The organism is Leifsonia sp. NPDC058194, from assembly GCF_042883605.1.
Lineage (GTDB): Bacteria > Actinomycetota > Actinomycetes > Actinomycetales > Microbacteriaceae > Leifsonia.
Genome location: NZ_JBHVVL010000005.1, coordinates 112,271 through 169,337, shown reverse-complemented (window position 1 = coordinate 169,337; position 57,067 = coordinate 112,271). Strand labels below are relative to the sequence as shown.

Genomic DNA, 57,067 nt, shown 5'->3' with positions numbered 1-57,067 from the left:
CCGCTCGCCTGGCTCACCCGGGCCGAGCGCGACGAGCTGCGCGACTACATGGAGGAGACCGCGCTCATCGAGCAGACCGGTCGCTACGCCTTCCGCATCAGCGGGCGCGAGGTCGACTTCGCCCCGATCGTGACGGGGGAGGCGGCGAGCGAAGCAGCTTCGGTGATCGGCTGACGGCGGCGCCGCGGGTGGATTTCGTGGCACCCCTCGCGGGCTGCCACGATACATACCGTGGGGACTCTTCTACTTGCCGGCAGCCTTGCGCTGCTCTTCTCGCTGCTGCTCACTCCGGCCTTCATCCGCCTGTTCACGAAGCTCGAGCTGGGCCAGTTCATCCGGGACGACGGCCCGAAATCGCATCACACGAAGCGGGGCACCCCGACGATGGGTGGGATCGTCTTCATCCTCGCGACGCTCTTCGGGTTCTTCGTCGCCGCCCTGGCGACCGGGGGAGTCGGCATCACCCCCTCGTCGCTGCTCGTGCTCCTGATGTTCGTCGGCATGGCGTGCGTCGGATTCGTCGACGACTACCTCAAGGTGCGCAACCAGCGCAGTCTCGGCCTGGGCGGGTGGTCGAAGATCGCGGGGCAGCTCGTCGTCGGCACCGTGTTCGCCGTCCTCGCGATCTCGCTCCCCGACTCCGACGGCGCCACTCCGGCGTCCACGGCGATCTCGGCCATCCGCGACATCCCCGCTCTGGATCTCGCCCGCATCGCCACCGGGGTGCCGATCGTCGGCATCGTGCTCTATGTCGTCTGGGTCAACCTCCTCGCGACGGCGACCACCAACGGCGTGAATCTTGCAGACGGGCTCGATGGCCTGGCGACCGGCGCGTCCATCCTCTCGATCGGCGCCTACGTCTTCATCGGGTTCTGGCAGTTCACCCAGTCGTGCAGCAACGACTCGCTCCACCCCGACAACGTCGCCAAGTGCTACTCGACGGGCGATCCCCTCTCGCTGGCGATCGTCGCCGCGGCGATCTGCGGCGCGCTCGTCGGCTTCCTCTGGTGGAACACCAACCCGGCGAAGATCATCATGGGCGATACCGGTGCGCTCGGCCTCGGCGGTGCGCTCTGCGCCCTCGCGATCGAGACGCGCACCGAGCTGCTGCTCCTCCTGATCGGGGGCCTGTTCGTCATCGAGGCCGCCTCCGTGATCCTGCAGCGCGCGTACTTCAAGGCCACCCACGGCAGGCGGCTCTTCCTCATGACGCCCATCCACCACACGTTCGAGCTGATGAACTGGCGCGAGGTCACCATCGTCGTCCGGCTCTGGATCGTCGCCGGAATCCTGATGGCGGTCGGCGTCGGTGCCTTCTACCTGGAGTGGCTCGGCTGGTCGTAAGGCGGGAGCATCCGGCCAGTACGCTGACCTCGACTTGCCAGAGAAGGGACCACGATGATCACGATTCATCTCCGATACGAGATCGACGCCGACAAGATCGACGACTTCCGTGAATACGGTCGACGGTGGGTGAGGCTCGTCAACCGGTTCGGCGGCACGCACCACGGCTACTTCCTGCCGAGCGAGGGCGACAGCGACGAAGCCTTCGCGCTGTTCACCTTCGATTCGCTCGCGGCCTACGAGGCGTACCGAACGGCGGCCGCGACCGACCCCGAGTGCATCGAAGCCTTCGCTCTGGCGCGGCGGACGCAGTGCATCCGCCGCTACGAGCGACGCTTCCTGTCCCCGGTCTTCGAATAGGCGGGCGCCTCTCTGAGCACGAGCGCCCGCCAACCTCGGAAGGTCGGGTCAGGCGGGGAGGGCCACGACCTTGCCGCGCAGGGCGCCGGCCGCCGCCTCCCGGTGCACGTCGGCGAGCTCCTCCAGCGTCACGTGCCGAGGCGTCTCGAGCTGCAGCTCGCCGGCGTCGATCCCGGCCACCAGCTCCGCGAGCCGGGTGGCGTCGCTGCGGACGAAGACGACGATCCCGCGGACGCCGCGCGACTCGTCTGCGGGCGCCGGCATCCACGCGGTGGTGCTGACGACCGCGCCCCCGTCGCGCACGATGGGCAGCAGTGCGGCGAACTCCTCGGGTTCGAGCGGGGCGAGGTTGAGCAGGAGGTCGACCTGCCCGTCCAGCGCCGAGCGCAGATCCGTGGTCGTGTGGTCCACCACCTCGTCCGCGCCCGCAGCCTCCACGCTCGCGCGGCTGCGCGGGCTGGCGGTCGCGATCACATGCGCTCCCGCACGGGCGGCGAGCTGCACGGCGTAGCCGCCGACCGATCCGCCCGCTCCGACGATCAGCACCCGCTGGCCGCTCTGGAGGCCGCCCTCGTCGAAGAGGGCCTGGAACGCGGTGAGTCCGACCGAGGGGAGTCCGGCCGCGTCGGCCAGGGGAACGTCGCGGGGCGCCGCGGTCAGAGCTTCGGCCGGCGCGACCACGTACTCCGCCGCGGCGCCGTCCGCGGTCATCGGCAGGAAGCCCACGACCGCGTCGCCGACAGCGAGAGCCGTCGCCTCCGCGCCGAGCGCCTCGACCGTGCCCGCGACGTCGTAGCCCGGGATGTGGGGGAGGGCCACGGGGAAGGGGAGGGTTCCGGCCCGGATGCCGCCGTCGGCCGGGTTGAACGCGGCGCCCGCGACACGGATGAGCACTTCGCCCGTGCCGGGCTCGGGTCGCGCGGCGTCTTCGACCCGGAGCATCTCCGGTCCGCCGTGCTCGTGGAAACGTACTGCCTTCATGTCGATCTCCTCGGACTGTCGTCAAGTGCTTCGAATTCGAAGCACTGACGACACGCTAACACTGCTGCGAATTCGAAGCAAGTAGAATGTCGACATGACCGACGAGCCTCCCCCGCTGGACCCCGCCGAGCTCGGCGCGTACTTCGCCCTCATCGAGGTGAGCAGCCTCCTGAAGCACAGCGTCGAGCAGCAGCTCAAGGAGGCCGGTGGACTGAGCTACGTGCAGTTCCAGCTCCTCGCCCGGCTCGGCGACGCTCCGGGCGGCCGCCAGCGGATGACGGACCTGGCCGACGGCGTCGTCTACAGCCGGAGCGGTCTCACCTACCAGGTCGGACTCCTGGAGCAGGCCGGGCTCGTCGCCCGCAGTGCGTCGATCGACGACGAGCGCGCGGTGGAGGTGACCCTCACCGACGCCGGCCGCGAGGTCCTCGCCGCCGTCTTCCCCGGCCACATCGCTGTGCTCCAGGAGCTGTTCCTCGCTCCGCTGGACCACGGCGACGTGCAGGCACTCGAACGCATCCTCGGCGCGGTCCGCACGCACATGCGCGCCATCCCGCCCCGATCGGCGGCGCCACGGCGGCGGCGCTCCTGACGCGCGAGGTTCACGAAGTGGCGCCCATTCCGCCGGAATGAGCGCCACGACATGAACCTCGACGACCGCGTGCGTTGAAAGCAACACAAATGCATGTTGCTCTCTGTTGTTTCTTGTTGTAAATTGTGGGAAACCAACGGAGGGTCACCACGTGTATGCAACGGAGCGTCAGGGACTGATCGAGCGTCTGCTGCTCGATGAGGGCCGCGTCGCGGTCGTGGAGCTGTCGACGCGCTTCGGTGTCACGACCGAGACCGTGCGCCGCGATCTGGACGCCCTCGAGCAGGCCGGAGCGCTGCGTCGGGTGCACGGCGGGGCCGTCGCGATCGGGCACGGGAGCACCGCGGAGGCGAGCGTGGTCGAGCGCACGACGTTGCGTGCGGACACCAAGCAGCGCATCGCGAACCGCGCACTGGACGTGCTCGGCGACGGATTCCGTGGATCTCTCTACTTCGACGCCGGGACCACGACCGCCGCCGTCGCCGGGCTCCTCCCGGGCAGGTTGGCCGAGACCCGGGGCGAGACCGAGGTCGTCACGCACTCCCTGACGCTGGCGCCCGCGCTCGCCGGGGCGGAGCGCGTGGCGCTCACGGTCGTCGGCGGTCGCATCCGCGGTGTCACGGCCGCCGCCGTCGGCGCAGGCACGGTGCGCTCGATCCAGTCCCTCCGCCCCGACATCGTCTTCATCGGCGCCAACGGTGTCTCGGCCGGCTTCGGGCTGAGCACGCCCGACCCCGAGGAGGCGGCGGTCAAGGAGGCCATCGTGCTCGCCGCCCGGCGGGTCGTCGTGGTCGCCGACTCGAGCAAGTTCCAGCAGGAGTCCCTCGTCTCCTTCGCCGGGCTCACCGCGGTCGACCTGCTCGTCACCGATCAGGCGCCGGAGGGCGAGCTGGCCGAGGCGCTCGCCGCCGCCGACGTCGAGGTGTGGTCGGCATGATCGTCACCCTGACGGCGAACCCGTCTCTGGACCGCGCCGTCACCCTCGACGCACCCCTGCTCCCGGGCGAGGTGCAGGCGGCCGTCGCCGCACGCGAGGACGCCGGCGGTAAGGGCATCAACGTCGCCCGGGTCGTCGCGACCGCGGGCATCCCGTCGCTCGCGGTGCTCCCCCTCGCCGTGGACGACCCGTTCGGAGCAGCCCTGCAGGCCACCGGGGTGCCGACGCGCCGCGTGCCGATCCGCGGGCACGCCCGCGCCAACCTGACGATCACCGACCCGGCGGGAGTCACCACCAAGCTGAACCTCCCCGGGGCCGTCCTCGAACCAGCGGACGCCGCCGCGCTCGTCGAGGCGGTCGTCGAGGCCTGCGCCGGAGCGCGCTGGCTCGCCCTGGCGGGCTCCCTTCCGCCCGGAGCCGGCGACGACTTCTATGTGTCGGTGATCCGGGCCGTGCGTGAGCGCTGGGGCGACGCGGCCCCGAAGGTCGCGGTCGACACGTCGGGGGAGGCGCTGCGCACCGTCGTGCTGGGCGCACATCCCGACCTGATCAAGCCGAACGAGGAGGAGCTGGCCGAGCTGGCCGGTGTCGCCCTCGACGATGAGGACCTGCCGCGGGCGGTCGCCGCGGTCGCACGCACCCTCGTCCCGGAGCGCGTCGGCGCGGTCCTGGTCACCCTGGGCGCACGCGGCTCCGTCCTCGTCACCGGCGACGGCGCCCTCGCCGCCGGCGCGCCGCGCATTCGCGTGCGCAGCACGGTCGGCGCCGGCGACAGCGCGCTCGCGGGCTACCTGCTCGCCGACATCGCCGCCGCCACCCCGGCCGAACGGCTCGTGAACGCCATCCGCTACGGCTCAGCGGCAGCGACGCTGCCCGGCACGCAGCCGCCCCGCCCCGCCGATCTGCCCGGCGACGACATCCCCGTCGCCGCGCTCCATCCCTGAACCCACCACCCGCACCACCCTGGAGGCACCTGTGTCATCGAAGACCATCACTCCCCGGCTCGTCGGGCTCGACCTCGCGGTCGGCACCGACAAGAGCGCCGTCATCCGCGAGCTCGCCGGCCGCGTCGTCGCCGAGGGCCGCGCAACCGACGCCGACGCCCTGTTCGAGGACGCCTGGGCGCGAGAGCAGAAGGACGAGACCGGCCTGCCCGGCGGCATCGCCATCCCGCACGCCAAGAGCACCGCAGTGACCACCCCGTCGCTCGCGTTCGCGCGGCTGAAGCCGGGCGTCGACTTCGGTGCGTCCGACGGGCCCGCGGATCTCGTCTTCCTCATCGCCGCGCCCGCCGATGCGGCCGAGGCCCACCTCGCCGTGCTCTCGAAGCTCGCCCGCAGCCTGATGCTCGACGAGTTCACGGCCGGGCTGCGCGCGGCCACCACGCCGGAGGAGGTCGTCGCCCTCGTCGACGAGGCGATCGGCGAGGCGGAGTCGGAGGAGGTGGCCGAGGCGGAGGCAGCGTCGCGGCCTGCGCCGGCTTCCCCGCCCGCGGGCGACACGGCGCCTGGCGCCGACCGGACCACGCCCGATGCACTGCTCGTCGACGGCCGCCCCGCGCGCATCGTCGCCGTCACCTCCTGCGCCACCGGCATCGCCCACACCTTCATGGCGGCCGACGCCCTCACCGCCGCCGGCGCGAAGTCGGGCATCGACCTCGTGGTGGAGCCGCAGGGCTCCAGCGGCTACAAGGCTCTCCCGCAGAGCGTCATCGACGCCGCGGACGCCGTCATCTTCGCCAACGACGTGGATGTGCGCGAGGAGGCCCGGTTCGCCGGCAAGCCCGTCGTGCGCACCGGCGTCAAGAGCGGCATCGAGCGACCGGGCGACCTCATCGCCGAGGCGGTCGCGGTCGCAGCCGACCCGAACGGCGCCCGGGTCACGACGGGCGGGGCCTCCGCGCAAGCCGCCGCGCCGCAGGACGCCTCGTGGGGCCGCAGGATCCAGCGCATCCTGCTCACCGGCGTCAGCTACATGATCCCGTTCGTCGCGGGCGGCGGCCTGCTCATCGCGATCAGCTTCCTGCCGTTCCTCGGCGGCTACGGCATCGCCTTGGCGCACGGCACGGACGGTGTCAACAACGCCGTATACACGCTTCAGCACTACGCCATCTGGAATCTGCCGCCCGAGGGGCTCGGCTACTACCTCGGCGCCATCGCGTTCGAGATCGGGAGCGTGAGCCTCGGCTTCCTGGTACCGGCACTCGCCGGCTACATCGCCTTCGCCATCGCCGACCGGCCGGGCATCGCCCCCGGCTTCGTGGCGGGCGCGATCGCGGTCTTCATGAACGCGGGGTTCCTCGGGGGCCTCATCGGCGGTCTCCTCGCCGGGTTCGCCGCGTGGCTCATCGGCCGGCCGGCGGTTCCCCGGTGGCTGCGCGGTCTGATGCCCGTCGTGATCATCCCGCTCGGCGCGTCCATCATCGCCTCGGGCTTGATGCTGCTGATCCTCGGAGCGCCGATCGCATGGCTGATGACCCAGCTGACCGGTTTCCTGAACGGCCTGAGCGGTGCCGGAGCGATCGTGCTCGGGGTCATCCTCGGCCTCATGATGTGCTTCGACCTCGGCGGCCCGATCAACAAGGTCGCCTACGCCTTCGCCGTCGCCGGGCTCGCCCAGCAGACCGACGCCAGCTTCCAGATCATGGCCGCGGTCATGATCGCCGGCATGGTCCCGCCGCTCGGCATGGCGCTCGCGTCGACCGTGCTCTACCGCCGCGGCTTCACCCAGGTCGAGCGTGAGAACGGGGCGGCCGCGTGGCTGCTCGGTGCCTCCTTCATCTCGGAGGGTGCGATCCCGTTCGCGGCGGCCGACCCGCTGCGCGTCATCCCCGCGAACCTCGTCGGCGGCGCGGTGGCGGGCGGTCTCGCCATGGCCTTCGGGGTCGAGTCGCGGGCCCCGCACGGCGGCGTCTTCGTCTTCTTCGCCATCGACCCGATCTGGGGATTCCTCCTCGCCCTCGCCGCCGGGACTGTCGTCACCGCGTTCGTCGTCGTCGCCCTCAAGCGCTTCGCCGCACCGAACCGCTCCGCGGCCATCGGAGCGGAGGATGCGGTCGACGAGGCCGAACCCGCCCTCGTCTGAGCCGTCCTCGGCTCCTCGCCCAGTTGAACCAGGGAGCGGCAAACCCCGTCCAAAGTCGGCCATTGGTATGGTGGCGGGGTGAAAGCTCCGACGATCACCACCCAGGTCTCGCGCGAACTCGGCATGGCCATCAACCACGGGATCTACCTGCCCGGCACCCGGCTGCCCGGGGAGCGGCTGCTGGCGGAGAGCCTTCACGTCAGCCGCAGCACGGTCAGGATGGCGCTGGAGGACCTCGAGCGACAGGGGCGCGTCGCCCGCTCGCCGCAGCGTGGCTGGTTCGTGCCGAGCCCCACCGTGGGCGAGCCGCCCAGCACGCTGGAGAGCTTCACCGAGATGGCCAGGCAGCGCGGGCACGTCCCGACGGCCCAGGTGCTCGAGAAGTCGGTGCGCTCGGCGACGCTGGACGAGGCCAACCAGCTGGGCATCGAGCCCGGCGCCGAGGTGCTCGCGCTGGTGCGGCTCCGGGGCATGAACTCCACGCCGATCTGCGTGGACCAGAACGTGCTCCCGCTCGCGCTGGCCCACGCGCTGCTCGAGGTGGACCTGACCGACGCCTCCCTCTACGAGAGCCTGCAGACGCACTGCGCGGTGAGCATCTACCGGAGCGCCTACAGCGTTCAGGCGGAGGCCGCCAACGCCGACCAGGCCGTCCTCCTGCGGATCCCGCAGGGGAGTCCGGTGCTGGTCGGGCGCGAGATCGCCTATGTCCGCGGTGGCGCGCCGGTGCTCCTGGGGCTGAACACGTACCGCGGCGACGCGTACCGGTTCCACGCCGACCTGTACCGCGCCGAGTGACGGCATGACGCGAGGGGCCTGGGACCACCACCGGGTCCCAGGCCCCTCGCGTCACGGTTCAGGCCAGCTCGGGCAGCGCGTCCTTCTGCAGCTCCAAGAACTCGTCGAGCATCGCGACCGCACGGTTGTGGGAGTCGACGACCGGGTCGAGCAGGATGGCCTGCAGCAGCTTCGTCTTCGACTTCTCCGCGTACGCCTCGACGAGGAGCTTGTGGATGCTGCCCTGCAGGCGCACCATCGCCGACACGGCCTCCGGCAGCGGCTCGGTCGGGATCGGGACGAGCTCGCCGTCGACCACCTGCGCCGCGACCTCCACGACCATGTCGTCCGGCAGGCCGGGGATCGCACCCCGGTTGGGCAGGTTCACGGCGGGCAGGTCGCGCTCGACACCGCAGGCGACCCACTCGATGATCGGGATCGCGAGCTCCTCGGAGGAGACCAGGGGCCGCTCGGCGAGCGTGTCCTCCAGCGACTTCTGCGCGTGCTTCGGCGGCTGATACGGGCGGTCGGTGTCCGCGAACCGGATCTCGTAGTACCACTCCGGCGTCGCCGCCCCCTCGCGCCAGGGCGAGCCGTCCGCGGGATCGTGGAAGTACTGCAGCTGCGCGGGGACGTAGTCGTCGGCCCACGAGAGGTACTCGCCGATGTGGTTGGCACTGGGCGAGGGCCAGAGGCCGAAGCGGCGCAGCAGGATGCGCGAGAGCGCGACCTCGTGCCAGTCGGACACCCAGTTCGCGGAGTGCTCGAGCTCGCGCAAGCGCGGGTAGAGGTCCTCGCCGGTCGCCCGGTCGCGGACCCGCTGGAACCAGGTGAAGTGGTTGATCCCCGCCGCGGCGAGATCGAGCTCGTCGAGCGGCCTGTCGAGCAGGGCGGCGATCTGGCGGGCGCCCTGGAAGTAGCCGTGGCAGAGGCCGACGACCTTCACGTTCGTCAGCCGGGTGATCGCCTCGCACACCTTGTGCTCCGGGTTGGAGAAGTTGAGGAAGACGGCGTCGGGGGCGAGCCGCTCGATGGCGCGGGCGATCTCGAGCAGCGGCGTGAACTGCCGGAGCGCGTGGAAGAGCCCGCCGGGGCCGCCGTTCTCGCCGTAGACCTGCCGGAAGCCGTAGCGGCGGGGGATGGTGAAGTCCTGCGACCAGTAGTGGTAGCGGTTCACCTCGATCGCGGTCACGACGAAGTCCGCCCCGGTCACCGCGGCGTCGAGGTCGGTCGTCGACGTCACCGTCGCCGCGTGGCCGAGGCGCGCGATCACGCCGCGGGCGTACTCCTCCATCTCGGCGAGCGGTTCGGCGGCGATGTCCATGAGCTGGATCTCGAGGCCCTTCGCGGCGATCGGCTCGCTCAGGAGCAGGTCGCGGATGATGGTGCCGGCGAACTCGCGGCTGCCGGCGCCGATGAGCGTTACTTTCACTGTGGGATGACTCCGATCTGGATGGGGGGACGTCCGGCGGCGAGCAGGCCGCGGGCGAGTGCGAGGGCGCCGTGGACGGGCGTCCGGTCGAGGATGGCCAGGGGGAGGCCGTCGGCCCGCTCGGCGAGGGAGGTGCGGAACGCGTCCTGGAGGCGGGGCTGGCGTTGCACGACCGAGCCGCCGGCGACGACGGTGTCCGCCCGGATGCCGCGCTCGATCAGCCGGACGACGAGCCCGGCGAGGCGGTCTCCCGCGTCGGCGATGACGGCGGCCGCCAGCTCCGACCCTTCGTCCGCTGCGGCGAAAACCTCGGGCGCGGAGCGGCCCCAGACCTCTGCGGCCGACGACTCGGTCACGGCGAGGGCCAGCTCGGCGGCGTCGCCGGCGTCGAACGCCGCCAGCAGCCGCACTCCCAGGGGGTCGAACGGGTTGCCGCGGTCGACATCGTCCAGGACCGCCCGCGTCGCCTCGCGCACCAGGCCGGGGGCGCTTCCTTCGTCGCCCAGCAGCCAGCCCCAGCCGCCTGCGGTCACGAGGCCGCCGTCGGCATCGCGCGCCGTCGCGATGGATCCGGTGCCGACCACGACGCCGATCGCCGCCCCGGCGCCCATCGCCGGGGCGATGAGCTCCGAGTCGTTCACGACGAGGACCGGCCCCTCCCAGCGGATGGCCAGGGCGCGCTGGAAGGCCGCGCACTGGGCGGTGTTCTCGCAACCGTGCGCACCGACCGCGACGGCCGCGGTGCGGGCGTCGTCGCCGAACCGGTCGAGGATGAGGTCGTGGACGGCCCGGGCATCCGCCTCGACGTCGCCCAGCCCGGCGCGCCAGGACGACGACGGCACGGTCTCCTCGCGCAGGGTCGTTCCGGCGTCGATGTCAGCATCGATGTCCTCGGCGTCGGCGAGCGCCAGCTGCGTCTTCGTGCCGCCGATGTCGATGCCGATCACAGTGGTCATGGGGGTTCCTCGGAGTGCTCGGTGTCGCGACTCTGCGCGCCGCCGTCGTCGGCGGACTCTCCACGCTAACCACAAGAAGACCAGTTATGCCAGTTCATGGTGGATTAACAACCAGATGGGCGACTGGTCTGTCTCTTCGCTCCGGTCGAGGCCCGATGACGGGCCGTTCCGGGCCCGCAGATCGGCGCCCATCGCGGCGCAGGCGAGCGCCCGAAGGCAGACCAGTTGCGTGAATGGTTGATAATCGTCGGCCAACTGGACTAACTGAGCTGGTCAAGATTAGCGTTGCTCCCGCGTCGACTGACCGGCGTGAACGATTGGCGACGAGTTAAAGGAGACTCGCATGAAGAAGCGGCACCTCGTCGGAGCTGTTGCTCTGGCGACCGGACTTGCCCTGGGGCTGGCGGCGTGCGCACCGGGCGGATCCGCGGCGGCGGATTCGTCCCGTCCCGTCTCGAAAGACGTGTCCGGCAAGGACGTCACCCTCAAGATCCTCGACTTCTGGCAGAACGATGAAGGCAAGTGGATGGACTCGGTCGTCTCGGCGTTCGAGAAGCAGCACCCCAACATCACGATCAAGCGCACCACGCAGGACTGGGGCCAGGTCAACAACACGGTCAACCTGCGCCTGGCGGACCCGAACGGCCCCGACATCGCCCTGGTCAACAACGGCTGGTCCGCGATGGGCACGCTCGCCAAGAGCGGCCGCATCCTGAACCTCGACGCCTACTCGAAGCTCTACGGCTGGGACAAGGAGATCCCGGACACCATCGCCCGCCAGACGCAGTTCACGTCCGACGGCAAGCAGATGGGCACCGGCTCGCTGTACGCGACCCCAGCGGCGAGATCGTCGCTGATCGGCCTCTACTACAACAAGTCGATGCTGGACGAGCTGGGGCTGGCGGTCCCGAAGACGCTCGCCGACTTCGAGAAGGACGCGGCGGCGATCAAGGCGGCGGGCAAGGTCCCGATCGCCTACGGCTCCCTCGACAAGGGGTCCTCGACCTCCATCCTGTTCGCGACCCAGAACCTCTACGCCCCCGCCGACAAGATCGGCGACTTCGTCTACTCGAACGGCGACGTGCCGATCACCGACACCGGGATCGTCCAGGCCGCCACCGACGTGAAGAAGTGGGCGGACGCCGGCTGGTTCACACCGAACTACGCGGGGCTCCAGTACGCCGACGCCCAGAACGACTTCCTGAGCGGCAACGCCGCCTTCCGGTTCGAGTACACCGGTTCGCTGGCGTTCTCGGACGCGCAGAAGCAGACCTTCGGCTACGTGCAGCTGCCCCAGGTCGAGGGCGGCGACGTCGTCGGCACGGGCGCGTCGGCGGCCAACCTGGCGATCTCGGCCAAGTCGAAGAACCCCGATGCGGCTGCGGCCTTCCTGGACTTCATGGCCAGCAAGACGGCCGCGCAGGAGGCGATCGACCACGGCTTCCTGCCGCTGCTCCACTCGGACCTGAACATCCCGACGGGCAACCCGGAGCTCGCGAGCGAGATCACGGCGCAGCAGTCGCTCGACAAGAGCAACGGCTACACGCCGTACTTCGACTGGTCCACCCCGACGATGCTCGACACCATCGGCGGCCAGCTCCAGCAGATGCTCGCCGGGCAGGTCACGCCCAAGCAGCTCGCCGACGCCGGCCAGAAGGACTACGACGCCTTCCAGGCCGAGCGGGCGAAGGGCTGACGCCATGACCTCGTCCGATCTGGTGCAGCGGACGGAGGCCCCGGCCGCTGCACCGGCGGCGGTCCGCCGGCCTCCCCGGGGCGGTGCGACGTCGCGGCGGCGCCTGTCGCCGAGAGCGCGCCGCCGTCGCTGGCTCGGGCTGGCGTTCGCCGCGCCGGCGCTCCTGTTCTACGGGTTCGTCGTGCTCGTGCCCATCGTTCAGAGCCTGAACTACTCGTTCTACAGCTGGGACGGCGTCAGCGTCGCCCGGTGGGTGGGTCTCAGCAACTACGTCTCGTTCTTCACCGACCCGGCGCTGCTGGAGTCGCTCGCGCATGTGCTCGTCCTGGTCGTGTTCTTCGCCCTCATCCCGATCGCGCTCGGCCTGTTCTCGGCCGCGCTGCTGGGGCGCGGGCGGACGCGCGGCAGCGGTGTCTACCGCTGGCTGCTGTTCCTCCCGCAGGTGCTCACGAGCGTGGTCGTCGCGGTCATCTGGAAGCGCATCTACGGACCGGACGGCCCGCTCAACAGCGCGTTGCGCGCCGTCGGGCTCGGCGACCTGGCGAAGAACTGGCTGGGCGACTTCACCTGGGCGCTGCCCGCACTCGGCGTCATCGGCACCTGGACGGCGATGGGGCTGTGCATGGTGCTCTTCGTCGCCGGCGTCGCCGCGGTTCCCGGCGAGCTCTACGAGCAGGCCCGCATCGACGGCGCCGGACCGGTGAGGGAGTTCTTCTCGATCACCCTCCCGAGCCTCAAGGGTCAGATCGCGGTGGCTCTCACGCTCACCGTGACCGGTGCCCTGCGCGCCTTCGACCTCGTCTGGGTGACGACGCAGGGCGGTCCCGGCACGTCGACGACGACGCCCGCCCTCCTGCTGTACCGCAAGGCGTTCCTCAACCCGGACGTGGGCATGGCCGCGGCCATCGGCATCATCCTCGCCGTCGTCTGCCTGCTCGTCGCCCTCATCATCACCCGACTGTCCGAGGAGAAGAACGCATGATCTCCCGCGCCGAGCGCCTGCTGAACCACACCGTCCTGATCCTGGTGTCGATCTTCGTCCTCTTCCCGGTGGTCTGGTTCCTGTTCACAGCCCTGAGCCCGAATCGGAGCGGTCAGCTCGACCTCCTGCATCCGCAGTGGGACAACTTCGCGGTCGCCTGGAACGCCGGAGGCTTCGGTTCGGCGATGGTCGCATCCGCCGTCATCACGGTCGGCGCCGTCGTCGGGCAGACCGTGCTGGCCATCCTCTCCGGGTTCGCCTTCGGGGTCCTCGGGGTCGCCGGCCAGAAGGTCATCTTCCCGCTCGTGCTGTTCGGCCTGATGATCTCGGCCGAGGTCTTCATCATCCCGCTCTACTACACGTTCCAGTCGCTGGGGCTGACGAACTCGTGGCTCGGCCTGATCATCATCCAGATCGGGATGGGCGTGCCGTTCGGCGCGTTCTGGATGCGCGCGACGTTCCGTGCCGTCCCGCCGTCGCTCATCGAAGCGGCGGAGATGGACGGCGCCCGTTCGTGGCGCATCCTCTGGCAGGTGCTGCTCCCGATCTCGCGGCCCGCCGTCCTCACCCTGGCGCTGCTGTCGTTCATGTGGACCTGGAACGACTTCTTCCTCTCGCTGGTGTTCATCGCCGACCCGTCGATCCAGCCCGCCACCCTCGCCCTCGGCGTCTTCCAGGGCAAGAACACCCTCGACGTCAACCTGCTGGCTGCCGGGTCGCTGATCGTCGCCGTGCCCGTGCTGCTCCTCTACGCCTTCTTCCAGCGCCACTTCATCAGCGGCGTGCTCAACGGCGCGATCAAGGAGTGAGGCGCCCGCCTCCGTGCGAGCGCCCGACGTGTCCTTCCCCGACCCTCAGACAAGGAGTCCCCATGCGCATCGCGCCCGAAATCCTCGACACCCCCGACGACGTCGGCCGCTCCGCCGCCGAGCAGATCGCCGATGCGATCGCGGCAGCGGCAGCGGAGGGACGGACATTCGTCCTGGGCTGTCCGACCGGCCGCAGCCCGCTCACCACGTACGAGCAGCTCGCCCGCCTCGTCGCCGACCGCGGCCTCGACCTCAGCCGCGTCGTCATCGCTCTGATGGACGAGTACGTCGAGCAGGTCGACGACGGCTTCCGCGCGGTCGACCCCTCGCTCGCCCACAGCTGCGTCGGGTACGGCCGGCGCGACATCCTCGACCGCCTCAACCGGGCGGCGCGCCCTGAGCACCGCATCCCGGAGACGAACCTCTGGTATCCGGACCCGCACGCCGAGGCCGGCGACTACGACCGACGGCTGGCGGAGGCCGGGGGGATCGACGTCTTCCTGCTGGCGTCCGGCGCCTCCGACGGCCACGTCGCCCTCAATCCGGTCGGCGCGGCGGAGGACACCGTCACTCGGGTCGTCGCTCTGGGCGACGACACGCGCCGCGACAACCTCGGTACCTTCCCCAGCCTCGGCAGCCTTGATCGGGCGCCGCGGTTCGGGGTCACGGTCGGCATCGGCACCATCCGCGACCTCTCGCGCGCCGCGATCATGGTCGTCACCGGCGAGCACAAGCAATCGACCGTGCGCCGGCTGGCGGCAGCGGATTCGTACGAGCCGGACTGGCCGGCGACGATCCTGACCCGCTGCGCCTCCCCGCGGTTCCTCGTCGACAGCAGCGCAGCAGCGCTCCTGCAGACCACCCGCTGACGCCTCGGCACCCACCCGCTCGGACACGGTTCCGCGCCCTGGAAGGAAACACCATGCACGTCCCCCCGTTCGATGTCGACGAAACCCTGGCCGCGCTCACCCTGGAGGAGAAGGCGTCGCTGCTCTCGGGCGTCGACGACTGGTTCACCCAGACGATCGACCGCCCCGGCCTGCCCGCGCCCGTCCCCGCGATCGAGGTCGGCGACGGCCCGCACGGACTGCGCAAGGAGACCGGCGTCGACATGGTGTGGGTGCCGGCGACCGGCTTCCCGACCGCCGCGGCGATGGGGGCGTCCTGGGACAGGGAGCTGATGCGCCGGGTCGGTGCCGCGATCGGCGAGGAGGCCGGGGCCGAAGGCGTCCAGGTCGTCCTCGGGCCCGGCGTCAACATGAAGCGCTCGCCGCTCTGCGGGCGCAACTTCGAGTACTTCTCCGAGGATCCGCTCCACGCGGGCGAACTCGGCGCAGCGTACGTCGACGGCGTGCAGTCCACGGGCGTCGGGACCTCGCTGAAGCACTTCGCCGCGAACAACCAGGAGATCGAGCGCACGCGGATCTCCGTCGTCGCCGACGAGCGCACCCTCCGCGAGACGTACCTCGCCGCGTTCGAGCGGGTCGTCCGGCTCGCCGACCCGTGGACCGTGATGTGCTCCTACAACCGGCTGCTGGGAGTCCACGCCTCGCAGAACCATTGGCTGCTGACCGAGGTGCTGCGCGACGACTGGGGATACGCCGGTGCCGTGGTCTCCGACTGGAACGCCGTGCACGACCGGGTCGCCGCCCTGCGGGCGGGTCTGGATCTGGAGATGCCGGGCACCGCGGGCCGGACGGACGCGGAGGTCGTCGCCGCCGTCCGTGCGGGCGAGCTCGACGAGTCCGTCGTCGACCGGGCCGCGCGACGGGTGCTCGCGCTCGTCGCCCGCGCGTATCCCGCCGCTGATCAGGTCGACGGTGCGGTGATGGATCTCGGGCACACCGCGGGCGACCGCCTCAGCGGCGAGCAGCTCGTGCTGCTGCGGGCCGACGAGCACCACCGGCTCGCGCGGGAGGCCGCCGCGGCCTGCATCACGCTGCTCCGCAACACGTCCGCCTCCGAGGCGGCCGCGCCGGTCCTTCCGCTCGCCGAGCACGGTGACGCGCGGATCGCCGTGATCGGGGCGTTCGCCGAGCACGCGCGCATCCAGGGCGGAGGGTCCTCCGGTGTCGATCCGACATTCGTCGACGTCCCCCTCGAGGCCGTGCGCGCCATCGCGGGCGACCGGGTCACGTTCGCCCCCGGTTATGTGCACGCCATCCGCAACGCGTACCAGGACGACAACCTCGCCATCCTCGCCGCGCACGGCGTCGGCTTCGACGAGGAGAAGCCGGCGGTCGCCCGACGGTCGGCGACGCTCGCCAAGGAGCTGCACCTCGCCGAGGCCGTCCAGCGCGCGGGCCGCGGCCCCCTCTCGGCCGCCGCAGAGCGACTCATCGACGAAGCCGCGACCCTCGCGGCGCAGGCGGAGGCGATCGTCGTCTTCGCCGGGCTGCCGCTCTCGTACGAGCAGGAGGCCAACGACCGCGACTCCCTCGACCTGCCCGCCGACCAGGTCGCCCTGATCTCCCGGCTCGCCGACGTGCGCGAGCGCACGGGGGCGTCGCTCACCGTGGTGCTCTCGAACGGCTCGCCGGTCTCCCTGGACCCGTGGCACGATCGGGTCGACGCCATCGTCGAGGCCGGCCTGAGCGGACAGGGCACGGGTCACGCAGTGGCCGACGTGCTCTTCGGCCGGGCCAACCCCTCCGGCAAGCTCGCCGAGACCTATCCGCTGGCCGTCGAGGACACCCCCGGCTTCCCGAACTGGATCGGCGAGCGCGGCACCGTGCTCTACGGCGAGGGCGTCTTCATCGGCTACCGCTGGTACGACGCACTGAACCGGCGTGTGCGGTACCCCTTCGGGCACGGCCTCTCCTACACGACCTTCTCGTACGGCGACCTCTCGGTCGATGTCGTCGACGCTGCTGCCGCCCGCGTGGAGGTCGCCCTGACGGTCCGCAATGACGGCGCCCGCGCCGGCGCCGAGATCGTGCAGCTCTACGTCGGGGACCCCGACGCTGAGGTGCACCGTCCGGTGCGCGAGCTCCGCGGCTTCGAGAAGGTGCTCATCGAGCCGGGGGAGTCGGCGCGGGTCGCGTTCTCCCTCGAGAGCCGCGACTTCGCGTACTGGGACTCCGCGGCGCTGCGCCCGGACGGCCGGCCCGGCCTCTGGCGCCGTGAGGGCGGGGAGTTCCGGATCGCCGTCGGTGCGTCCTCGCGCGACATCCGTCTCACCGCCGCGATCGAACTCCCGGACGACCCGTCGATCCCGCCCCTGGTGCCCGACGCCGGGCTGATCGACATCGCCGCCTCCCGGTTCGTGCAGGGCCACGCGGGCTGAGCGGCGCCGCCACCCGTCGAGGTTCACGTTGTGGCGCTCATTCCGCCGGAATAGCGACCACGACGTGAACCTCGCGGGAGACGACAGCTCAGTTGCTGAGGACGGCGACGAGCCCGACGACGATGAGCCCTAGGCCTCCGACCACGCAGACAACGGTCGACACCACCATTGCCCGATGAATCAGGCGGCGTCGCTGTGCGGCGTGGGGACTCGACGGGTCGACGAACAGCTTCGTAGCCCAGGCCTCATTGATCCCGACGTACGGTTCACGCGGCGGCGGGTCACGCCGGGGAGCGCCCTCGGACGGATCGCCGTCACCGTCGCCCAGTGTCATGTCGTCACCCTAATGCGAGACGCAGCTTGAGTTGGCAGTTGAACAACGCAGGTGGCAGTGAAGATGACGCGGGTTTCGCTGGTGCCCGCCATGGTCGCATGCACAATCCATGTTGGCAGTGATTTTGATCGACTTCTGCCTGGACGGTGTCAGGAGGCGTTGTGGGCGCTTGTTTCGACGAAGTGCTCGGCGGAGCCGCGGATCAACCCTGTTGGCCCGCACAACCAGAGCTTGCGGCTGACTCTCTCTTACGGATGGCGGCGGTTGCGCATACCGTCGCCCTCTTCACGCACGGCGTTTCGGGAATGCCTGCGGATGATGCGGGTCGGGCCCCGCACCATCCGCCTCAGCCGCGGGCTCCAAGTGGAAGCCTGGGAGGGGATCGGCGTGCGAGGATGGCACCCGGTTCCGTCGATGCGGCCGCAGCATCCACTCGGACGTAAAAGCCTTGCCGGTGAGCAGCGTCGACCCGACCGGGCGCCTGTCTGTCATCGAACCGACGTCCCCAGGGGTAGAGGAGTGAGCGCCGCTACGCGCGCTTGCCGAGTCCGGGCGCGCCACCTTGGTACACCGTGATTCGAGTGCTCGACGCTGGAGCTGCCGGACCCTCGAATGAGCCAGTCCAGCGCTGCTGGTTCGCGGCTTGGCGGCGCTTCGCTTCGACCTGATAGCGACGCATCGACTCGTTGGCGCCCTCACGCCTCGAATCGGCAGCACGTGCGAGGCGCTCCTGTGCTTCACGCCACGCCGCGGGTGTTGCCATCCTGCTCCGGCTGAAGTCCAGCAACTCAGAGGGTGATAGCTCCGAGGTGGTACCTCGTTCCGGGCGCGGACTAAGGGCTAGCCGCAGAGCCGCAGCATGAGAAGCCTCGACGAAGTCCGGGGACGTGCTGGTCGCCCTGGTCAGCGCCGATGGTCCCGGCCAAACGGCGGGGCAGACCGCCACCGTCACCGGAGCCGGTCTCACCTGGAGTCTCGTCAAGCGAGCCAACACCCGCTACGGGACCAGCGAGATCTGGACAGCCACAACACCCGGAACCCTTTCCAACACCTCGGTCACCGCGACCCTGTCGAACACGAACGGCTACCACAAGTCGATCAGCGTCCTCGCCTACTCCGGCGCTGCCGGGATCGGCGCCAGTGCTGCCGCAGGCGCGGCCTCGGGTGCACCGTCCGTCACCGTGACCACGACGACTGCCGGCTCTCAGGTCGTGGGTGTCGGTAACGACTGGGACGGCTCGACCGCACGAACGCTGGGTGCGGGTCAGGCTCTGGTCCACGAGTTCGCCGATGCTGCCGTCGGTGACGACTTCTGGATGCAACGCACCAGTGGAACGACAGGGGCAGCCGGTACCGCGGTCACCATCAACGACACCGCACCGACCGGGGATCAATGGAACCTTGCCGCAGTGGAGGTGACCCCGGCTGCGGCCCCAGCTCCGACCGGTTCGCCGATCGCGACCACCAGCCTCGGGGCCGGCACCCTCTCCTATGATGTGCACGGCAACACGACGACGCTGGCCGACCAGACGATCGGTTACGACCAGTCCGACCGTCACATCTCCACCACGACATCGGGTGGGCCGACGGTCAGCTATATCCGCGACGTCACCGGGCGGATCGTCGGCCGCACCGTCACCCCGGTCTCAGGTCCCGGCAACACCGTCCGCTACAGCTTCAGCGGTGACGGCGATAGCCCCGACTGGACCCTCACCACCGGGGGTGGCGTCACCGAGCGCACCCTCGCACTTCCCGGTGGTGTGGTCGTCTCCCTCCAAGTGTCCACCTCGGCGTGGTCGTTCCCGAACATCCACGGCGACGTCATCATCACCACCGATGGGTCAGGGGTCCGGCAAGGACAACTCGCCCAATACGACCCATTCGGGAACCCCATCGACCCCACTACCCGACTCATAGGAACGCTGGGAGCCGACGACGCGGTGCCAGCGAACACACCCCAAGGTGCAACCTACGGGTGGGAAGGATCGCATCAGAAACTCTATGAGCACGAAGGCTCCATCGACACCACCGAAATGGGAGCACGACAGTACGTGCCGCTGTTCGGACGGTTCCTCTCGATCGACCCCGTGGCCGGCGGCAACACCAACGCCTACAACTACCCGAACGACCCGGTGAATGGAAACGACCTGAGTGGATGCTGGGGGCTCATGCTGACCGATGCAGGACCGCACGGCAGGTCTGTAGCCCCGATCACTCTCGCTGCCATCAATAGTGGCCGCGTCGTCGCGCATGGCTCCCGCCTGGTCGCTAGCGCTTCTGGGCACCAGGCCGTATGTAAACCAGCTGCGCCGTCGTTTTCTATCCCCGGATACGTTCCAGTAGTCAACCGTGCAGAAAGAGTGCTTGGGCCACCAATTACGACGACCTACGACACGCTCGTGTCGCTTAGCGCTAATGCCCGCGAAGACACAGAGGGAACAGCCAACGCATACATCTCTAGCTACGACGAACTGGGACCAAGTGGGTTCACCGCCCTCATGGCAACCAAGCACTCCTACAATTGGCTCCAAGCGTGGTGGACCGAGGCGACACGACCCCGCAACGATCCGAACTGGTTCGTGGACGAAGGTCTTCTTTCTGAGGATCTCGGTGAGGACGGATGAAACGGTGAAGCACGATGTCGACGAATGAGGCGAACGACGGTGTGCCTGGAGCGGTGGGCCGACGGGACAAGACCGGCGCGGGTGTGGTGTTCGGTCCGCCGACTGCGGTGACGACGAAGGATCTGTGGAATAGGGCATTCGTAGTCACGTTCGCCAATCTCGGATTGGTCCCCCGGGTTCGCATCGCGATTGCGGTGTTGGTTCTGGGAGTTGTTCTCGGCGCGCTTCTCGTAACGAGTGGCCACCCAGTTGCTATCGTGTCGGGTGTTTTGATACTCGGGTTCTGCGCCCGATTCCTGGTGGTTTCACCACTTCAGGTGTTCACCCACAGAATTCGACTCGAGCTCCGGAACAGCTATCGTGGGCCGAGCTATTTGGTCGGCAGCAACTCTGATGGCATCTGGGTGACGTTTCCCGGGACGCGGCCCTGGATGTGCAGCTTCTCGATGATCGAGCAGGTGAGGCTAACACGGAGCTTCGTCCTGATTCGGCTGCGCAGTGAATTGGGCTGGACTGCTCTTCAGCGATCAGCGGTGGGCCCACAATGCTTGCACTCTCTAGCCGAAGTCGGTGAAGATTCCTGCGGCGAGACATAGCGACAACGTCAGTCACCCCCGGAAACATGACAATTTCGGTCTGAAGCGTTGAAAACATGACCCGAGATGAAGATGGAGGTTCCGATGTGTCGAACCCGCTTTTGGCGTGTTGCCGTCAGCGCGATCGTCCGTCACCGTGACGACGACGGGTGCCGGCTCTCAGGTCGTGGGTGTCGGTAACGACTGGGACGATTCGACCGCACGAACGCTGGGTGCGGGTCAGGCTCTGGTCCACGAGTTCGCCGATGCTGCCGTCGGTGACGACTTCTGGATGCAACGCACCAGTGGAACGACAGGGGCAGCCGGTACCGCGGTCACCATCAACGACACCGCACCGACCGAGGACCAATGGAACCTTGCCGCAGTGGAGGTGACCCCGGCTGCGGCTCCTGCTCCGACCGGTTCGCCGATCGCGACGCCCTCGCCTTTATCGGTAGCAACGGCCCCATCGGAGTGGCAATTGTTGTGTTTGTTTATACGTTGGTGACCATCGATTTTGTGCGGCTTGACTCGTTGACATCTATCTGGAGTGAGCGTTTGAGGGCATAGGCACGACGATGTAGCGCTCGGATGACAATCCATCACCTGGACGGCATGCCTAAGAGACAAGAAGCTCGGCAAGATCCCCTTGGCCGCCCCGGGACTGGGGATTGCCGCCGGCACCCATGAAGTCTTCCGATGGACGCGGCCCGAACTGAGTGACACTCCGACCACCTCGCCGCAATCCACGCCGTTCAGCGCTAGGTGGCGTGACGCTGACTCGCGACCGTTTGCTCGTGCTGGCGATGGCGACGCCGTCGAGCGAGATGAGGATCTTCGACTGCAGAACTAGCCGCGCACCGCTGGACTGACCCGGAGAAACGCGAAAGTGCTCCACCTTGGGGGAGAGCCGAGCCCTCGCTTCGCGCCCGGGGCGAGGGATGCGGCTCAATGATAGCCATTGCCAACTACGTTCTGCGCCGACAACTATGTGGTGCATAACGGCCAACTGCGTTGTGCAACTCGACTTGACAGTATCTAGCGGGTCATGGGGCCAAGAGAGGAAGCGAGGCGTCGCAACCGTTAGTTAGTTCTCGTTGAGCGCTTGCTCAAGCTCCTCGGCGCTGAAGCCGAAAGTGTCGTCTTCGTCTTTCCCTCGCGATGCCCAGATCTCGGCGGCATCCCAGACACTCAGTCCATCGGCTGCGCCTTCGTCATCGGCACTATCGACCACGCTGCCGTCGTCGAGATGGTCGGCGCCGATCATGCATCGGCACTCCGTGACGCCGATTCCTGTCGAATCCTGATAGGTGCGGTAGTGCAGCGGTCCCGTGGGCATCGATATCTCGCTTTCTGGCTCGTGCCGGGTTTCGCTCACCTTACCCGGGGCAAGAGACTTCCAGATCCAAAAGCGCGCCCAGCTGGTTGTCGGCGAATAGGCTTCCATTTTTGAATGAGGGGGCCGGCGCCCAGGAAGCATGGTCGTGAGGTGGGAGCCTAGGCGGATCTTGCGGCTGTGAACCTTCGCGCACCTGTCCGATTGACTCGAATGAACTAAGGCCGGCTACTGCCAAGTGCGCTGTGCACTGCCAACTCGGTTGTGCGTTACTGCCAACTGCGCTGTGCAACTGCCAACTTGAGCTGTGTCTCACAGTCACCCTAAACCTCGCGGGTCGGTCGCGGCGGCTCCGTGCGGATATATAGTTAATGCATATAAAGCAACCAGATCCCCCACGTACGCACACGCACCCCAGTCAGGAAGCTCCCGTGGCCCGCACCGGCATCTTCACCAAAGACCACCCGCACTACAAGTGGGTGGCGCTCTCGAACACCACGCTCGGCATGCTCATGGCGACGATCAACTCGTCGATCGTCATCATCTCGTTGCCGGCCATCTTCACCGGCATCAAGCTGAACCCGCTCGAGCCCGGCAACGTCTCCTACCTGCTCTGGATGCTGATGGGCTACATGCTCGTCACCGCGGTGCTCGTCGTGATGTTCGGCCGGATGGGCGACCAGTACGGGCGCGTGCGCATCTACAACCTCGGCTTCGTGATCTTCACGATCGCGGCGATCGCCCTCTGCCTCGACCCGTTCACCGGCGGGCCGGGGGCCATGTGGCTGATTGCGTGGCGCTTCGTGCAGGGCATCGGAGGTGCGATGCTGTTCGCGAACTCGACGGCCATCCTGACCGACGCCTTCCCGGCCAACAAGCGCGGCTTCGCGCTGGGCCTCAACCAGGTCGCCGCCATCGCCGGATCGTTCATCGGACTCATCCTCGGCGGCGTGCTCGCCGAGATCGACTGGCGCATGGTGTTCTTCGTCTCCGTGCCGTTCGGCATCATCGGCACCATCTGGTCCATCAAGTCGCTCCACGAGGTCGGGCAGAAGAACCCCGGCCGCATCGACTGGCTCGGCAACGCGACGTTCGGCATCGGGCTTATCGCCCTGCTCACCGGCATCACCTACGGCATCCAGCCCTACGGCGACAGCAGCCAGGGCTGGGGCAACCCGTGGGTGCTCGGATCGATCATCGGCGGCCTCCTGCTGCTGGTGGCGTTCGTATTCGTCGAGCTCAAGGTGCCGTCGCCGATGTTCGACATGCGGCTGTTCCGCATCAGGCCGTTCTCGGCCGGCATCTTCGCCGGCTTCCTCGCTGCGATCGGGCGCGGCGGCCTCCAATTCATGCTGATCATCTGGCTGCAGGGCATCTGGCTGCCGCTGCACGGGTACAGCTACGAGTCGACGCCCCTCTGGGCGGGCATCTACATGCTGCCGATCACCATCGGGTTCCTCATCGCGGGCCCGATCTCGGGCGCGCTCTCCGACCGGTTCGGCTCGCGCGCCTTCGCCACCGTCGGCCTGCTGCTCGTCGCCGCCACCTTCGTCGGGATGCTGCTCATCCCGGTGAACTTCGAGTACTGGCAGTTCGCACTGCTGACCGGCCTCAACGGCATCGGCTCCGGCCTCTTCTCGTCCCCGAACCGCACGGCCATCATGAACAGCGTGCCGCCGAACGAACGCGGCGCCGCATCGGGCATGGCGGGCGCCGCCCTCAACGCGGGCAGCTCGCTCTCCATCGGCATCTTCTTCTCCCTGATGATCGCGGGACTCTCCGTCGCCCTGCCGACCGCACTCACCCAGGGCCTCACGACGCACGGCGTGCCGCAGAGCGTCGCCGCCCAGATCGGGAACACCCCACCCGTCGGCAGCCTGTTCGCGGCGTTCCTGGGCTACAACCCCATCCAGAGCCTGCTCGCTCCGACCGGCCTGCTGTCGAGTCCGCACGTCGACGCCGCCACCCTGACGGGCAAGGAGTTCTTCCCGCAGCTGATCTCCGGGCCGTTCCACGACGGCCTCGTGATCGTGTTCCTCGCCGCGGCGATCATGAGCGTCATCGGCGCCATCGCCTCGTTCGCGGGCGGAGCCAAGTATGTTCATGGGGAGGGGATCGCGCCCGAGCGGTCCACCAGCGACGAAGGCGAGGACGTGGGTGCAGCCCGAGCATGACGACACGAACGGACCCGACCGCGACGACGTGGCCGGACGGCTCGCGCTCGCCGTCGGACGGCTGAACCGCCGCATCCGCTCCGGCACCGGGGGCCTCAGCCACGGCCAGCTCTCCGCACTGTCGACGATCGTCCGCACCGGTCCGCTGCGCCCGAGCGAGGTCGCCGCGACCGAGCAGGTCGCCGCCCCGACCGTCACCCGCCTCGTCTCCGAGCTGGAGGCGCGCGGCCTGGTCGAGCGCAGCCCCGACCCCGACGACGGCCGCTCCTTCTTCGTGTCGGGCACGGAGGCGGGCATCGAGCTGCTGCTGGAGGCGCGCTCCGACCGGGCGCGCGCCGTCACCCGCATCCTCGACGGACTCGACGCGACACAGGTCGCCGCCCTGCGTGCGGCCCTGCCCGCGCTCGAGGAGGCAGCGAGCATCGCCCGGGTGGACTCCCCGCCCGCTCGCTGACCGATCCGCCACGCCCCCGTCACCGTGAGGACGCGGCGCCGGGCCCTACCGGAAAGCGCGGCGGCGACCCGGTGAGACCCCCGCCTCCAGGCCGCCGCCGTAACCGGGGATGCAGTACTGCCGCCCGGCTCGACCGGTCCGGCCTGCCATCCGGTTAGTGCGCTAACCAACGTACGGGAGTGGACAGTTCTGTCAAGGGGTGTAAGCAGGAGCATGACGATATCCGTGGTCCTCTTCGACGTCGACGGCACTCTCGTCGACTCCAACTACCTGCACGTCGACGCGTGGCAGCGTGCGTTCGACGAGTGCGGCGTCCATGTGGACGCATGGCGCATCCACCGGGCGATCGGGCAGGATTCTGCTCGATTGCTCCGATCCCTCGTCGGCGAGCGCGACGACGAGTGGATCGCACGGGCGAAGGACCTCCACTCCCGCAACTACCGGGACCTCGCCCACCGGCTCGTGGCGTTCGGAGGTGCGGGCGATCTGCTGCGTTCGCTGCACCGAGACGGTGTGCGCACCGTGCTCGCCACATCCGCACCCCAGGACGAGCTCCGTCTGCTCCTGGATGCCCTCGATGCCTCCGACGCCGTGACCGCCACGACATCGGCGGACGACGTGGAGGAGGCCAAACCCGATCCCGGTATCCTCCAGGTCGCTCTCGACCGGGCCGGTGCGATGGCGAACGAGGCGATCATGATCGGCGATGCCGTCTGGGATGCGCGTGCTGCGAAGCGTGCAGGGGTTCGTTCGATCGGCGTCCGTTCCGGAGGCAGCGGCACCGACGAACTGCTCCAGGCGGGAGCGTCGCAGGTCTACGACGACCCGTCCGACCTCCTCGGGCGCAGGAGCGACTGGCTCAGATCGTCGTGACGCTCACGCGGTCCTTGCCCGCATCCTTCGACGCGTACATCGCCCGGTCGGCGAAGCGGAAGATGTCGGAGGTGGAGAGCGGCTCGCGGCCCGCCGGCCGGTAGACCGCGACGCCGATGCTGGCGCTGATCGCACGCTCGTCCGCGATGCCGGCGAGCGGCCGCCGGATCGCCTCCCGCACCCGCTCCGCGATCGCCTCGGCAGCGGACTCGTCGGCACCCTCGCAGACGATGAGGAACTCGTCTCCGCCGAACCGCCCGACGACATCGTCCTGACGGATGGTCGCGTTCAGGCGGCTCGCGACCTCCCGCAGCACCGCGTCGCCGACCTGATGGTCGAATTCGTCGTTGATCTCTTTGAAGCCGTCGAGGTCGACGAAGACGAGGGCGATCGGCGTGTGCGCCTCGATGGCCGTGTCGAGGGCATCGCTGAGGCAGGTGCGCAGCAGCGTGCGGTTGGCGAGACCGGTCAGCGGATCGTGGAGGGCGTACGCCTCGAGCTGTGCCTGCAGCCGGATGCGGCGGAGCACCTGCGCGGCCTGGCGGGCGAGCGCGTAGTGCAGGTCGGTCTGGAGGCCGTCCAGCCCCCGCGCACGCCCGAAGAAGCAGGTGATCGCGCCGATCACCTGGGCGCCGTCGAGCAGGGGGGTGATGGTCAGCTCGGCGACCCGGGCCTGTTCGAGCGCGGCCGCGAGGTCCCCGCGCCCTTCGTCGCGCTCGTCGTCGCCGGCCTCCTCGCCGGCCTGCCCGTCCGCTGCCTCCTCGTCCGCTGCCTCCTCATCCGTGCCCAGCACGAGGATGTGCTCGTCGAGCTCGCGGCCGTCGAGCAGGGTGTGGAGGTCGACGGGCGTCGTGCCCCCGGCGAGCACGAAACCGCCGGCGGTCGCGAAGTGCACGGCGGAGCCGGCGGCCGAGAACGCGCGCCGCGCCCCGATGGCGAGGGTCTCGGCCAGGGCGTCTTCGGTGTCGCAGCCGGCGAAGGCGGCCGACGCCTCCTGCAGGGCGCGTGTGCGCGCCTCGGACTCCTCGGCCGCGCGCCGGGCCGCGAGCAGCTGACGCTCCCAGTCCTCGCGGCGGGTGGCGTCGAACACGGCGACGTCGATCCGCTGCACGGCACCGCCGGCATCCGTCACCGTGGTGGAGTTCATCAGGGCGGGAAGCCGTGTGCCGTCGGCGGCGACGATGCTCACGGCGACCTCGTGCACCTCCCCGTCGAGCAGGAGCACGGGCAGCTGGCGCGTCTCGTAGAAGATGCGGCTCCCCGGGTCGAGCAGGTCGGCGAAGCCGCGCCCGAGGAGTTCGGACCGGGGGAAGCCGGTCCACGCCACCAGCGCGGCGTTCGCGTGGGTGATGCGGCCGTCCGCATCCGTCGTCAGCAGGCCGCAGGGCGCCGCGTCGTAGAGCGCGGCGGCGTCGTCCGTGGTCATTCCGAGACGGGCTCGCCGACGGGCCCGGGGAGGGCGACGAACCCGGCGAGGGCGGCGACGACCTCCTGCGGGGCGGACAGGTGCGGGCAATGACCGGTGGCGGCGAGCTGCACGAAGGTGCTGCCGGCGATGTTCTCATGCACGTGACGGCCCACTTCGATCGGCGCGATGATGTCGTCCGAGCACTGGAGGACCAGCGTCGGCACGGTCACCTTGGCCAGGTCGCGGCGGTTGTCCGACAAGAAGGTGACCTGCGCGAACTGCCGGGCGATCTGCGGATCGGTGCGGCAGAAGCTCTCAGTGAGCTCGTCGCCGAGCTCAGGGGAGTCCGGGTTCCCCATGATCTGCGGCGCGAGCGTCGCCGACCAGTTGAGGTAGTTGCGGTCGAGGGCGTCGAGCAGCCCGTCGATGTCGTCCTGGGTGAAGCCTCCCCGGTAGTCGCCGTCGTCGACGTACCGAGGCGACGGGGAGACGAGGGCGAGCGCGCCGAACAGGTCCGGACGGCGGATGGCCGCGAGCACGCCGATCATCGAGCTCACCGAGTGCCCGACGAAGACGGCGTCGGACAGGCCGAGCTCCTCGGCGATCTCGATGACGTCGTCGGCGTAGCCGTGCAGCGAGTCGTACTTGCCGGCGTCGTAGGCGGACAGGTCGGAGCCTCCCGAGCCGACGAGGTCGAACAGCACGACCGGGTGCTCCGACTCGAAAGCGGGGGCGACCAGGCGCCACATCTCCTGGCTGCACCCGAACCCGTGCGCGAAGATCAGCGGGCGTCCTGTGGCGGTTCCGCTGACGCGCACGTTGTTGCGGCGGAGTGCGGGGGTCGCGTCGGTGTCGTCGGACGTGACGATGGTCATGCGGCTCCTCGGTCGGGGCCCGGTGGTTCGGGATGCTCGGATCGGACTCCCTATTATCAGGTGTCGAACGCGGCGTCGGGAGGGATAGAGCTGCGGAGCGATTCGCGGTATACACCCGAACGGCTCGAACGCAACCCCCGTTGACTCCCGCGGCGGGATCGGGAACGATCGCAGTCATGTCGGTAATCCGCGAGTCGAGCACGATCGAGCGTCTGGTCGCCGATCTGCCCGCCGCGGTGGCGGACGAGCAGATCGTCCCGTTCTTCCAGCCGCAGATCTCCGTGCCGACCGGTCGCGTCGTCGCCGCCGAGCTGCTCGGCCGGTGGCGACACCCCGAGTTCGGGTTCGTGCCGCCCGCCGTCTTCATCCCGATCGCCGAGCGCACCCGGGCGATCCATCAGTTGGGCCGCCAGATGCTGCGCGCCGGGTGCCGTGCTGCGGCGTCATGGCAGCGGAAGGGCCCGCCGCTCGACGTCGCCGTGAACGTCGCGCCGTCCCAGTTGGCGACGGAGGACTTCTACACGAGCGTGCGCGAAGAGCTCGACAGCTCGGGGATCGACCCCACCCGCCTCACGCTGGAGGTCACCGAGGAGACCGTGATCGCCGATCCCGGGCGGGTCGCCGGGCGTCTCGACCGGCTGCGCGAGATCGGCGTCGTCGTCTCCATCGACGACTTCGGCGCCGGGCACTCCTCGCCGCGGCGGGTGATCGACCTCCGCGCCTCCGAACTCAAACTCGACCGCCGCCTCGTCGCACCCGACGACGCGGAGCAGACCATCGCCACCGTGATCGACTTCGCCCACGAGCGCGGGATGCGCACCGTCGGCGAGGGCGTCGAGACCCGCGCCCAGCTCGAGCGGCTGCGCGCCCTGGGCTGCGATCGAGCCCAGGGCTACCTCATCGCCGTGCCCGCCGACGAGCAGCGGTTCGGCGAGTGGCTGCACGAGGCCGCACGCGCCTGAGTGCTGGTGGGGGCTGAGCAGGCCCTCAGAGGCTGTCGAGGTCTGCGTCGGACTGCACGACCGGCGCGTCGTCGGAGCCGTCGCCGCCGACGTCGATCTGGGTCCACACCACCGGCATGCCCGGCGAGAAGAGGATGTCGACGCCCGGGCCGGAGCGCAGCGGCGGGATGTTGACGTAGCCGCCGCCGGCCTTGACCGCCTCGAGGATCTTCGTGCGCAGCTCCGTCACGGGCTCCGGCAGGAAGTAGTCTTTTCCATCCACGGTGAGCCGGTTGACGATCATGTGCGGGAGTACCTCCGAGGCTGGGTGCGAGAGCGCACCTCCGACTGTACCGCGCCGCACCGGTCGCGTCGCCGGGTGCGGGTATCCTGCCTCAAGGCGCCCTTCCCGGCCCGGCGCCGCTGAAAGGCTGACTGTGGGAACCCTCGCGTACAACGGTGAGAGCTTCGAGATCGACGACCGGGTGCTCACGCACCTGCAGATCGTGATCAGCACGAAGCTGCGGCGCGGGGAGAACTTCTTCCTGTCCTGGCCGCTCCCTGTCGAGCGCGGCAGCGGCCGGCATGCGATCTGGGTCGACAACGGCGTGCCCATCCACATCTACTACAGCGGCTCGCGGGCGATCAGCATCAACCGCGACTGGATCGAGTCGATGATCGTGGCCGCGGGTCGCGCCTCCGGGCTGGTCATCACGGACGAGTCGGCCGGCAACGAAGGGCCGTCCGCCTCCTGACACCCACCCCTCCGCGGGTGATACACGAACGGGCCCGCCCCTCCGCAGAGGGGCGGGCCCGTCGCCGCGTGGGTCAGCTCGCGTCGACCTCCTGCCGGTCGCGACGCGTGCGGGCCACGATCAGGGCCACTGCTCCGGCGAGCAGGGCCAGCCCGCCGAGAGCGAGCGGAAGGGTGACGGAGCTGCCGGTGCTGGCGAGGTCGCCGGAGACCGTGGTCCCGCCCGGCGTCGACGTGCCGCCGTCGGTGCCTCCGCCCGTGCCACCGTCCCCACCGGGGACCACGGCCGCGACGGCGGTCAGGTCGTCCCAGCCGAGCAGCGCACCAGCGTCGGTCACGACCGCCAGCCGGTGCACGCCGGGTGCGGTGCCTGCCGGAAGCGTCACGGAGAAGCCGCCGTCGGCCACAACGGCCGTCGCGAGCTCGACCGGGGTCGAGAACAGCACGGCGCGCACCGTCGTGCCGTCGGCGTCGCCGACCTCGACACGGAAGGTCTCGCCGACGGTGACCGTGTCGGGCACGCGGACGCTGCCGCGGACCTCCTCGGTCAGGTCCTCCTCGGCGACCGGGGCGGTGACGCCGTCGGCCGTCGGGGCGGCCCAGAGCAGGGCGCGGGCGATGGAGGGGTAGCTGCCCACCGGGTGGGTGCGGAAGTTGACCGAGGTGCCGAGCATCACGAGGCGCGAGCCCGTCGGTCCGGTCGCCGACACAGCGGACGCCTGGCCCGCCGCATCCGCCCGGCTGCGGCCCGCCGCGTCGGCCCAGTGGCCCGAGACGAAGGTGCCGTCAGTGGCGTAGCGCTGCTGGACGGCGGCGTTCTCGCCGAGCCCGGTGTACCAGACCGCGGGATAGATGAACGCGGTGTCCGCCGTGTGCCCGGTCAGGAGGCCGCCCTCGGCGTTCGCGACGCGCACGATGCCGTTCGAGCCGGAGGTGCCGCTCGTCGCGGTCGCGGTCGTGATCCCGAACGTGGTCGAGAAGGCCGCGATCGCGGTGCCCTTGCCCGCCACGCCCTTGCCGGCGGCCAGGTAGGCCGTGACGGCGTCGCGGCCGGCGGTCTGGGTGCCCGAGAACGACAGGGCCGAGCCGATCCACAGCACGTCGACGTCGTCGAGGGTGACGGCGCCGCTCGTGAGGGAGGCGGCGGTCACGTTGACGATGTCGCGGAAGCCGAGCCGCTCGAGGGTGACCCGGTCGTCCTGGGTGCCGGTGTAGGCGACGCGCAGGGCGGTGAGCCCCGTGCTCGGCTCGCTCCGCAGGCGCGATCCGTCGGAGGCGCTGAAGGCGACGCCGTAGCCGTTCGCCACCTCCTGGGCCGCCGCCCTCGTCGTGACGTCGCGACCCAGGATGACGCTGCCGTCCGCGAACGACGACACGGGGATGCCCGCGGCGAGGAGCGCGTTCACGGCCTGGTACTCGGCGACGCCGGTCGTGGCGAGCTCGAGGTAGCTGCCGGCGGCCGGGAGGGATCCCGTCGCGGCGGCCTTCGTCACGGCCTCGGTCCGCGCGGTGACGGCCGCGTCGGTGGTCGCGCCGATGCGGTCGACGTCCGCGCCCCACAGGAGGGCGAGGCTCCAGGCGGAGATGTCGTACATGTCGGGCACGCGCGTCGAGATGTCCGACCCGTCGGCGAGGAGCACGTTCGCCATGCCGCGCAGCGGCTGGTGCATGTCGATCACGTACGAGCCCGCCGCGTAGGCGGTCCCGCCCGCGGTGAACGGCTCGACGGCGCGCTGCACCTCGACGCCGTTGGCGATCAGCTGGTCGACCAGCCGGGCGGCGTCGGTGGTGGAGCGCTGGGCGCCGTCGACCGGGATCACGTAGGCGCGCGGGAACTCCGCGGTGTACACGTCGGTCTCGTCCCAGATGGTCGCCCACTCGTTCGGCGCCGGCACGTTCGCCGGGTCGACGTCCGCGGGGATGGTCTTCAGCGGCTCGCCGGTGGCGCCGCGGCGGAAGATCTCGATCTGGTTCGCCAGCAGGGCCGCGGAGTTGTCCGCCACGTAGTCGACGGCGCTGTCGAGCACGACACCGGCGACCTCGATGTTGACCTTGGCGTTCGCCTGGTTGGTCGTCTGGTTGGCGGTGCGGCCGAGGGGCAGCTCGACGGTGTTCGTCACGGCGCCCTGGTAGGCCAGGAACTGCGGCGTGAAGAGGGGCGGCCAGTCGTCCCAGCCCGAGCGCACGTCGCGGTAGGGGATCTTGATCTTGCCGGTGTTGGTCGTGGTCGCCGAGCCGTTGGCCGCGAGGTAGGTGTTGCCCGGGATGTTCGCCGAGACCACGGCGTCCTCGATGGCCCGCGCGGCCGCGTAGGCGTGCGGCAGGAAGAGGTCGTACTCGTAGTTCTCGCCGTGCGGCGGCCCGCAGGGCTCGATCTGCAGCACGTTGGTGTAGCCGTGCAGGTCGATGTAGAAGGTCGGCTGGATGACGCCGGCGAGGTCGCGGATCACCCGCGCCTCGGGCGTGACTCCGGTGACCATGTCGCGGTTCGCGTCGAATCCGGCGCCGTTCGCGCGCTGTCCGGCGATGCGGCCGTCGGGGTTGTTCGTCACGGTGAAGTAGAAGCGGTAGCGCGAGAGCACATCCGTCGCCGCCGGGTCGGTGGCGAGCTTGGTGATGTAGTCGAGCACGGCGTCCGTGCCCTCCCACTCGTTGCCGTGGATGTTCGCGTTGAACCAGATGGGCACCTTGTAGCCGGCCATCAGAGCCGGATCGACTGCCGCGGCGGTGGGCTCGTCCTTGATCTTCGCCCGCCAGGCCGCCTGCTGCGCCGTCGCGGCAGTGGACTCGGGGGCGGTGACCGTGACGAGGTGGATGTCGCGGCCGAGGGTGGACGAGCCGACGACCTGGGCGGACACCCGGTCGCTCTGGGCCATCAGCGTGTTGAGCTTCGGCGCGATCTCGTCGTAGGGGGTGACGCCGCGGGCGATCGACGCGTCGGTCGGGTCGTCGGCGACGGTGCGCAGCAGGGGCTGCGTCGGGTAGCTGGCGGGCGGCTGGACCAGGGAGGAGACGGGCGTGACGATCGGCGCGGCGTCGAGACGCACCGCCGTCGCCGCTGCCGTCGCCGCCGGTGTTCCGCCGGTGACGAGGGAGGTCGCGACGAGCGCGACGACCCCCGCCCCCGTGAAGAGGCGAGTGAGGGACATCGATGGTTCCGTTCTGGTGAGGTGTGGTGCAGGCGTGCGCGACTCGCGCTTGTGGCGCAGGAATCCGTCGGCGATGCGTCTGCAGACGCAAGAAACAGAAGGTGTCGTCCGACCCTATCGGCAATTTGTTACGAACGTGAGAACTTTCTCAGAGAAGCACGAAGACGGCCGCGGTGACCAGCCAGCCGGCGACCGTGAAGACCGTGTCGCGCACCCGCCAGCGCGACGGCGTGCGCTCGGTGCGGGTGGGATGGGCGCCGAACGCGCGCGACTCCATGGCCAGGGCCATCCGGTCGGCATGACGGATGCTCGACGCCAGCAGGGGCACGACGGCGGCGAACGCCCGGCGGAACGCCGCGAGGGGCCCGCGGCCCGGCGCGACGCCGCGCACGCGCTGCGCCTGCCGGATGAGGGTCAGCTCGGCGCCGAACCGGGGCACGAACCGGTAGGCGGCGACGGCGGTGTAGCCGATCCGGTAGGGGACGCGCAGCTGCGCCACGAGCGCGCGCGCCAGGTCGGGCCCGGTCGTCGTCAGCCCGCCGACGAGGGCCAGGACGACCAGGGCGGTGAGGCGCAGGGAGGTCGCGAACCCGACCGCCAGCGCTCCGGCGGTGTAGTCGAACGCGCCGATCGAGAACAGGACGGTGCGATCGGCGACACGGGACGGGTCCGTCCAGAAGCCGAAGCTCACCGCCATCACCACCACGACCACGGGCACGCCCACGAGCAGGGCGACGAGCAGCGCCGGCCGGAGGCGGGCCCCCACGAGCAGGACCAGCACCCCGACGGCGAGCAGCACGAGCGGCGTGACGATCTCGCGGGTGAACAGGAGGGCGACCCACGCCGGGATGACGGCCGCGACCTTCGCGAGCGGGTTGAGGTGGTGCAGGAATCGCCCGGCGGGCGCCCCGCCCGTGCCGTAGGGGTCGGCGGAGAGGAAGGTCACGATGGCTCACCGACCGGGCCGGGCAGGTCGCGCAACCGGGTCGCTCCGCGGAGGGCGGCCGGGACCATCGGGCTCGCGAGCGCGCGGACCAGCGGTGGCTGGCGCAGCCCCGAGCGTGCCAGCAGCCCGGCATCCCTCAGGATGTCCGCCGTCGCACCGAACGCGGCCACCCGGCCGTCGTCGATCACCGCGACGTGGGAGGCGTACTCGGCGGCGAGGCCCAGATCGTGGGTGACCACGACGACGGTCGTGCCGGACGCGTTGAGGGCGGCGAGCAGCTCCAGCAGCTCGGCCGCCCGCGCGCGGTCCTGCCCGAACGTCGGTTCGTCGAGCACCAGCAGGGGCGCTCCGGCGATCAGAGCCGTGCCCACCGAGAGCCGTCGTTTCTGGCCGCCGGAGAGCAGGAAGGGGTGTGCGTCGCGCTGCGCCTGAAGGCCGAGAGTCGCGAGCATCCGCTCCACCCGTTCGTCGATCCCGGCCTCGGGGAGGCGCTGCTGCCGCAGACCGTAGGCGAGCTCGTCCGCGACGGTGTGGACGACGAACTGGTGCTCGGGGTTCTGGAACACGAAGCCGACCGCCGCGGCGAGCTCGGCGACGGAGGCGCGGGACGGGTCGAGACGGCCGAGCGCGACCGTGCCGCGCGGTGGACGCAGCACCCCCGCGATCGCCTGGACGAGGCTGCTCTTGCCGGCGCCGTTGGGGCCGACGATCGCGACGAAGTCGCCGCGGGCGATGCGGAGCGAGACGTCGTGCAGCACCTCGCGGCGTCCGCGCCGCAGCGCGAGGTGCGAGACCGCGATCGCGTCGGGAGCGGGAGCGGCGGCGGGTGCAGGTGCGGGAGCCGGGGACTCGGGAGCGGACGCCACCGCCAGCCCTGCCAGCCCCGCCGTGAGCTCCTCGGGTGTGAGCGGCAGCGGCTCGATCGCGAGGCCCGCGTGCCGGAGGCGCAGCGCGGCGAGCGTCGCGGTCGGCAGCCACACGCCGAGGGCGGAGAGCTCCTCGGCCCGGTCGCGCAGCACCGCCGCAGCCGGACCGTGCGCCACCGGCCGGCCCTGGCCGTCGAGCACCAGCACCGAGTCCACGATCTCCATGGCGGCGTCGAGGTTGTGCTCGACGAGCACCACCGATCGCTCCGATCCCGCGGCGGTCAGCGCGCCGAGCAGGCGGTAGACCTCCTCCGCGCCAACGGGGTCGAGATTCGCGGTGGGCTCGTCCAGCACCAGCACGGGGGTGTCGAGGGCCAGGGCACAGGCGATCGCCAGCCGCTGCTTGCCGCCGCCCGAGAGCGTGTCCGGGTCGTCCGCACGGCGCTCCCACAGGCCGACCGACCGCAGCGCGCGTTCGGCGCGCTCGAGCACCTCCGCGGCCGGCACCAGCCGGTTCTCCGGGCCGAAGCACACCTCGTCCAGCACCGTCGCGGTGACCAGCTGGGCGTCGGGATCCTGGAACACCATGCCGACGTGCTCGCTGAGCTCCGCGACGCGGGCGCTCGCCGTGTCGACGCCGCCGACGGCGACGGTCCCCACCAGCTCGGCGGGCACGGCGTGCGGCACGAGGCCGTTCAGTGCGAGCGCGAAGGTCGACTTGCCGCACCCGCTCGGCCCCAGCACCAGCAGCACCTCGCCGGGCGCGACGGCGACATCCACCCCGTCCGGAGTCCACGCGTCGGCGCCTTCGTGACGGATGCGCACCCCGTGCGCCCGCAGGGGCGCCGGCCCCTCGGCCACGGCGGTCAGGCGGCCATCATCGGCAGCGGCTCGGAGTCGCGACGCCGCGGGCGCACGATCGGCAGCTGCAGTCCGCGACCGGCGCCGGTGCGGTCGAGCCCGGCGGCGACGAGTCGGCCGAGCCAGGTGAAGAGGATGGGGCTGACGACGAACAGACCGATGTGCACGACCTGCACCCACGGCTGCGCGAGGTCGGCGCCCTGCGCGATGAACACGCCCACGCCGAAGATCAGCCCGGCGATGGTGACCGCCGCATAGAACAGCCAGGCCTTCCAGTACCGGTACAAGGCGATGGCGAACGGCACCTCCTGCAGCAGCCCGATCGAGCCGGCCGCCATGACGGCCGCGAACCCGATCGGCTGGAACGGCACCGACACGAGTCCCGCGATCACTGAGGTGATGAGGGCGACGCCACCGCGGCGCAGCAGCGCCTGCGCGATCACGCCGGGGAGGAAGTACACGCCGATCACCGCACCGTAGAACATCGGCGCCGCCGCGGCGACCGTGCCCGAGATGTAGGCGGAGATCGAGAAGACGATGCCGCCGGCCACGCCGATCGCGGCGCAGGTGAGGAGCAGTCGGGTGCTGATGTTCTTCATGTCGCCTTCAGCCTAGAGAGGCAAGCCTTGCCTTACAAGCCGGGCGGGAGGGCGACGACGCGGTCTACCGCCGGTCGCGCGGGGGCTTCGGAGGGCGCCGTGCGGCGATGACCGGGTGGGCCCCCGTGAACCCTTCCCGCTGCTGCGCGATCGCGAGGATGCGTCCGCGCTGCAGGTACCAGCCGCCGATCAGCAGGGGGACGATGACGACGAGCGAGGCCACCGTCCACGTGCCGGTCGGGTAGTCGAACGCCATCAGCACCAGCACGACGACCAGGAAGACCAGGGTCAGGTACGCCGTGAACGGAGCGCCGAACAGCCGGAACGACGGCCGGGCGATGCGCCCCTGCAGCGACCAGCGCCGCAGCTGCATCTGGCAGAGGATGATCATCCCCCAGCTCGTGATGATGCCGAGCGACGCGACGTTGAGCACGATGTTGAACGCCTCCTCCGGCACCACCAGGTTGAGGAAGACGCCGAGGACGCCGATCGCCGCCGTGAGGAGGATCCCGCCGTACGGCACACCGCGCGCGTTCATCCGCGAGGTGAAGGCCGGGGCCGCGCCGGTCTGGGCCATCGAGTGCAGGATGCGGCCGGTGGAGTACATCCCGGCGTTCAGGCTCGAGAGCGCCGCCGTCAGTACGACGAAGTTCATCACCGAGCCGATGACGGCGCTGAGCTGCGGGCCGCCGAGGTGGCTGAAGAAGGTGACGAACGGACTCTCGTTCGCGCTGTAGGCGCTCGACGGCAGGAGCAGTGCCAACAGCAGTACGGAGCCGCAGTAGAACACCGCGATGCGGAAGACGACGCTGTTGATCGCCCGCGGCATGATCTTCTCGGGGTTCGCGGTCTCGCCGGCGGCGATGCCGACCAGCTCGACCCCGGCGTAGGCGAAGACCACTCCCTGCACCAGCACGATCGCCATCGCGATCGTGGCGACGCCGTGGGGCAGGAATCCGCCGTTCTCGGCGAGCATCGCGACCCCGGTCGGCCCGAGGTCGGTCGGCCATCCCGCCGCGAGGACCACGATGCCGACGACGAGGAACGCCACCAGTGCGCCCACCTTGATCAGGGCGAACCAAAACTCCATCTCGCCGAACACCTTCACCGAGATCAGGTTCAGGCTGACCACGACGACGAGCGCGATGAGGGCGAGCAGCCACTGCGGCACGACGGTGAACAGGCTCCAGTACTTCACGTAGAGCGCGATGGCCGTGGAGTCGACGATGGCGGTCATCGCCCAGTTGAGGAAGTACATCCATCCCGCGACGTACGCCATCTTCTCGCCGAAGAACTCGCGCGCGTACGACACGAACGACCCGGACGACGGCCGGTGCAGTACCAGCTCGCCGAGCGCCCGCAGCACGAGGAACGCGAAGAAGCCGCAGATCGCGTACACGAACACGAGCAGGGGGCCGCCCTGCTGGAGCCGGCCGCCCGCGCCGAGGAAGAGCCCCGTGCCGATCGCGCCGCCGATGGCGATCATCTGCAGCTGCCGGGCCGAGAGGCCCTTGTGGTAGCCCTCCTGTTCGCTGGCGAAGTCCTGGACCGCCTGGCTGACGTCGCCCAGATGCTCGCGGCGGTTCTCCAGATCGTCGGCCGGATCGTGCGGTGTGCTCATCGGCTCCCCTCCCTGCTCGGCGACCCACGATACCCTCGGGCGGGGAGGCATCATGGCGAAACCGCTCTCGATCGCTGCGATCGGATTCTGGCACGTGCACGCGAGCGACTACGCGACGGCGGCGCAGCAGCATCCCGGAACCGAGCTCGTGGCCGTCTGGGACGACGACGAGCACCGCGGGCGTCAGGCTGCGGCGGACTACGGCGTGGAGTTCGTCGGCGACCTCGACGAGCTGCTCGCACGCCCCGGGCTCGACGGGGTGACGGTCACCACGGCGACGAATCAGCATCGGGACGTGATCCTGCGCGCGCTGGCCGCGGGCAAGCACGTGTTCACCGAGAAGGTGCTGGCTGCGACGGCGGTCGATGCGGAGGAGCTGGTCGCGACCGCCGCCGCCGCGCGTCTCGCGCTCGTGGTCTCGCTGCCCCGCCTCTACGACGGATACACCCGGGCGCTCGAGGGTCTGCTCGACAGCGGCGCGCTGGGGGCGCTCACGTACTCGCGCGTCCGGCTCACGCACGACGGCTGGGTCGCCGGGTGGCTGCCCGAGCGCTTCGGCGATCCCGAGGCCGCGCAGGGCGGCGCGTTCATCGACCTCGGCTGCCACCCCGTCTACCTGACCCGGCTGTTCCATCGCGCCGATCCGCTCACGGTCGCCGCGACGTACGGGCACGTGACGGGACGGCCGGTCGAGGACAACGCCGTCGTCACCGAGACGTTCCCCGGCGGCGGGATCGGCGTGCTCGAGACGAGCGTCGTGGCGCGCCCGCACGCGTTCGCCGTGGAGCTGCGCGGGACCGAGGCGAGCGCGCTCTACGACGGCGAGCGCCTGCTGGTCTCCGGAGGGGTGGACGGAGAGGGATGGACCGAGCTGCCCGTTCCCGAGGCGGTTCCCGGCGCGTTCGATCAGTGGGTCGGCCACATCCATGCGGGCGCGGTCGCCGAGGTGAACCTGCGCCACGCGCTCGAACTGACCCGTGTGATCGAAGCCGCGACCGTCTCGGCGGCGACCGGGACCGTCGTCACCCTGCGCTGACGCGTCAGTCGAGCAGGCTGCGCGCCGTGCGGTCGTCGGTCACGAGCACGTCGAGCCAGCCGCCGTGCAGGGCGGCGCGCAGGGCCTCGACCTTGCGGGCGCCTCCCGCGACGCCGATGCGACGGGGGACCGCGCGCAGCTCGTCGACGCTCAGGCCGAGCACGCGGTCGTCGAGGGAGCTGTGCACGAGCTGCCCGTCCGCGTCGAAGAAGCGGAGGCACACGTCGCCGACCGCGCCGAGCTCGCGCAGGTGCGCCATCTCGGCGTCGGAGACCGTGTTGCCCGAGTCCTTGAGCAGGGGGGAGGGCTGGAGGCTGCCGACGCCGACGAGCAGCACCGTCAGCCGCGCCCACATCTCGGCGACCGACGCGATGTACGGATCGGCGATCAGGGAGTCGCGCACCACCTTGCTCGAGACCACTCCGGGTGCCGCGAGGAAGAGCGGCTCTGCGCCGGTGACGCTGGCGAGGCGCTCCGTGAGGTGGGTGGCCTTGACCTGCACGGACGGGTTGCCCACGCCGCCGATCACCTGCACGATGGTCGACGCCGCGCGCTGCGGTCGCGGCATCATCGCATCCACCGTCGCCAGCAGCGACGACGACCACGACGAGATGCCGACCCGGTCGCTCGCGCGCAGGGTCGTCTCGAGGTACGACGCCGCCGCGCTCCCGATCGTGGAGAGCGTGGAGGCCTCGTCATCGCCGGACGACTCCGCGATCACCACGTCGCGCAGCCCGAAGCGCTCGCGCACGCCGTCCTCCAGGTCGGTGAACGTGCCGAGCGGGGAGACGACGACGGTGCGGACGATGCCGAGCGTGACCGCCTCCTTGAGCAGGCGTGAGACGCGCGACTGCGACAGGTTGAGACGGTCGGCGATCTCGGGCTGGCGCACGCCCTGCTCGTGGTACAGCCGTGCCACCTTCGTCATCAGGGAGAGGCGTTCGTTGCCGGGCCGGATGGCGGTGGAGGAGGAATCCGAGGTCACGCGCGACATCCTATTGCATAGCTATGCAGTCCGACGTCGATAGGCCGCGACATCAGTACGAGCTGAACAGGGCCCTCTGGGCGAGCGCGAGGGCACCGACCGCATCATGCCGGTCCTGGGCGGCCTGCAGGGCGGCGAAGTCGAGTTTGTCGAGCCCGCGCTCGGCGGCCTTGAGGAAGTCGATGGCGTGGTCCGCCGCCTGGACGCTGTCCTCGCGGAACGGGAACTGGTCGAGCTGCCAGACGCCCTCCCACCCGTTCTTGCGCAGAGTGTAGAAGAACTCGAACAGCTCGATCGGGTGGATGGTGCCGGCGACCATGTCGTCGTCCCACGAACGCAGGTTGTCGTTGACGTCCATCCCGAACAGGCGGCCGTAGTCGATCGCGAGCTGGGCGGAGTCGGCAGGCGACTCGCCGCCGAACAGGGCGTGGCCGAAGTCGAGCAGGATCCCCACGTTCGGCAGCCCGATCCTCTCGATGCCGAGCAGGGTGCGCGAGACGGAGTCGAACGACATGTGCACGCGCGGCTCGCGCGGCTTGTACTCGATCACGAACTTCAGATCGGGGTTCTCGCTGGCGAGCTGCCCGACACCGTCGAGCGAGTTCTTCCAGAGCGCGCCGTGGTCGACCTGGAACGGGTAGTCCCAGCCGTCCTGGCCCGGCCACAGCTTCACATAGTCGGCGCCGAAGGCGCGCACGACGTCGGCCGCGTCCGTGATGAGCTCGTGGGCGCGGCGGCGCACGCCCGGGTCGGGGTTCGTGAAGGCGCCCTTCGCGAACTCGCGGGTGTAGATCTCGGGGGTGATGCCGATGACGCCGAGGCCGTTGCGGTCGAGCGCCTCCTTCACCTGCTCGTTGCTGAAGTCGCCGCCGAAGAACGGCCAGTTGAGGTCGACGACCGAGAGGTCGCGCACCTGCCCCGCCAGGTCGATCGCGTCGATGATCGTGCGCGGGTCGCCGTAGCCGTCGGTGGCGTAGCGGTCGACGTAGGTGGCGAAGTGCCAGATTCCGGCTCCGTAGCGCTGATTGCTCATGGTGTTCTCCTTGTCACTGGTGCTGCGGGGTTCGCGCCGGGGCGGCGCTGCGGGCGAGGTCGAGGGCGGAGTGCCAGCGGCGGCGGCGGGCGTCGGCCCACCCGGGATCGGCCGCGGGCCGGAACAGTTCGGCGGCGGTGTCGCCGCCGAAGTCGTCGTCGCCCCAGATGCCGGCGGAGACACCGCCGAGACGGGCGGCGCCGAGGGCGGAGAGGCCGGCGGACCCGGGGCGGCGCACCGAACGCCCGGTGAGGTCGGCGATGCGCTGCACGAGCACGTCGTTCGCGGCCGGTCCGCCGTCGACGAGGACCGTCTCGCCGGCCCGGTCGCCGCCGGAGGATGCGGCGTCGAGCACGTCGCCGATCTGGAGGGCGATGGAGTCGACGGCGGCCCGCGCGACCTCCGCCCGGGAGGTGCCGAGGTCGAAGCCACTCAGCACCGCCTGCGCGTGCTCGTCCCACCACGGCGCGCCCAGGCCGGCGAAAGCGGGGACCAGGTCGACGCCGTGCGCCGCCTCTCCCCGGCCGGCCGCGCCGGCCAGCGCGATCAGCTCCTCCGGTGTGCTCCCGAGCAGTCCGGCGAGCCAGACGAGCGTGGCGCCGGTCGAGAGGATGTTGCCCTCGAAGGCGTACGACGGCGCGTCGAGGGACCACGCCACCGTCGTGACGAGACCCGCCGGCGCCTGCTCGCGCCCGGCGAGAAGGCCCATGACCGACGACCCGGTGCCGAGGGTGACCTTCACCGCGCCCGGTGTGCGAGCGCCGTGCCCGAAGAGCGCGGCGTGCGAGTCGCCGAGCACGGCATGGATGCGGGTGCCTGCGGGAAGTGCATCGATGCCACGGACGGCCTCCGTCGCCTGGTCCGAGGCGGCGACGCGGGGGAGGGCGGCACGGGGGATGCGGAACAGGTCGAGCAGCTCGTCGCTCCAGTCGAGTGCGCCGAGGTCGAGCAGTGCGGTGCGGCTGGCGTTGCCCGCCTCCACCCGGAACTCGCCGGTGAGCCGCTGGGCCAGCCAGGCGTCGACGGTTCCGACGCCGATGCGGCCCGCGCCGGAGAGTCGCCGGTCGGGATCGACCGCGTCGAGCAGCCAGGCGAACTTGAGGGCGGAGAACATGGGGTCGATCGGCAGTCCGCAGACGGCACGGACGCGTTCGCCGTGTCCAGCCGCACCGAGCGCGCGGGCGGCGTCGGCCGTCCGGCGGTCCTGCCACCCGAGCACCGGGCCGAGGGGCTCGCCGGTCTCGCGATCCCAGACGACGGCGGACTCGCGCTGGGTGCTGAGAGCGACGCCCGCGACGCGGGCGCCATGGGCCTCGGCCGCCTGACGGGCGGCTTCCGCCGCCGCGACGGCGACGCTGGTCGCGATCTCGTCGGCGGACTGCTCCACCCAGCCGGGGAGGGGGTGGTCCTGGCCGATGGCGACCGAGCCGCGACCGAGCACGGTGCCCGCGCGATCGACGGCGACCGCCTTGGTCGAGCTGGTGCCCTGGTCGACGGCGACGATCACGTCGCGTCGCGTGTCAGACATTCGCGAGGGCCTCCTGGGCGGCGTCGGCGAGGTGGGCGGGGGTCAGGCCGAAGTGCTCCAGCAGGGTGTCGGTGCTCCCGGTCGGGGCGAACTCGGTGAGGCCCACGATACGCAGGGGTACCCGGGAACGCGACGGGAGCTGCGCGACGACGGAGGCGACGGCTGCTCCGAGGCCGCCGGCGACGTTGGCCTCCTCCGCGGTCACGATGGCGCGCGTCTCGCCGGCGGCCGCGACGATCGCGTCGACGTCGAGCGGGGAGATGTAGACGGCGTTGAGCACGCGGGTCGAGAGTCCGGCCTGCTCCAGGATCTCGGCGGCGCCGAGCGCCCGTGAGACCAGGGTTCCGGTGGCGACGATCGTGACGTCGTCGCCAGCGCGGGCCAGGTCGAAGCGTCCGCGCACGAGCTCGCTGCTCGGCGAGGTGACGTCGGGCACCTTGTGCCGGCCGACGCGGATGAAGGTGGGGCGCGGGTCGGCCACGGCGTTGCGCAGCGCCTGCCGTGTCTGGCGGCGGTCCGCCGGTACGACGATGTCGAGTCCCGGGAGAGCGCGCAGCCACGACAGGTCCTCGACGGAGTGGTGCGTCGGGCCGAGCTCGCCGTACGCCATGCCCGGGCTCATCCCGCACAGGATGACCGGGTGGCGGCTGTAGGCGACGTCCGCCTTCACCTGCTCGAGCGAGCGGCCCGTCAGGAACGGCGCGGCGGCGCACACGAACGGGATGAGTCCCGAGCTCGCGAGCCCTGCGCCGACGCCGACCATGTCCTGCTCGGCGATGCCGACGTTGATGAGGCGGTCCGGGAACTCGTCGCGGAAGGCGACCAGGTTGCTGGAGCCGACCGAGTCGTTGCAGACGGCGACGATGCGCTCGTCGGTCCGGGCGAGAGCGATGAGCTCGTCGGCGAAGGCGGTGCGGTTGTCGTAGCCCGGCGCCTCCGCGATGGTGCCGGTGTTCAGGGTGCCGATGGTCATGCGAGCTCCTCGAGTGCCTGGGCGATCTGGTCCGCGGTCGGCACCTTGTGGTGCCACTCGACGCGGTCCTCGATGAAGGACACGCCCTTGCCCTTCACGGTGTTGGCGATGACGGCGACGGGCCGCCCGGTGGTCGAGGGCCGGAAGGCCTCGATGAGCGCGTCGTAGTCGTGGCCGTCGATCTCGCGCACCTCGCAGCCGAACGCGGCGAGCTTGGCGTCGAGCGGGTCGAGCGCGTTGGTGTCCTCGGTGCGCGCCCCCTGCTGCAGGCGGTTGCGGTCGACGACCGCGGTCAGGTTGCCGAGACCCTGGTGGGCGGCGGCCATGAGGGCCTCCCAGTTGCTGCCCTCCTGCATCTCGCCGTCGCCGAGCACCACGAAGACGCGTGCGTCGACGCCGCGCAGCCGGGCGGCGACCGCCTGGCCGACGGCCACGGGGAGGCCGTGCCCGAGCGGGCCGGTGTTGGTCTCGACCCCGGGCACCTTGTTGCGGTTGGGGTGGCCGTTGAGCTCCGAGTACGGCTGCATGAACGTGTTCAGCGCCGCGGGCGGGAAGTACCCCGTGTCGGCGAGCGTCGAGTAGAGCGCCGCCGCGCAGTGCCCCTTGCTCAGGATGAACCGGTCGCCGTCGGGGGAGGCGGGGGCGGCCGGGTCGATGCGCATCGTGTAGGCGAAGAGCGTGGTGAGGATGTCCGTCACCGAGAGGTCCCCGCCGATGTGGCCCTGGCCGGCGTCGCCGATCATGCGGACGATGCGGCGGCGGGTGCGGCGGGCGGTCTCCGAGAGGAGTTCGGAGCGCTCGTCGGCGCTCGCGGAGCCGAGCTGCTCGCGCCGCCGGCGCCAGCTCTCGATCTGCTCAGGATCTTTCGACAACATGGTGTGCATACCTATTCACTCGTGACCAAACTTGCAATGAGTGTGTCATGCGGTGCACAATGCTGTCAATCGGCGCACGACGGAGACGCCGACGGACCCAGGAGGAGACGATGACGCAGCCTCGCATCCGTGTGATCGCGGACAACGACTACTCCGGCGACCCGGACGGTCTGGTGCAGCTCGCGCACCACCTCCTGTCGCCCTCGGTCGATTTGCGCGCCATCATCGGAAGCCACCTGCGCCCCGGCGATCCCTTCGACCCGAGCGAACGCACCGGCGAGAACGCGGCGGCCCGCGCTCAGGAGGTCGTCGACGCGGTCGGCTCCGCCCGTGCGCCGGGCAGCCCCCGCGTGATCGCGGGCAGCAACGTCGGTCTCGCGGACGCCCGCACCCCCATCCGCTCCGTCGCGGCCACCGCGATCGTGCTCGAGGCGATGCGCGACGACACGGACCTGCCGCTCTACCTCGCCTGCGGCGCCGGCCTCACCGAGATCGCGAGCGCGTGGCTGATGGAGCCGCGGATCGCCGAGCGCGTCACCATCGTGTGGATCGGCGGTCCGGAGGATCCGGACCTCGCCTCGCCGCCGCCCGGCCACTCGGAGGTCGAGTACAACCTCGCGATCGACCCCATCGCTGCGCGCGTGGTGCTCGAGGACTCCGACCTCCCGCTCTGGCAGGTGCCGCGCAACGCGTACCGCCAGGCGCTGCTCTCGACCGCCGAGCTGGATGCGCGCATCCGCCCGCGCGGGGCGATCGGAGCCCTGCTCGCCGACAGCATCGACCGCGTCGCCGAGTTCGCCGGCGCGGCGGGCCTGCCGCTCGGCGAGACCTACGTCTACGGCGACAGCCCGCTGGTGCTGCTCACGGCGCTGCAGTCGTCGTTCGAGCCCGACGCGTCGTCGAGCGAGTCCGTGCTCCGTCCCGCGCCACGGCTCTCAGCCGACGGCGTCGCGACGTTCGACGGCAGCGGGCGCAGCATCCGCGTCTTCACCCGGCTCGACCTCCGGCTCATGTTCGAGGACCTCTTCGCCAAGCTCGCGAGGGCCGCACGATGAGCCGGTCAGAACTCCTCGACCGTCACCTGCCGCAGGTAGGTGCGCAGCTGGCCGGCCATGTCGACCTGGTCGGGGTGGTACAGCCACTGAAGCTGCAGGCCGTCGGTCAGCGCGATCAGCGCCCGCGCGGTCTCGTCGGGGTCGATGCCCGGCCGCAGCTGGCCGGCCGCGGCCATGTCGCGGAACGCGCGCATCAGCGCGCTGACCACGCGCTCGTCGCGGCCGGTGTAGTAGGCGTGCGCGGGATGATCCCGGGCCGTCGCCTCGGCGGAGACGACCGCGTGCAGCTCGACGAGTCCCGGCACGGTCGCGTTGTGCTCGATCAGGGCGACGTAGCCGCGGACGGTGTCGAGCCCGGGCACGCCCTCCTCCAGCGGGATGTACTCGAGCGCGCGTTCGTCGCGCAGGTCGAGCACCGCCGCCAGCAACTCGGATTTGTTCGCGAAGTGGTGCAGGACGCCCGCCTGGCTGATGCCGGCGCGTTCGGCGATCTCGCGGATCGAGCCGCTCCGGAATCCGGAGGCGGCGAACACCTCGATACAGGCTTCGAGGATTTCTCGGCGACGTTCGGCGGTCTTGGCGTAAGCGCCACGACGGCGACCAGTCGTTGTCATGAACGTGAGGGTAGCAGCCCTCGCGAGCGCGGCGAACAAAAACCGAGTAGCTATTCGGTTTTTGTGTTAGCTTCGCTTCTCAGCGTTAGTCCGACGACGGACTACCAGATCTGAAAGGGACCGAAGATGTTCCGATGGAAGAGGCTGGCGGCTGTCGCCGCTGTCGTGGGGCTGGCACTCACCGGCTGCACGGCGACGTCGGGAGGGTCGGGCGGCAGCAGCTCGACGCTCACTCTCGGTGTGCTCGTGCCTGCGACGACGTTCTCGGCGCAGGACATCAACTGGGCGAACGAGTCGCCCTACGGACAGGCGGTCTACGACGGCCTCGTCCGGGCGGATCCGGACGGCACCGTGGTGCCGTGGCTCGCCACCAAGTGGTCGTACGACGACGCCAAGACGAAGCTCACGATGACCCTCCGGTCGGACGTGACCTTCACCGACGGCACGAAGTTCGACGCCGACGTCGCCGCGCAGAACCTCATCCGGTTCCGTGACGGCGACTCCCCGAACAAGTCGCTTCTCGCGCTGGTGTCCGCCGCCAAGGCCGTCGACCCGACCACGCTCGAGATCGACCTCTCGGCGCCCGACCCCGCGCTCCTCACCTCGCTCACGCAGAACGCGGGCCTGGTCGAGAGCCCGAAGGCGTTCACCAGCTCCACGATCAAGACGGTGCCCGTCGGTTCCGGTCCGTACGTCCTCGACACCAAGGACACGGTCGTCGGCTCGTCGTACACCTTCACGAAGAACGACAAGTACTGGGCGCCCAAGACCGTCCACTACGACAAGCTCGTCCTCAACGTCTACGGCGACGCGACCTCGCTCCTCAACGCCGTCAAGGGCGGACAGGTCAACGCGGCGAACACCCCGGACAACAACTCCCTCGACCAGATGAAGGCGGCCGGGTTCACCGTGAACCCGCTCGAACTCAACTGGACCGGCCTGATCCTGTTCGACCGCGGCGGCACCACCAACCCGGCCCTCGGCGACGTGCGCGTCCGCCAGGCGATCAACTACGCGTTCGACACCAAGGCGCTCCTCAAGGCGGTCGGCAAGGGCTACGGCACGACGACGTCGCAGATCTTCCCGACCAACTCCCCGGGCTACGACAAGTCGCTCGACAGCTACTACGCCTACAACCCGGAGAAGGCCAAGGAGCTGCTGAAGGAGGCCGGCTACGCCAACGGCCTGACGCTGGAGCAGCCGTCGTCGTCGCTCCTCGGCCAGGCGACCTACACCCTGATCGCCGAGCAGCTGAAGGCCGTCGGGATCACCGTGAAGTACACGGACACCGGCAACAACTTCATCTCGGACGTCCTCGCCCCGAAGTTCGGCTCGATCTACATGATCCTGCAGGAGGACCCCACCGCCTGGCAGATCGCCAACTTCTCGCTCCTGCCCACCGCCTCCTGGAACCCGTACCACTACGACGACCCCACCGTGGTCTCGCTGGTGAAGACGATCCAGACGGGCACGACCGACGAGGCCGACGCGGCCACCAAGCAGCTCAACGACTACATCGTCAAGCAGGCCTGGTTCGCCCCGTGGTACCGGATGCAGTCCAGCTACGTGACCGATGCGAACACCGCGGTCACGGTCCAGCAGGGCAACGCCTACCCCTACCTGTGGAACTTCACCCCGAAGTCCTAGCCGGCCGGGCGGGCCGCGTCACCGATGCGGCCCGCCCCGTCCCCGACCTCCGGGTCTCCGATCGAAAGGGGCAGCAGTGCTGACCTTCATCGCCCGCCGGCTCCTCTCCGGCGTCGTCCTCCTCTTCGTCGTCTCGACCGTCGCCTTCTTCCTCCTCTACGCGGGCAGCGGCGACATCGCCCGGCGGATCCTCGGCCAGTCGGCCACGACCGAAGGCGTCGCCCAGAAGGCGCACTCGCTCGGCCTCGACCGCCCCGTCATCGTGCAGTACGCCGACTGGCTCGGCCACGCGGTCACCGGCGACCTCGGCTCCTCGTGGTTCACGGGCCAGGACGTCTCCACCGCGATCACCTCGCGCCTCTCGGTGACGCTCTCGCTCGTCATCGGCGCCACCGTCGTCAGCGCGATCATCGCGGTCGTCCTGGGCGTCGCGGCGGCCCGCCGTCGCGGCTGGGTCGACCGGGTCGTGCAGGTCATCTCCATCCTCGGCTTCGCCATCCCCGGCTTCCTGGTGGCGCTCGGGCTGGTGATCGTGCTCGCCATCAACCTCCACTGGTTCAAGCCGACCGGGTACGTGCCCTTCGCGACCTCCCCGGCAGGCTGGCTCTCCACCGTCACCCTGCCGATCATCGCTCTGGCGCTCGGCGGCATCGCCGGTGTCACCCAGCAGATCCGCGGCTCGGTCATCGACGCCCTCCGCCAGGACTACGTGCGCACGCTCCGAGCCCACGGGGTGCCGATCGGGCGCGTCGTGTACAAGCACGTCCTCCGCAACGCCGGAGGCCCCGCCCTCGCGGTGCTGGCCGTGCAGTTCGTCGGCATGTTCGGCGGTGCGGTCATCGTCGAGCAGATCTTCGCCATCCCCGGGCTCGGTCAGGTCTCCGTGACCGCCACGAGCCAGGGCGACATCCCCCTGGTGATGGGACTGGTCGTCGTGACGGCGGCCCTCGTCGTCATCGTCAACCTCCTGATCGACCTGCTGCAAGGCTGGCTCAACCCCAAGGTGCGCCTCTCATGACCTCATCGGCCCCACTGCCCGACCCGTCCCTGACGCCCGCCGTCGAGGAACGCGGCGCGAACGTGTCGCTCCTGCGGCGCCTGCTGCGCAACCCCGTCGGCATCGTCTCCATCGTCTTCCTCCTCCTGCTCGTGCTCGTCTCGGTCTTCGCACCGCTGCTCGCCCCGCACGACCCCAACGCCGCGTCGCTGAACGACGTGCTCGCCCCTCCCGGGCCCGGGCACCCCCTCGGTGCGGACAGCGCGGGCCGCGACGTGCTCTCGCGTCTGCTCTTCGCCGGACGCTTCAGCATCGCCGGCGCACTGCTCGCACTGGTCGTCGCCATGGTCATCGGTGTGATCGGCGGACTCATCGCCGGCTACTTCGGCGGCTGGTTCGACACGGTCTCGTCGTGGCTGACCGGCCTCCTGATGGCGCTGCCCGGCATCGTCGTCCTGCTCGCCGCCCGCTCGGTGCTCGGCCCGTCGATGTGGCTGTCGATGGCGATCTTCGGCGTGCTGATGTCGCCCGCGTTCTTCCGGCTGGTCTACGCCTCGGTCACGAGCGTCCGCAACGAGCTGTACGTGGATGCGGCGCGCGTCTCGGGCCTCGGCGACACCCGCATCATCGCGCACCACATCCTCACCGTCGTACGTGCCCCCGTCATCATCCAGGCGGCCATGATCGCCGGCATCGCGATCGCGATCCAGGCCGGGCTCGAGTTCCTGGGGCTCGGCGACATGAGCATCCCGACCTGGGGCAGCATGCTCAACGACGGCTTCGCGAACATCTACGCCGACCCGCTGCTCATGCTGTGGCCGAGCGCGGTCATCGCTCTCACCTCCATCGCGCTCACGCTGCTCGCCAACGCCATGCGCGACGAGCTGGAGCGCTCCGGAGGCCGCCGGCACAAGGCGCGCAAGCCCGCCGCCGGCGACGAGGAGTCCCGTCGCGACGACGCGGTGCGCCACCCCGACGACACACGGACCTCCTCGTTCGGACACGGCGACCTGCTCGTGGTCGGCGGGCTGTCGGTCGGCTACGACCAGCAGGACGGCTCGGTCACCACCGTCGTCCACGGCGTCTCCATCACGGTGCGCCGCGGCGAGGTGCACGGCCTCATCGGCGAATCCGGCTCGGGCAAGACCCAGACGGCCTGGTCGGTGCTCGGCCTGCTGCCCGAGGGCGGCCGGGTCACCGGCGGCTCGATCCTGTTCGACGGGAAAGATCTGGCGACGCTGCCCGAGAAGGAGTTCCAGAAGCTCCGCGGGCGGCGCATCGCCTACATCCCGCAGGAGCCGATGTCGAACCTCGACCCGTCGTTCACCATCGGCAGCCAGCTGGTCGAGCCGATGCGCCTCTGCCTCGGCATCGGCAAGAAGGAGGCGACCGCCCGGGCGCTGGAGCTGCTCGCGAAGGTCGGCATCCCGAACCCGCAGCGCACCTTCGCGGCCTACCCGCACGAGGTCTCCGGCGGCATGGCCCAGCGCGTGCTCATCGCGTGCGCCATCTCGTGCGAGCCCGATCTGCTCATCGCCGACGAGCCCACCACGGCGCTCGACGTGACCGTGCAGGCGGAGGTGCTCGACCTGCTCCGGTCGCTGCAGGACGAGCTCCAGATGGGCGTCATCCTGGTCACCCACAACTTCGGCGTCGTCGCCGACCTGTGCGACCGGGTGTCGGTGATGCGGGGCGGCCGCATCGTCGAGTCCGGTCCGGTGCGCACGATCTTCGCGCACCCGGAGCACGAGTACACGAAATCGCTGTTCGACGCGATCCTCGACGAGGCGGAGTCCCGTGCCCCGCTCGCCGAGCCCGCGCAGACCGGCGCGGAAAGGATCGCACGATGAGTCCGACAGCGCCCCAGGCACCGACGCTCCTCGATGTGCGCGACGTCGTCGTCGAGTACCCCGTCAAAGGTTTCCGTGCGCAGCCGTTCCGCGCCCTCAAGGGGGTGTCGCTCGACGTGCGGCCCGGCGAGACCGTCGGCCTGGTCGGCGAGTCCGGCTCCGGCAAGACCACACTCGGCAGGGCCGTGCTCGGCCTCGCACCGGTCACGGGAGGCGAGATCCTCTACAACGGAGCCGACATCTCCGGCTACGGCCGTCGGCAGCGACGTGCACTGTCGAGCGAGATCCAGGTGGTCTTCCAGGACCCGTACACGTCGCTGAACCCGTCCCTCACGATCGAGCAGATCCTCACCGAGCCGCTCGTCGTGCGCAAGGTCCCGGCGAAGCAGGCCGCGCAGCGTGTCCGCGAACTGCTCGACCAGGTGGGGCTGCCGACCAACGCGGCGGCCCGCCTCCCGCGCGACTTCTCCGGCGGTCAGCGGCAGCGCATCGCCATCGCGCGGGCGCTCGCGCTCGACCCCCGGCTGATCGTCTGCGACGAGCCCGTCTCGGCACTCGACCTCTCGACCCAGGCCCGCGTCCTCGACCTGTTCCGCGACATCCAGGACCGCACCGGGGTCGCCTACCTCTTCGTCTCGCACGATCTCGGCGTGGTGCGCCACCTCAGCCACCGCGTCGCCGTCATGTACCACGGCGAGATCGTGGAGTGGGGGTCGGGCGACCAGGTGACGTCCCGGCCCGAGCATCCGTACACGCAGAAGCTGTTCCTGGCCGCGCCCATCCCGGACCCGGACCGGCAGGAGGAGCGCCGCGAGGACCGCCGCCGCCTCGCCGAGCAGCTCGCGGAGGCGGGCGCGTGACGGCCCCGGCGGCGGCCGTCGCGCAGCGCGTCTTCCCGAACCCGCTCCTCCCCGGATTCAACCCGGATCCGAGTGTCCTCCGGGTGGGCGACGACTTCTACATCGTGACGTCGACCTTCGAATACCTGCCCGGACTGCCGGTCTACCACAGCACGGATTTCGTGCAGTGGGAGCTGATCGGCACCGTCATCACCCGGGACGCCCAGGCGGGGCTGGCGGAGGTGCCCACCGGAGGCGGGGTCTGGGCACCGACCATCCGCCACCGCGACGGCGTCTTCCATGTGATCGTCACCATCGCGATGGGGCGCGGCTGCATCGTCTACACGGCGACCGACCCGGCGGGGCCGTGGAGCGACGGGACTCCGCTGCCCGGCGTGACCGGCATCGATCCCGACCTCGCCTGGGACGACGACGGCACCGCCGTCGTCACGTTCTCGGGCCTGCAGACCACCGGCGACGACCTCGGGGCGCACCACGGCATCCAACAGGTGCGCGTCGACCTCGCGACCGGTCGCACGCTCGAGGAGCCCCGGTCGCTCTGGTCGGGGACGGGGCTGAAGTTCCCCGAGGCGCCCCACCTCTACCGGCGAGGCGATTACTGGTACCTCCTGATCGCCGAGGGCGGCACGGAGCGCGGGCACGCGGTGAGCGTCGCCCGGTCCGACTCGCCGTACGGGCCGTTCGACCCGCACCCCGGCAACCCGGTGCTCAGCGCGCGCAGCACCTCCCGGCCCATCCAGAACACGGGTCACGGCGACCTCGTCGAGACCCCGGACGGCGGCACCGCCCTGGTGCTGCTCGGGATGCGCCCGCTCGGGATGACGCAGGCGTTCAGCGCGCTCGGCCGCGAGACCTTCGCGACCCCGGTGACCTGGGTCGACGGCTGGCCGATCGTCGAGCCCGTGGAGCTGCGGCCCGCCTCCCCCTCCCTCGACTACGACATCGTGTTCGGCCCGGAGGGCGAGCGCGACGGCGGGAGCGAGGGCGAGCGCCGGCTCGACGACGGCTGGCTCGCCGTGCGGCGTGAGCCGTCGACGTTCACCCGTTTCGACACGGCCGGTCGCCTCGTGCTCGACGGCTCCGGCCGCGGCCTCGACGACCCGACGCCGGCCTTCCTCGGCCGTCGCCAGGTCACGCCGTTCGCCGACTTCTCGGCGACGATCGACGTCACCGCGGGAACGGGCGGAGTCGCCGTGCGCTATGACGAGCACGACCACGTCTCGGTGGAGGCGTCGGCGACGCCGGACGGCGTCCGCGTCGTCGCCCGTTACCGGCTGGCCCTGCTGGAGCAGACCTGGGAGGCCGAGCTGCCGCCCGGCGACGTCGCACTCGCCATCGAGGGCGTCGCCCCTCCCGCCGGGTTCGGGCCCGCCGCCATGACCTCCGACCACCTGGTGCTCCGCGCCTCGGCGGGCGGGGTCGACGTGACGTTGGCGACGGTCGACGGGCGCTACCTCTCGGCCGAGACGACGGCCTCCTTCACCGGCCGGGTGCAAGGCGTCTACGCTCGCGACGGAGAGGTCGCGGTCGCGGCCGTCCACTACCGCGGAACAGAACAGGGGATCGACGAGTGACCGGCTACACAGCGGAGTCGCTGCTCAGCGACGCCCTCGACCACGGCGACGCCCACGACCTCCTGCAGCAGTACCTCCCCGGGCTGATCAGCTCGCCCCTCCTGGCGCAGATGCGGCTGATGCCGCTGGGGCAGGTGGTCGCGTTCGGCGGCAGCCATCTCGACGACGGCGCCGTCGAACGGCTGTGGGCGTCCCTCGCCGCGGTGGAGGCGACGGTCGCCGCCCCGCGGGTCGAGGCGCCCGCCATCGATCCCGACCCCGCCTACGAGGCGTCCTCGGTCGAGCGGGGGAGCGCGGTCCCGCGTCACCCCGACGCGGTCGAGCGCTGGAGGGTGTTCGAGCTCAGCCTCGACGGTCCCGACCACGGCAACCCCTTCGTGGACGTGGACCTGCACGCCACGTTCACGTCCGGCGGCGGCGCCGAGGTGCGCGTGGGTGGGTTCTACGACGGCGGCGGCCGGTACGTCGTCCGCTACCTGCCGCCCGAGGACGGGGAGTGGACGTTCGTCACCGACTCCACCGCCCGCTCCCTCGACGGCGTCGCGGGGGCGTTCACCGTGACCGGCCCCGCGCCCGACAACCACGGCCCGGTGCGCGTCGCCGACACGTTCCACTTCGCGCACGCCGACGGCACCCGCCACCTGCCGCTCGGCACCACCGCCTACGCGTGGACCCACCAGCCCGACGAGCTTCAGGAGCAGACGCTGGACACCCTGGCCGCGTCACCGTTCACCAAGCTGCGGATGTGCCTGTTCCCGAAGGCGTACCTCTTTAATACGAACGACCCCGACCGGTACCCGTTCGTGCAGCGGGAGGACGGCTCGTTCGACCTCGCCCGCTTCGATCCGGAGTACTTCGCGCGGCTCGAAGAACGGCTGCGCCGGCTGGACGCGCTCGGAGTGCAGGCCGACCTCATCCTCTTCCACGCCTACGACCGGTGGGGCTTCTCCGATCTGGGTCGCGCCGCCGACGACCGCTACCTGCGCTACGTCGTGCGGCGGCTCGCGGCGTTCGCCAACGTCTGGTGGTCCCTCGCGAACGAGTACGACCTCCTGCGCGCCAAGACGGAGGACGACTTGGAGCGTTTCGCCGCGATCGTCGGAGAGGAGGACCCGAGCGGGCACCTCCTCTCCATCCACAACTGCTTCGGGTTCTACGACCACTCGCGCCCGTGGGTGACGCATGCGAGCGTGCAGCGCGTCGACGTGTACCGCACGGCGGAGAACACCGACGAGTGGCGCGAGCAGTGGGGCAAGCCGGTCGTGATCGACGAGTGCGCCTACGAGGGCGACATCGACCAGGGCTGGGGCAACATCTCCGGCGAGGAGCTGACCCGGCGGTTCTGGGAGGGCGCGGTGCGCGGCGGCTACGTCGGTCACGGCGAGACCTATCTCAACGATCGCGAGGAGCTCTGGTGGTCGAAGGGCGGCGAGCTCGTGGGCACGTCGCCCGACCGCATCCGCTTCCTCGCGGAGATCACGGCGGAGTCGCCGACCGGCGTGCTCGAGCCGCTCCCGAGCGACTGGGACGTGCGCTGGGGCGGAGTGGCCGGTCGCTACCTGATCGCCTACTTCGGCTTCGGCCGCCCGCGCTACCGTGACGTCGTGCGCACGGCCGGGGTGCGCTACACGGTCGACGTGATCGACACCTGGAACATGACGATCGACCGGCTGCCGGGCGAGTACGAGGGCGCGTTCCGCGTGCCGCTGCCCGGCCGCGAGCACATGGCGATCCGTCTCATCGCGGTGGAGTGACGCCGGGCCGGATCGGGCCGCCTAGACCGGGGTGCCCCGGTTCCAGCCGGGCTGCTGCAGGAGGAGGTCGTCGTGCTCGTGGCGGCGGCATTCCTCGACGAACGCCAGCGCAGCGGTGGGGTCGGCGAGGAACCGGGCGTACTGCTCTGCGGTGAGCCGGTAGTACTCCTCGTAGTCGACGACGCCGTTGCTCACCGGGAAGGAGGCGTAGCGCTCGCCGGAGTCCGCGTCGACTCCGAGGGAGAAGCGCTCCGTGCGCGAGACGAATTCATCGCGAGGGTTCATGGGTGGTCCTTCCGTCCGCCGAGCGTCGAGACTCCGTACTGGTCAGGGCGCAGACCCCCGGCGTCGACGACGCCCTCAGAGAATCCTCCTGGCAGGATACCGCCGGGGATCCACTGGTCGTTCGCCCCGGCCTCGTTGCCCGACGGCACCCGCAGGCCCTGGCTTCCCGGCGCCGGAACGTCGACCCGCACCGCGCCCTGGTCGAAGAAGCCGTCCGGAAGGCCGAGTGCCTGCTCCATCGCTCGCGGGTCCCCGCCGGTCTGGCGGATCAGCGCATCCACCTCGCTCTTCGGCATGACGAAGGCCGTGCCGTCGCGCTGCGCGATGCCGTACTTGTCGAGGTTCGACTGGGTCATGAACCGGGTCGCGCCGTCGTCGAAGCGGTGGAGGTGCTGGTCGACGTACTCCGGTGACAGGTAGGTCGATGGATCCGGGCGTGAGCCCTTGTCGATCGCGGTGATTCGATCCCGAGTCTCCTGAGAGAGCGGGTTCTCGCGGCCGGCCGTGCCCGGGAGCCCGTCCGAGCGCGCCGCGGCCGCGCCTCCGCGCTCGCCGTGGAGCATTCCGCTCAGGAGTCCGGCGCCACGCGAGAAGAGGTCCTTCAGAGTGTCGATCACGCGGGAGAGCGACTTGAAGGAGGAGAGCAGGCGGGTGACGGTGCGACCGACGCGGCTCGCGAGGGAGGCGACTTTCGTGCCCACTTGGCCGATGACGAACGGCGTCGCCAGGCCGACCGTGAGGACCATCTCGGTCGCGGCCGAGATGGCCGTGCCGACGACCTGCGAGATGGCGTCACGGACGAGGTCGTGGACGATCTGCACCAGCGTCGACGCCATGCGCAGGCCGCTCGAAATCGCGGATGCCCAGTCGCCCGTGGCGTGGAGGTGTTTCGCACCGTCGGCGGCGAACGCCAGATATGCGTCGATCGTGGCGCCGGAAAGGTCGTCGAGGTCGTCGGTGCGGCGAAGGAACGAGTCGCCGGAGGCGTGCATCCGCCCGGAGATGTTCTCCCAGGTCTGGGCGAACGCGGCGACCTCGCCGGCGCTCCCCGTGATGTCGTTCAGCCAGCCTTTGAGAGGCTCGATGTGGTCGAGCACCCAGCCGAGCCCGTTGGCGATGAGCGTGCCGATCGGATCGATGATCGCGGCGGCAGTGTCGAGCACGGCGGAGAACGCGGCCATCCCGCCCTCGACCCAGTCCCCGGACTGGATGGCATTGACGATGCTCTGGCCGTCTTCGATCAGGAAGGCACCCGAGAACGGTGTCGCTGTGTCGACGGTGGAGGCGACGAGCGGGTTCGCCACGCTCAGCGGTCCAGTCCGCGTTCGATCGTGCGCAGCTGCCGCACGAGGTCGGCCTCACGGTCCTCGACGTCCATCGCGACCGATCGCAACTGGGTGCCCGTGCGGTGGAGGAGCGCCTCCGACTCGTGGAGCAGCTGTATCGCGGCCGCGCTCACGAGCTGCGCCGGCGGGACGAGAAAGCTGCAGAGAACACCGAATGCGCCACCGCCGAGGTTCAGTGTGCGTGCGGCCGAGGAGGCCTCCGCGACGTCTGACGCGATGGCGTCGACCTGCGTGGCCTGATAGCGCAGCAGGTCCGCGTCCATCGCAATGCGGCCGGTCACTGCGCGTGCTCCGACCCGTCGGCCGGCTCCGCCGCGGCGGCAGTCGCGGCGCGTAGAGTGGCGACGGCGGGATCGTCTTCGCCGAGCAGCTCGGTCGCTGCGGCCAGAATCTGGCGTTGGGCGTCGGCCTTGGCCTCGGCGATCAGAGCGAGGAGCTCGCTCGACAGGCGCGCCGAGCCGAGATCCAGCGCTGCGTCGGTGATCCGCAGATCGACGAGCCCGCCGGACTGGTCGACCTCGACTGCGAGATCGCGGCGACGCGAGGTGGCGGTGCCGCGGATCGCGGCCGCGGCGGAGACCAGAGAGGGCAATCGTTCGGCACGCTCCTGCGCCAGGCGAATGTCCGCCTCGACGCGGGCGATGGCGGCATCAGCATCATCGAACACATCAAGCACCCTAGCGGCCGCGAGGATCCGGAAGCATCCGTGTGGGCCCCTATGGGAAAGCCGGAAGTGGCCAGGACGTCGCGGGTCGTCGCCGCGTGCTCAGGCGGCTGCGAGCATCCCCGCCGCTCCGACAGCCAGGGCCAGGCCGATCCACTGCACCGGGGCGATGCGCTCCCGCAGCACGATCGCGGCGAGCAGGATGGTGCCGGCGGGGTAGAGCGCGACGAGGACCGACATGGTCGCCAGGTCGCCGGCCCGCAGGCCAATGAGGATGAGGACGTTGGCCGCCGCGTCGAGAGCGCCGCTGCCCGCGGCGAGACCGGCGCCCGCGGGGGTGAAGCGGTCCCCTCCGGGACGAGTCC

52 protein-coding genes (2 of these 52 cut by a window edge) are annotated in these 57,067 nt (G+C 70.4%); 28 read left to right on the top strand and 24 right to left on the bottom strand.

The genetic code is table 11. The features are described from left to right. The 3 genes in view from ACFVU2_RS18090 to ACFVU2_RS18080 are tightly spaced (at most 57 nt apart) and all read left to right on the top strand, a layout consistent with a single transcriptional unit that may run on beyond the window. A protein-coding gene (locus ACFVU2_RS18090; RefSeq protein WP_387877225.1) for a glycoside hydrolase family 36 protein crosses the window boundary here: on the top strand, positions 1–174 show its 3' portion. It extends 1,329 nt beyond the left edge of the window; 174 of the gene's 1,503 nt are visible here — the last part of the coding sequence; its start codon lies beyond the left edge, outside the window; its stop codon occupies positions 172–174. Positions 175–231: 57 nt separating this feature from the next. Then, positions 232–1,344: a phospho-N-acetylmuramoyl-pentapeptide-transferase gene (mraY, locus tag ACFVU2_RS18085; protein WP_387877223.1), complete on the top strand. Its 1,113-nt coding sequence runs from the start codon at positions 232–234 to the stop codon at positions 1,342–1,344. A 54-nt stretch (positions 1,345–1,398) separates the two neighbouring features. Further along, entirely contained in the window at positions 1,399–1,704 is a 306-nt protein-coding gene (locus ACFVU2_RS18080; RefSeq protein WP_387877220.1) for an NIPSNAP family protein, read from the top strand. 48 nt (positions 1,705–1,752) lie between these two features. On the opposite strand, the gene ACFVU2_RS18075 is transcribed toward ACFVU2_RS18080, so the two are convergent. Then, complete coding sequence (locus ACFVU2_RS18075) at positions 1,753–2,685, bottom strand: NADP-dependent oxidoreductase (RefSeq protein ID WP_387877217.1); 933 nt, start codon at positions 2,683–2,685, stop codon at positions 1,753–1,755. Between the two features lie 94 nt (positions 2,686–2,779). Between ACFVU2_RS18075 and ACFVU2_RS18070 the strand changes: the two genes are divergently transcribed. The 5 genes from ACFVU2_RS18070 to ACFVU2_RS18050 all read left to right on the top strand — a co-directional run bounded on the left by ACFVU2_RS18070 (position 2,780) and on the right by ACFVU2_RS18050 (position 8,096). Then, the gene (locus ACFVU2_RS18070; protein WP_387877214.1) at positions 2,780–3,277 is read left to right on the top strand and encodes a MarR family winged helix-turn-helix transcriptional regulator; all 498 of its coding nucleotides are present in this window, start codon (positions 2,780–2,782) and stop codon (positions 3,275–3,277) included. A 151-nt stretch (positions 3,278–3,428) separates the two neighbouring features. Further along, positions 3,429–4,214, top strand: coding sequence for a DeoR/GlpR family DNA-binding transcription regulator (locus ACFVU2_RS18065; RefSeq protein ID WP_387877211.1), 786 nt, complete (start codon positions 3,429–3,431; stop codon positions 4,212–4,214). Next, complete coding sequence (locus ACFVU2_RS18060; RefSeq protein ID WP_387877208.1) at positions 4,211–5,158, top strand: 1-phosphofructokinase family hexose kinase; 948 nt, start codon at positions 4,211–4,213, stop codon at positions 5,156–5,158. Before ACFVU2_RS18065 ends, ACFVU2_RS18060 begins: the two co-directional genes overlap by 4 nt. 31 nt (positions 5,159–5,189) lie before the next feature. Next, positions 5,190–7,298, top strand: coding sequence for a fructose-specific PTS transporter subunit EIIC (locus ACFVU2_RS18055; RefSeq protein WP_387877206.1), 2,109 nt, complete (start codon positions 5,190–5,192; stop codon positions 7,296–7,298). A 78-nt stretch (positions 7,299–7,376) separates the two neighbouring features. Beyond that, positions 7,377–8,096: a GntR family transcriptional regulator gene (locus ACFVU2_RS18050; RefSeq protein WP_387877205.1), complete on the top strand. Its 720-nt coding sequence runs from the start codon at positions 7,377–7,379 to the stop codon at positions 8,094–8,096. Between the two features lie 58 nt (positions 8,097–8,154). Here the strand turns inward: ACFVU2_RS18050 and ACFVU2_RS18045 are convergent, their stop codons facing one another. After that, positions 8,155–9,507 carry a hypothetical protein gene (locus ACFVU2_RS18045; protein ID WP_387877202.1) on the bottom strand — a complete coding sequence of 451 codons (1,353 nt, stop codon included), beginning with the start codon at positions 9,505–9,507 and terminating at the stop codon, positions 8,155–8,157. Continuing rightward, complete coding sequence (locus ACFVU2_RS18040; protein ID WP_387877199.1) at positions 9,504–10,463, bottom strand: N-acetylglucosamine kinase; 960 nt, start codon at positions 10,461–10,463, stop codon at positions 9,504–9,506. The genes ACFVU2_RS18045 and ACFVU2_RS18040 overlap by 4 nt, the downstream gene beginning before the upstream one ends. A 343-nt stretch (positions 10,464–10,806) precedes the next feature. Between ACFVU2_RS18040 and ACFVU2_RS18035 the strand changes: the two genes are divergently transcribed. From ACFVU2_RS18035 to ACFVU2_RS18015, 5 genes are all read left to right on the top strand, one after another. Then, the gene (locus tag ACFVU2_RS18035; RefSeq protein ID WP_387877197.1) at positions 10,807–12,159 is read left to right on the top strand and encodes an ABC transporter substrate-binding protein; all 1,353 of its coding nucleotides are present in this window, start codon (positions 10,807–10,809) and stop codon (positions 12,157–12,159) included. 4 nt (positions 12,160–12,163) lie between these two features. Continuing rightward, positions 12,164–13,141: a carbohydrate ABC transporter permease gene (locus ACFVU2_RS18030; protein WP_387877194.1), complete on the top strand. Its 978-nt coding sequence runs from the start codon at positions 12,164–12,166 to the stop codon at positions 13,139–13,141. After that, positions 13,138–13,950, top strand: coding sequence for a carbohydrate ABC transporter permease (locus ACFVU2_RS18025; protein ID WP_387877191.1), 813 nt, complete (start codon positions 13,138–13,140; stop codon positions 13,948–13,950). Before ACFVU2_RS18030 ends, ACFVU2_RS18025 begins: the two co-directional genes overlap by 4 nt. A 62-nt stretch (positions 13,951–14,012) precedes the next feature. Further along, a complete protein-coding gene (locus ACFVU2_RS18020) occupies positions 14,013–14,819 on the top strand; it encodes a 6-phosphogluconolactonase (RefSeq protein ID WP_387877189.1) in 807 nt (268 codons plus the stop codon). A 53-nt stretch (positions 14,820–14,872) separates the two neighbouring features. Next, the gene (locus ACFVU2_RS18015; protein ID WP_387877186.1) at positions 14,873–17,236 is read left to right on the top strand and encodes a beta-glucosidase; all 2,364 of its coding nucleotides are present in this window, start codon (positions 14,873–14,875) and stop codon (positions 17,234–17,236) included. Positions 17,237–17,324: 88 nt separating this feature from the next. Here ACFVU2_RS18015 and ACFVU2_RS18010 read toward each other — a convergent pair whose 3' ends face one another. After that, on the bottom strand, positions 17,325–17,570 hold the full coding sequence (locus ACFVU2_RS18010) for a hypothetical protein (protein WP_387877184.1): 246 nt from the start codon (positions 17,568–17,570) through the stop codon (positions 17,325–17,327). An 887-nt stretch (positions 17,571–18,457) separates the two neighbouring features. Between ACFVU2_RS18010 and ACFVU2_RS18005 the strand changes: the two genes are divergently transcribed. Together ACFVU2_RS18005 and ACFVU2_RS18000 are read left to right on the top strand one after the other, a co-directional pair. Then, positions 18,458–20,194, top strand: a complete 1,737-nt coding sequence (locus tag ACFVU2_RS18005; protein ID WP_387877182.1) for an RHS repeat-associated core domain-containing protein — start codon at positions 18,458–18,460, stop codon at positions 20,192–20,194. Between the two features lie 732 nt (positions 20,195–20,926). Beyond that, entirely contained in the window at positions 20,927–21,277 is a 351-nt protein-coding gene (locus tag ACFVU2_RS18000; protein ID WP_387877179.1) for a hypothetical protein, read from the top strand. 579 nt (positions 21,278–21,856) lie between these two features. Here ACFVU2_RS18000 and ACFVU2_RS17995 read toward each other — a convergent pair. After that, positions 21,857–22,216, bottom strand: coding sequence for a hypothetical protein (locus ACFVU2_RS17995; RefSeq protein WP_387877176.1), 360 nt, complete (start codon positions 22,214–22,216; stop codon positions 21,857–21,859). 320 nt (positions 22,217–22,536) lie between these two features. Between ACFVU2_RS17995 and ACFVU2_RS17990 the strand changes: the two genes are divergently transcribed. The 3 genes from ACFVU2_RS17990 to ACFVU2_RS17980 all read left to right on the top strand — a co-directional run bounded on the left by ACFVU2_RS17990 (position 22,537) and on the right by ACFVU2_RS17980 (position 25,606). Beyond that, a complete protein-coding gene (locus ACFVU2_RS17990; protein WP_387877173.1) occupies positions 22,537–24,279 on the top strand; it encodes an MFS transporter in 1,743 nt (580 codons plus the stop codon). Then, on the top strand, positions 24,263–24,733 hold the full coding sequence (locus ACFVU2_RS17985) for a MarR family winged helix-turn-helix transcriptional regulator (RefSeq protein ID WP_387877170.1): 471 nt from the start codon (positions 24,263–24,265) through the stop codon (positions 24,731–24,733). The genes ACFVU2_RS17990 and ACFVU2_RS17985 overlap by 17 nt, the downstream gene beginning before the upstream one ends. Positions 24,734–24,946: 213 nt before the next feature. After that, entirely contained in the window at positions 24,947–25,606 is a 660-nt protein-coding gene (locus ACFVU2_RS17980) for an HAD family hydrolase (protein WP_387877169.1), read from the top strand. Here ACFVU2_RS17980 and ACFVU2_RS17975 read toward each other — a convergent pair. Further along, positions 25,593–27,032, bottom strand: coding sequence for a diguanylate cyclase (locus tag ACFVU2_RS17975; RefSeq protein WP_387877166.1), 1,440 nt, complete (start codon positions 27,030–27,032; stop codon positions 25,593–25,595). The genes ACFVU2_RS17980 and ACFVU2_RS17975 overlap by 14 nt on opposite strands. Next, positions 27,029–27,889, bottom strand: coding sequence for an alpha/beta fold hydrolase (locus tag ACFVU2_RS17970; protein ID WP_387877164.1), 861 nt, complete (start codon positions 27,887–27,889; stop codon positions 27,029–27,031). Before ACFVU2_RS17970 ends, ACFVU2_RS17975 begins: the two co-directional genes overlap by 4 nt. 176 nt (positions 27,890–28,065) lie before the next feature. On the opposite strand from ACFVU2_RS17970, the gene ACFVU2_RS17965 reads away from it, so the two are divergent. After that, positions 28,066–28,851, top strand: coding sequence for an EAL domain-containing protein (locus tag ACFVU2_RS17965; RefSeq protein WP_387877161.1), 786 nt, complete (start codon positions 28,066–28,068; stop codon positions 28,849–28,851). Between the two features lie 25 nt (positions 28,852–28,876). Here ACFVU2_RS17965 and ACFVU2_RS17960 read toward each other — a convergent pair whose 3' ends face one another. Continuing rightward, positions 28,877–29,134, bottom strand: coding sequence for a hypothetical protein (locus ACFVU2_RS17960; protein ID WP_387877159.1), 258 nt, complete (start codon positions 29,132–29,134; stop codon positions 28,877–28,879). 133 nt (positions 29,135–29,267) lie between these two features. Here ACFVU2_RS17960 and ACFVU2_RS17955 point away from each other — a divergent pair, with 133 nt between their 5' ends. Continuing rightward, positions 29,268–29,585 carry a hypothetical protein gene (locus ACFVU2_RS17955; RefSeq protein ID WP_387877157.1) on the top strand — a complete coding sequence of 106 codons (318 nt, stop codon included), beginning with the start codon at positions 29,268–29,270 and terminating at the stop codon, positions 29,583–29,585. Between the two features lie 73 nt (positions 29,586–29,658). On the opposite strand, the gene ACFVU2_RS17950 is transcribed toward ACFVU2_RS17955, so the two are convergent. From ACFVU2_RS17950 to ACFVU2_RS17930, 5 genes are all read right to left on the bottom strand, one after another. Further along, positions 29,659–32,733: a M14 family zinc carboxypeptidase gene (locus tag ACFVU2_RS17950; RefSeq protein WP_387877155.1), complete on the bottom strand. Its 3,075-nt coding sequence runs from the start codon at positions 32,731–32,733 to the stop codon at positions 29,659–29,661. Between the two features lie 148 nt (positions 32,734–32,881). Continuing rightward, a complete protein-coding gene (locus ACFVU2_RS17945) occupies positions 32,882–33,679 on the bottom strand; it encodes an energy-coupling factor transporter transmembrane component T family protein (RefSeq protein ID WP_387877154.1) in 798 nt (265 codons plus the stop codon). Next, positions 33,676–35,406, bottom strand: coding sequence for an ABC transporter ATP-binding protein (locus tag ACFVU2_RS17940; protein WP_387877151.1), 1,731 nt, complete (start codon positions 35,404–35,406; stop codon positions 33,676–33,678). Before ACFVU2_RS17940 ends, ACFVU2_RS17945 begins: the two co-directional genes overlap by 4 nt. A gap of 5 nt (positions 35,407–35,411) precedes the next feature. Next, entirely contained in the window at positions 35,412–36,005 is a 594-nt protein-coding gene (locus ACFVU2_RS17935; protein WP_387877148.1) for an ECF transporter S component, read from the bottom strand. A 64-nt stretch (positions 36,006–36,069) separates the two neighbouring features. Further along, positions 36,070–37,626: an amino acid permease gene (locus ACFVU2_RS17930; RefSeq protein ID WP_387877145.1), complete on the bottom strand. Its 1,557-nt coding sequence runs from the start codon at positions 37,624–37,626 to the stop codon at positions 36,070–36,072. Positions 37,627–37,678: 52 nt separating this feature from the next. On the opposite strand from ACFVU2_RS17930, the gene ACFVU2_RS17925 reads away from it, so the two are divergent. Continuing rightward, positions 37,679–38,662, top strand: a complete 984-nt coding sequence (locus tag ACFVU2_RS17925; protein ID WP_387877142.1) for a Gfo/Idh/MocA family protein — start codon at positions 37,679–37,681, stop codon at positions 38,660–38,662. A 4-nt stretch (positions 38,663–38,666) separates the two neighbouring features. Here ACFVU2_RS17925 and ACFVU2_RS17920 read toward each other — a convergent pair whose 3' ends face one another. From ACFVU2_RS17920 to ACFVU2_RS17900, 5 genes are read right to left on the bottom strand one after another with little or no spacing between them, the layout of a single operon-like run. Continuing rightward, on the bottom strand, positions 38,667–39,647 hold the full coding sequence (locus ACFVU2_RS17920; RefSeq protein ID WP_387877140.1) for a sugar-binding transcriptional regulator: 981 nt from the start codon (positions 39,645–39,647) through the stop codon (positions 38,667–38,669). Between the two features lie 52 nt (positions 39,648–39,699). Continuing rightward, entirely contained in the window at positions 39,700–40,680 is a 981-nt protein-coding gene (locus ACFVU2_RS17915) for a sugar phosphate isomerase/epimerase family protein (protein WP_387877137.1), read from the bottom strand. Positions 40,681–40,693: 13 nt separating this feature from the next. Beyond that, positions 40,694–42,208, bottom strand: coding sequence for an FGGY family carbohydrate kinase (locus ACFVU2_RS17910; protein WP_387877134.1), 1,515 nt, complete (start codon positions 42,206–42,208; stop codon positions 40,694–40,696). Then, complete coding sequence (locus ACFVU2_RS17905; RefSeq protein ID WP_387877132.1) at positions 42,201–43,181, bottom strand: transketolase family protein; 981 nt, start codon at positions 43,179–43,181, stop codon at positions 42,201–42,203. Before ACFVU2_RS17905 ends, ACFVU2_RS17910 begins: the two co-directional genes overlap by 8 nt. Further along, complete coding sequence (locus ACFVU2_RS17900; protein ID WP_387877129.1) at positions 43,178–44,056, bottom strand: transketolase; 879 nt, start codon at positions 44,054–44,056, stop codon at positions 43,178–43,180. The genes ACFVU2_RS17905 and ACFVU2_RS17900 overlap by 4 nt, the downstream gene beginning before the upstream one ends. A 110-nt stretch (positions 44,057–44,166) precedes the next feature. Between ACFVU2_RS17900 and ACFVU2_RS17895 the strand changes: the two genes are divergently transcribed. Continuing rightward, positions 44,167–45,111, top strand: coding sequence for a nucleoside hydrolase (locus tag ACFVU2_RS17895; RefSeq protein WP_387877126.1), 945 nt, complete (start codon positions 44,167–44,169; stop codon positions 45,109–45,111). A gap of 5 nt (positions 45,112–45,116) precedes the next feature. Here the strand turns inward: ACFVU2_RS17895 and ACFVU2_RS17890 are convergent, their stop codons facing one another. Next, positions 45,117–45,725 (bottom strand): TetR/AcrR family transcriptional regulator, encoded by a 609-nt coding sequence (locus tag ACFVU2_RS17890; RefSeq protein WP_387877124.1) that lies wholly within the window; start codon positions 45,723–45,725, stop codon positions 45,117–45,119. A 126-nt stretch (positions 45,726–45,851) separates the two neighbouring features. Here ACFVU2_RS17890 and ACFVU2_RS17885 point away from each other — a divergent pair, with 126 nt between their 5' ends. The 6 genes from ACFVU2_RS17885 (at position 45,852) to ACFVU2_RS17860 (ending at position 54,407) form a co-directional block, all read left to right on the top strand. Continuing rightward, positions 45,852–47,372 (top strand): ABC transporter substrate-binding protein, encoded by a 1,521-nt coding sequence (locus tag ACFVU2_RS17885; RefSeq protein WP_387877121.1) that lies wholly within the window; start codon positions 45,852–45,854, stop codon positions 47,370–47,372. A gap of 76 nt (positions 47,373–47,448) precedes the next feature. Beyond that, complete coding sequence (locus ACFVU2_RS17880) at positions 47,449–48,390, top strand: ABC transporter permease (RefSeq protein ID WP_387877119.1); 942 nt, start codon at positions 47,449–47,451, stop codon at positions 48,388–48,390. After that, a complete protein-coding gene (locus ACFVU2_RS17875) occupies positions 48,387–50,219 on the top strand; it encodes a dipeptide/oligopeptide/nickel ABC transporter permease/ATP-binding protein (protein WP_387877116.1) in 1,833 nt (610 codons plus the stop codon). The genes ACFVU2_RS17880 and ACFVU2_RS17875 overlap by 4 nt, the downstream gene beginning before the upstream one ends. Continuing rightward, entirely contained in the window at positions 50,216–51,079 is an 864-nt protein-coding gene (locus ACFVU2_RS17870) for an ATP-binding cassette domain-containing protein (protein WP_387877114.1), read from the top strand. The genes ACFVU2_RS17875 and ACFVU2_RS17870 overlap by 4 nt, the downstream gene beginning before the upstream one ends. Beyond that, positions 51,076–52,653: a family 43 glycosylhydrolase gene (locus ACFVU2_RS17865; protein WP_387877111.1), complete on the top strand. Its 1,578-nt coding sequence runs from the start codon at positions 51,076–51,078 to the stop codon at positions 52,651–52,653. Before ACFVU2_RS17870 ends, ACFVU2_RS17865 begins: the two co-directional genes overlap by 4 nt. Next, positions 52,650–54,407: a DUF5605 domain-containing protein gene (locus ACFVU2_RS17860; RefSeq protein WP_387877108.1), complete on the top strand. Its 1,758-nt coding sequence runs from the start codon at positions 52,650–52,652 to the stop codon at positions 54,405–54,407. The genes ACFVU2_RS17865 and ACFVU2_RS17860 overlap by 4 nt, the downstream gene beginning before the upstream one ends. 21 nt (positions 54,408–54,428) lie before the next feature. On the opposite strand, the gene ACFVU2_RS17855 is transcribed toward ACFVU2_RS17860, so the two are convergent. From ACFVU2_RS17855 to ACFVU2_RS17835, 5 genes are all read right to left on the bottom strand, one after another. Next, complete coding sequence (locus ACFVU2_RS17855) at positions 54,429–54,692, bottom strand: hypothetical protein (RefSeq protein WP_387877106.1); 264 nt, start codon at positions 54,690–54,692, stop codon at positions 54,429–54,431. Beyond that, positions 54,689–55,996, bottom strand: a complete 1,308-nt coding sequence (locus tag ACFVU2_RS17850) for a hypothetical protein (RefSeq protein WP_387877104.1) — start codon at positions 55,994–55,996, stop codon at positions 54,689–54,691. Before ACFVU2_RS17850 ends, ACFVU2_RS17855 begins: the two co-directional genes overlap by 4 nt. 2 nt (positions 55,997–55,998) lie before the next feature. Then, complete coding sequence (locus tag ACFVU2_RS17845; RefSeq protein WP_387877103.1) at positions 55,999–56,319, bottom strand: hypothetical protein; 321 nt, start codon at positions 56,317–56,319, stop codon at positions 55,999–56,001. Further along, positions 56,316–56,705, bottom strand: a complete 390-nt coding sequence (locus ACFVU2_RS17840) for a hypothetical protein (protein WP_387877100.1) — start codon at positions 56,703–56,705, stop codon at positions 56,316–56,318. Before ACFVU2_RS17840 ends, ACFVU2_RS17845 begins: the two co-directional genes overlap by 4 nt. A gap of 99 nt (positions 56,706–56,804) precedes the next feature. Then, on the bottom strand, positions 56,805–57,067 hold the final stretch of the coding sequence (locus tag ACFVU2_RS17835) for an EamA family transporter (protein ID WP_387877098.1). It continues 595 nt past the right edge of the window; the window shows 263 of its 858 coding nt (coding positions 596–858); its start codon lies beyond the right edge, outside the window; its stop codon occupies positions 56,805–56,807.

Coding starts and splice junctions, on each gene's coding strand:
- ACFVU2_RS18080 (WP_387877220.1), top strand. CDS start 1,399: ATGATCACGATTCATCTCCGATACGAGATCGACGCCGACAAGATCGAC.
- ACFVU2_RS18075 (WP_387877217.1), bottom strand. CDS start 2,685: ATGAAGGCAGTACGTTTCCACGAGCACGGCGGACCGGAGATGCTCCGG.
- ACFVU2_RS18070 (WP_387877214.1), top strand. CDS start 2,780: ATGACCGACGAGCCTCCCCCGCTGGACCCCGCCGAGCTCGGCGCGTAC.
- ACFVU2_RS18060 (WP_387877208.1), top strand. CDS start 4,211: ATGATCGTCACCCTGACGGCGAACCCGTCTCTGGACCGCGCCGTCACC.
- ACFVU2_RS18040 (WP_387877199.1), bottom strand. CDS start 10,463: ATGACCACTGTGATCGGCATCGACATCGGCGGCACGAAGACGCAGCTG.
- ACFVU2_RS18035 (WP_387877197.1), top strand. CDS start 10,807: ATGAAGAAGCGGCACCTCGTCGGAGCTGTTGCTCTGGCGACCGGACTT.
- ACFVU2_RS18030 (WP_387877194.1), top strand. CDS start 12,164: ATGACCTCGTCCGATCTGGTGCAGCGGACGGAGGCCCCGGCCGCTGCA.
- ACFVU2_RS18025 (WP_387877191.1), top strand. CDS start 13,138: ATGATCTCCCGCGCCGAGCGCCTGCTGAACCACACCGTCCTGATCCTG.
- ACFVU2_RS18020 (WP_387877189.1), top strand. CDS start 14,013: ATGCGCATCGCGCCCGAAATCCTCGACACCCCCGACGACGTCGGCCGC.
- ACFVU2_RS18015 (WP_387877186.1), top strand. CDS start 14,873: ATGCACGTCCCCCCGTTCGATGTCGACGAAACCCTGGCCGCGCTCACC.
- ACFVU2_RS18010 (WP_387877184.1), bottom strand. CDS start 17,570: ATGACACTGGGCGACGGTGACGGCGATCCGTCCGAGGGCGCTCCCCGG.
- ACFVU2_RS17995 (WP_387877176.1), bottom strand. CDS start 22,216: ATGGAAGCCTATTCGCCGACAACCAGCTGGGCGCGCTTTTGGATCTGG.
- ACFVU2_RS17980 (WP_387877169.1), top strand. CDS start 24,947: ATGACGATATCCGTGGTCCTCTTCGACGTCGACGGCACTCTCGTCGAC.
- ACFVU2_RS17975 (WP_387877166.1), bottom strand. CDS start 27,032: ATGACCACGGACGACGCCGCCGCGCTCTACGACGCGGCGCCCTGCGGC.
- ACFVU2_RS17970 (WP_387877164.1), bottom strand. CDS start 27,889: ATGACCATCGTCACGTCCGACGACACCGACGCGACCCCCGCACTCCGC.
- ACFVU2_RS17965 (WP_387877161.1), top strand. CDS start 28,066: ATGTCGGTAATCCGCGAGTCGAGCACGATCGAGCGTCTGGTCGCCGAT.
- ACFVU2_RS17960 (WP_387877159.1), bottom strand. CDS start 29,134: ATGATCGTCAACCGGCTCACCGTGGATGGAAAAGACTACTTCCTGCCG.
- ACFVU2_RS17950 (WP_387877155.1), bottom strand. CDS start 32,733: ATGTCCCTCACTCGCCTCTTCACGGGGGCGGGGGTCGTCGCGCTCGTC.
- ACFVU2_RS17935 (WP_387877148.1), bottom strand. CDS start 36,005: ATGAAGAACATCAGCACCCGACTGCTCCTCACCTGCGCCGCGATCGGC.
- ACFVU2_RS17930 (WP_387877145.1), bottom strand. CDS start 37,626: ATGAGCACACCGCACGATCCGGCCGACGATCTGGAGAACCGCCGCGAG.
- ACFVU2_RS17925 (WP_387877142.1), top strand. CDS start 37,679: ATGGCGAAACCGCTCTCGATCGCTGCGATCGGATTCTGGCACGTGCAC.
- ACFVU2_RS17915 (WP_387877137.1), bottom strand. CDS start 40,680: ATGAGCAATCAGCGCTACGGAGCCGGAATCTGGCACTTCGCCACCTAC.
- ACFVU2_RS17910 (WP_387877134.1), bottom strand. CDS start 42,208: ATGTCTGACACGCGACGCGACGTGATCGTCGCCGTCGACCAGGGCACC.
- ACFVU2_RS17905 (WP_387877132.1), bottom strand. CDS start 43,181: ATGACCATCGGCACCCTGAACACCGGCACCATCGCGGAGGCGCCGGGC.
- ACFVU2_RS17900 (WP_387877129.1), bottom strand. CDS start 44,056: ATGTTGTCGAAAGATCCTGAGCAGATCGAGAGCTGGCGCCGGCGGCGC.
- ACFVU2_RS17895 (WP_387877126.1), top strand. CDS start 44,167: ATGACGCAGCCTCGCATCCGTGTGATCGCGGACAACGACTACTCCGGC.
- ACFVU2_RS17890 (WP_387877124.1), bottom strand. CDS start 45,725: ATGACAACGACTGGTCGCCGTCGTGGCGCTTACGCCAAGACCGCCGAA.
- ACFVU2_RS17885 (WP_387877121.1), top strand. CDS start 45,852: ATGTTCCGATGGAAGAGGCTGGCGGCTGTCGCCGCTGTCGTGGGGCTG.
- ACFVU2_RS17875 (WP_387877116.1), top strand. CDS start 48,387: ATGACCTCATCGGCCCCACTGCCCGACCCGTCCCTGACGCCCGCCGTC.
- ACFVU2_RS17870 (WP_387877114.1), top strand. CDS start 50,216: ATGAGTCCGACAGCGCCCCAGGCACCGACGCTCCTCGATGTGCGCGAC.
- ACFVU2_RS17855 (WP_387877106.1), bottom strand. CDS start 54,692: ATGAACCCTCGCGATGAATTCGTCTCGCGCACGGAGCGCTTCTCCCTC.